The organism is Halorubellus amylolyticus (genome assembly GCF_034808145.1).
Classification (GTDB): Archaea; Halobacteriota; Halobacteria; order Halobacteriales; family Natrialbaceae; genus Halorubellus.
In genome coordinates this window covers 496,317-553,987 of the sequence record NZ_JAXHGM010000002.1, presented here as the reverse complement: position 1 = coordinate 553,987, position 57,671 = coordinate 496,317, and the positions used below count along the sequence as shown (strand labels likewise).

Here is a 57,671-nt window from a genome sequence, read left to right as displayed (position 1 = left end):
TTCAGGAAGTAGTTCGCGAACGTGTCAGACTCCCAGCGGCCCGTGTGCTCGTACTCGAACTTCCGCGTCCAGAACCCGATCGCCTCGTCCGCGTCCTCCACGCGCACCATCGTGTGGTCGAGGCTCCAGCGCGCCCCGTGATCGCGCTCGACGAGCTCGATCTCGTGCCCGTCCGGGTCCTTGACGAACGCGTAGCTGCCACCACAGGACTCGGGGTCGCGGTAGTCCTCGACGCCCGCGTCCATCAGCTCCTCGTAGGCGTCGAAGACGTCCTCGACGCGCACCGCGACGTGCCCCCACGCGTCACCCATCTCATACGTGCGGTCGTCGTGATTGTACGTGAGTTCGAGCGTCGCCGCGTCCTCGCCGGCGTCCTCGGGACCGAGGTAGACGTTCGTGAACGTCTCCGCCTCCCAGCGCCCCTTCTCCTCGTACTCCAGATGCGTCTTGTACCAGTCGAGCGATTCGTCGAGGGCTTCGACGCGCATCATCACGTGGTCGAGTGCGTACGTCATACCCGTGATTCGCCGTCGCGCCCAAAGACGATACCGGATGGAGAAAACGAGACGTCGCCACCGAGCCCGCGAGGCCACGCACCGCGGACGAACCCGAACTACTTCCGGAGGACGAGCTTGAGGACGTCCTCGTCGGCGAGTTCGTGCTCCCGACCGACCTGCTGGCCGTCGTGCTTCGCACTCTCTCCGCGGACGCGCGCGAACCGGAACCGCTCCTCGAAGTCCCCGCCGAGCTTCGAGAGCGCGTCGTCGATACTCGACCCCTCGGGGACGACGAGCGGCTCGTCCCGGTCGACGCCACGCCCGGGTTTGTCCATGTAGACGCGGATGAGACCGAGCTGCCGCCAGATGCGTTTCTTGAACGCGTCCAGACCTTTCTCCTTCTCCGCGGAGATGAACGTCACCTCATCGGGGTCGAGCTCGTGCTCGCGGAGGTTCTCGAACACCGTCTCCTTGTACCCCGGGTCGATGAGGTCTGCCTTGTTCACGACCGTGATCGACGGGAGGTAGACGCGGTTGTCCATGATGCCGTCGATGAGGCGGTCCATGTCGAGCTTCTCGCCGAGGTTCACGTCCGCGTTCACGTACCCGTGCTCGCGGAGGATGTCCGTGATGGTCTCCCCCTCGAGGTCCTGGTCCGCGGCGCTGGTCACGCGGATGCCGTCCTTGTGCTTCTTCCGGATGGTGACGTTCGGGGGCTCCTGGTCGACGCGGATCTTGATGTCGTACAGTTCCTTCCGGAGGCGCGCGTACTGCTCGATCTCGAACGGCGACAGCACGAACGCGATGAGGTCCGCGCTCCGCACCACCGACAGAACCTCCTTCCCGCCGCCGCGACCGCCAGCGGCACCCTCGATGAGGCCGGGGACGTCGAGGATCTGGATGTCCGCGCCGTTGTACTCGAGCATCCCGGGGTTGACGTTCAGTGTCGTGAACTCGTAGGACCCGACCTCGCTGTCAGCGTTCGTGAGCGAGTTCACGAGCGTGGACTTCCCGACGCTCGGGAACCCGACGAGTGCGACGCTCGCGTCCCCGTGCTTCTCGACGGCGTACCCGCCGCCGCCACCGGACCCCGACTGGTTCTCGAGCTTCTCCTTCTTCTCCGCGAGCTTGGACTTCAGGCGACCGATGTGGGCTTCCGTGGACTTGTTGTAGGGCGTGTTCCGGATCTCCTCCTCGATTGCGTCGATCTCCTCTTCGAGCCCCATCGTTACTGGAGACTCCGCTATCCCGACCGAAAAACCTGTTCAATCGCTACCCCCTCCGCGCTCGCCGCTCGCGCAGGGGGAATCCGCGAGCGAGGCCGACGCCGGGCTCGGCGGCGTCGTCGTGCGCGAATCGACGTTTCGAACTCGGCTTGCTGCCGCGTACTCGACGAGGCTGTCACCGGACGGCGAACTCGAGACGACCCGCGAGAACTGGCCGCGGGTGCGCGTCGACACCGACCGCCGTCAGTCGTCCGAGATGGCGGACTCGACGGAGTCCACCGTCGGCGTGGCGTCGTCGAGATGGCACGCGGACTGGTGTCCGGGCGTGGTCTCCGTGAGCGACGGCGCGTCGCGCTCGCAGACCGTCTCGAACTCCGTCGACAGGAGTTCGTCGGCAGCCGCCAGGTCCTCGTCCACGATCCGATCGAGCGCCTCCCCGAGGACGGACTCCGCACGACCGTCGCGGAGCGACTCGGGGATCCCGAACTCCTCGCGGATCGCGTTCTTCGCGGCCTCGTCCGACACTGCTTCCGGTTCGACGTCGGCGTCGCGTTCGGTCGCGACGAACTCGCGGACCGCCTTGACGTCGATGTCGCGCTGCGCGAGGCGCGTCCGGAGGTCCATGACCGACCGCCAGTGCTCCTGCTCGAAGTCGTAGTCCTCCGGCTGGATGACGTCCGGGCAGCGCGTGTGGAACCGGCACCCACTCGGTGGGTTCGACGGACTCGGGACGTCCCCGCTGAGCGTCGTCCCCGAACGGTCGACGGTCGGGTCCGGCACTGGGATAGACGACAGCAACGCCTGCGTGTACGGATGCTGTGGGTTCTGGAACAGCTCCTCCGTCTCACCGATTTCCACGATCTCGCCGAGGTACATCACGGCGACGCGGTCGCAAATCTCGCGGACGACCGCCATGTCGTGACTGATCAGGAGGATCGACAGCCCGAACTCGGACTGGATGTCCTTCATGAGCGTCAGGATCTCCGCTTGCACGGAGACGTCCAGCGCGGAGACGGGTTCGTCCGCGACGATGAGTTCGGGATTCGTCACGAGCGCGCGCGCCAGGCTGATGCGTTGCTTCTGGCCGCCCGAGAACTCGTGGGGGAACCGATGGTAGTCGTCGCGGGACAACCCGACGCGGTCGAGGAGGTTCCGCGCGATCTCCTGGCGTGCCTCCTTGTCGTCGATGCCGTGGATGCGTAGCGGTTCGGCGATGCTCTCGCCGACGCGCATCCGCGGGTCCAGGCTCGACGACGGGTCCTGGAAGATCATCTGGGCCTGCCGACGGAACTGCTTGAGTTCCGCCGGGTCGAACTCCGTCACGTCGTTGCGATGTCTCGCGTCCGCGCCGGTCTCGGCCGCGTTCCGCGCGTCGCCGTTGAAGATGACCTCGCCCGCGGTCGGCTCCTCGAGCTGGATGATCGACGTCGCGGCCGTGGACTTCCCGCACCCGGACTCGCCGACGAGCCCGAGCGTCTCACCGCGCGGGATGTCGAAGCTGATGCCGTCGACCGCCTTCACGGACCCGACCTGCTTCTTCAGGATACCCTTCGTGATGGGGTAGTGCTTCTTGAGGTTCCGGACCTCGAGGAGGGGTTCGTCAGTCATCGTTCAGCCCTCCGGTGCGCTCGTTCCCGTCGGTCCCGGTCGACAGCTCGGCGTCGAGGATGCTGGACTCGTCGTACCCCGGGCCGTAGTACACGCAGGAGACGCGGTGGTCCGCGGTCCCGGTGTCGTAGAGCGTCGGCTGGTCGCCCTTCTTGCAGTCCTCGACCGCGTGCGGGCAGCGGTCGGCGAACCGACAGCCGTCCGGTGGATTCGTCGGGTCCGGGAGCGACCCCTGGATGCCCTTCGTCGAATCGCCCCGCCCGGGGAGACACTCCATGAGCGCTTGCGTGTACGGATGCGCGGGCTCCTTGAAGATGGTGTAGACGTCGCCCTCTTCCATGAGCTTGCCCGCGTACATCACGAGCACGCGGTCGGCGACCTCCGCGACGACACCGAGGTCGTGCGTGATGAACAGGATGCTCATCCCGAACTCCGCTTGGATGTCCTCCAGGAGGTCGAGTATCTGGGATTGGATGGTGACGTCGAGCGCGGTCGTCGGCTCGTCCGCGATGAGGAGGTCCGGTTCGGGCGCGAGCGCCATCGCGATCATCACGCGCTGCTTCATCCCCCCGGAGAACTCGTGGGGGTAGTCGTCGAAGCGCGCGGTCGCCTCCGGGATACCGACCCGGTCGAGGAGTTCGATCGCTCGCTCGCGCGCCTCCGCCTTCGAGACGTCGTCGTGGAACTGTATCGCCTCCACGATCTGCCAGCCGACGCTGTAGCAGTGATTGAGCGCGTCCTGGGGGTTCTGGAAGATGTGACCGATCTTCCCGCCGCGGAGTTCGCGGAGTTCCGCGTCGCTGAGCGCGCCGACGTCGTCGCCACGAAACCGCACCTCGCCGTCGATGTGCGCCGGGGGCATCGAGAGGATTCGCGTGATCGATTCGCTCGCGACGGTCTTCCCGGACCCGGACTCGCCGACGATGCAGACGGTCTCGCCCTCGTGGATGTCGAAGTCGAGGCCGTCGACCGCGGTCAGCGTCCCTTCGTCCGTCGTGAACGTCGTCTGCAGGTCTCGTACCGACAGTAGTGGTTCGTTCGTACTCATCATTCGGCCTCCGTCTCCGCTTGCGGGTTCAGTGCGTCGAGCAGTGCGTCACCGAGGAAGTTGAACGCGAGGATGGTGAGGAACAGGAACACCCCGGGGATCGTCGATATCCACCACGCGAACGACAGGTCCGCGCGACCCGAGGCGATGGTCCGCCCCCACGAGGGGACGTCCGCGCCGAACCCGAGGAACGCGAACGCGGCCTCGAAGAGGATGAAGCTCGGGATGAGCAGCGTCAGGTCAGTGATGATGCTGCTCGCGGTGTTCGGGATGAGGTGCCGGCGGATGATGAGCCACGTGCTCCCGCCGCTCGCCTTCGCGGACTTGATGTACTCCTCCTCGGTCTTCTGGAGCGCGTTCGAACGCACGTACCGTGCGGTGTTCCCCCAGCTGAAGAACCCGAAGATGGCGATGAACAGCAGGAGGCTCCCGCCGAACTGGTAGGTCAGCAGGAGGAACAGCAGGAAGCTCGGGAACGTCTGCTGGATGTCGACGTACCGCATCAGGAACTCGTCGACGAGCCCGCCGCTGTACGCGGCGACCGTGCCGACGACGCTCCCGATGATCATGACGATGAACGCCGACATCAGGCCGACCTTCATGCTGACCTGCATCCCGTACACGATGATGTTCAGGATGTTCTTCCCGCCGCCGGTCGTCCCGAACGGGTACTGCCAGGAGCCGTGACACATGCCATCGGAGACGCGGCCGGCGCACTCGATGACCGCGGACTGCTGGACGCTCGTGTACACGGGCGGCTGGTACTTCGCGAACAGCGACAGCTCGGGCTTCGAGATGACGAGCGGCCCGAGCATCCCGATGAGGAAGGTCGCGATGAGGAACCCGAGGCTCAGCATCGCGGGCCGGTTCTCCCTGAACCGGTTCCAGTAGTACCGCGTCAGGTGCGGGTTCTCGTAGAGCGGGACGACGGCGAAGAAGAATATCGCCAGGAGCGTCAGCGCGAAGAAGTAATCGAGTTGCGTGACCTGGTACGCCCACCCGACCGCCTCGAAGGTGTCGGCGTTCTTCGGGACGACGAAGTAGTCGTAGGCGAACAGCAGGCCGAGAAGCGCCGTCGAGACGAGCATCCCGAGCGCCTTCGGGGAGAGGTCGAGGCGACCGCTGGGCTTGACGTCGTTCCAGTCGATCTCCTCGAATCTCGTCGGCGTGGAGTCGTCTGCCGCCATCATCGATCACCGTAGTCGATGCGGGGGTCCAGGAGCGTGTACACGATGTCCTGGAGGAGGTTCCCGATGATGGTCAGGAAGATGAACACGAACGACGTGCCGAGCACGAGCGGCGTGTCCTGCGAGGTCAGTCCCTGCAGGAGCAGTCGGCCGAGGCCGGGGATGGAGAACACGGTCTCCACGAGTACGGACGACCCCGTGAACAGCGCCAGGAGCGTGCCGACGTACGTCGTCGACATCGGGACCGACGCCGGCCGCAGGATGTGCCGCGTGAGGATGCGCTGGCTGTTCGCGCCCTTCGCTCGCGCGGTCTTCACGAAGTCCGTGTTGAGGTACTCCGCGGACTCGTTCCGCGCGACGCGCTGGATGCCGCCGACCGAGCCCGTGACGAGCACGAACACGGGGAGGATGAGCTGTTTGACGTTCGCCCACGTGAACACGCCGACGTCGGTCTGGTACGTTATCGGCACCCAGCCGAGGACGACGCCGAACACGAGCAGGAGGATGATGCCGAACCAGAAGTTCGGGATGGAGAACCCGAAGAACGCGAGGAACGTCGCCAGGTTGTCCTTCCAAGAGTACTGGTGCGCCGTCGAGTACAGGCCCGCGGCCGTCCCGAAGAACAGCGTCAGGATCGTCCACGGAACCGAGTACTGGACGGTGTAGTAGAGCGCGGTCCAGACCGCCTCGGTGACGGGCTGCGAGCGGCTCTCGGAGAACCCCCAGTCGAGCGTGAAGACGTTCTCCATGTAGCTCCCGTACTGCACCCACAGGGGCTCGTTCAGGCCGCGGAGTTCGCGCAACCGCTCCTGTTCGGCGGTGGCGTTCTGTCCCGCTTGCGCGGCCGCTTGTCCGGCTTGGATGATGTCTCTGTCTGGCGTGAACCGCAGGAGCGCCCACGTCAGCGATACGATGATGAACGTGACGACGACCGCCCACATGAGCCGCCGCGCGACGTACCATCTCATGGTGGCGTCGCTATCCCAGCGGCTCTCGGTGAGCTATACGAACGGTGATAGGTCATGGATGACCTCGTTAGTTGTCTCCGGACTCCTTCCGCCACGCCTGGAAGTTCCAGCCGTTGAAGAACTCCTCCTCCGGTCCGACGAGGTCGGGGCTGTAGCCCGTGATCTCCGTCCCGAGCGAGAGCATCCCCATCGGTTGGTCCTTCGAGAGCTTCCCGAACAGCTCGCCGAGGATCTCCTTGCGCTTCTCGTCGGACGAGGCCGTGCGAGCGTTCTCGAAGAGGCTCTCCAGGTCGTAGCTCGGGTAGTAGCCCGTCGCGTTGAACGCGCCGTCCTTCAGGAAGAACACGTCACTGCTCGTCGGCGTCATCGGGTACGTGTTCAGGCCGTAGATGAGGCCCATGTCCCAGGAGGCCTTGCTCGTGACCTTGTCCCGCGGCCCGTAGTTGTTCGAGCCCGCACTCCACTCGAGCTCGTCGGGGTTCTCGGGCTCCTGCTGCCGGAAGTAGTCGGTGACGAACTTCAGGCCGCCGATGGACTTGATGTTCACCTTGATGCCGGCGTTCTTCTTGAACTCCTGCTGGATGAACTGCGCGGTGGACTTCTCGATGGCCTGCCCGCTCTGGTACATCAGCTTCAGTTCGACCTGGTCGCCGTTCCCGTCGACGAGGATGTCGCCGTCGTAGGAGTACGCCGTTCCCGACAGCGCGTCCTCCATCCGAGAGCGGGTCGCCTCGGGCCCGTACAGGTCGCCGACGCCGTACTTGTCGACGGCGTCGTCGTTGTACCACGGCGACCACTGGGGCTGCCACGTGAACTCGGGGTTCGCGTACCCGCGCTGGACGCCCTTGACGTACTTCTCCTTGTCGAGCGCACACCCGAGCGCCTGCCGGACGCCCTGCTTGCGGAACGGCTTCCAGCCGTTCGCACGCATGTTGTAGAATATCGGGCGGTTGTACGGCTGCGGGGCGACGTTCAGGTTGATGTTCTCGTTCCCTTCGAGGTTGACGGCCTGACTCGGTTCGAGGCCGACCGAGTCCGCGTCGCCGGTCTTGAGCGAGCCGACGCGCGCCGAGGGTTCCTTGATGATCTGGGTCTCGAGGCGCTCGAAGTACGGCGCCTTCTCGAAGAGCTTCGGGAGGTCGTCGGCCTCGCGAGCGTAGTACTCCTCGTTCCGCGTGAACGTCAGCTTGCTCTGGCGCTCCCAGTTCTCGAGGTTGTACGCCCCGAGGTTCCCGGTGTAGGAGAGGTCGAGGAGCTCCTGATTCTCCTTGAGCCCCTGGACGTCCTGCTCGTCGACGTAGGGCTTGATGAGGTCCTTCGGGACGACGTTCATCCCCCACGTGATGGGTTTCTTCGGGAACAGCGGGTCCGCGTTCTGGAGCTTGATGTCGAACGTGTACTTCCCGGTCTTCTCCACGGTGATCGGTTCGCCCCCTCGATACCAGTCCGAGCTGGCGGTGGTCCCCGACCACTCGGTCTGGTGGAGGCTCTTGATCATGTACACGTAGTCCTCGGCGGTCACCTGCCCGTAGGGGTCGGACCACTGGAGGTTCTCGCGGAGCTTCGCGGTCCAGACGCGGTCGTCGTCGCTCGTCAGCTCGAACAGCTCCGGGAACTGGACCTGCCCGGGCTTGAACCCGTAGGACGGGTCGATCGCGTTCGCGATGAGACCCCCGGCGGTGTCCTCGGAGTTGTACATCGAGTTGAGGGTCGTTATCGTCGAGGAGATGACGTCCGTGTAGGTCCCGCCGACCTCGGGGAGTTCCCCGACCTGCGTCGTGGGTTCCTGCGTGCCCGTGCTGAACCCTTGGTCCCCTTCGGTCGTCGTCTGCGCGCCCGTCTCTGTCCCGTCGGGGCCGGTCGCACACCCGGCGAGGCCCGCGGCGCCGGCGATGCCCATCGCCTGCAGCCAGCGGCGTCGGCTCGTTCCCTGGTCATCAGTCACATGTAACGCGTTGTCAGACGGCATAGCTCATACTTTTACCTAACGTATTTAGTTCTTACTTTAGCGCAACCACACACTTACTCACGGACTGCACGTCCACGACCACAGACACGTTCCGGCCCAGATGGCTATCAGATGCCACCGTAGCCCCTCAGCTCCCCGTTTCTCGGTTCGAACTACCTGGGTTTTGCTCGTGAGGGGGACGCGACGGGACGTGGCGGACTCGCGGGCCACCCCGCGGTATCGGCGTCGATATCCCCTGGCGCGCGCTGGTCGCGGCCTGGGACGCGCGGACAGTCGAACTGTTTCGCCACGTTAATACTTGGTGGCCATCACCGTTGACCCGACAGATGCCCGACCCGGCGCAACTCCGCGATAGCACCCAGATCGTCCTCCAGCGCGACGTGCTCGCCGGGTTGGACGTGGACGTCGACGACCGGTTCATGGTGACGGTCGCGACCGTCGACGAGGAGTACTGCCGCATCGTCGGCTCCCCGGTCGTCATCAAGGACGTCAGCGACTTCCTCGCGCGCAACGGCGTCGCGGTCGCCTGAATCGACCGACGAGCGACGCCGTGGGTCATACGGTCGGATGACCGACGAGCGCTGCGGCGGTCGAGTCAGGCGCGGCTATCGCGGACGGCGTCGAGCGCGGCGAGGGTACCGTCGGCGTGCGCGGCGTCGAGGACGGTCGTGGCGGCGGCGCGGGCGGCGTCGTCGGCGTTCGCGACCGCGTAGCTCTCGTCGACGACGTCGAACGTGGAGACGTCGTTCTCGCTGTCGCCGACGGCGACGAACGACGCGGGGTCGCGGTCGACGGCGGCGGCGACGCGTTCGAGCGCGCGGCCCTTGGAGACGTCGCGGGGCTTCAGGTGGTACGCGTACCCGGTGTCGACGAACGCGAGGTCGAACTCGGCGGCGAGCGCGCGCAGCGGGTCCGCGGGAACCGACCGCCGGACGGCGAGTTCGGTCTCGCGCCAGCGGTTCACGAGGTCCGCCTCGCCCCAGCCGAGGTCGTGGCCGGCGTCGCGGATGGCGGCGGCGACGTCGTCGATGCGGTCGCCGGCGCCGTGGACGTGCACGTCGTCGCCCGCGACGGCGACCCCGCCGTTCTCCGCGACGACGAGGTGCTCGACGTCGAGGAAGTCACAGAGCGCGATCGGGTACGGGAACGCCTTCCCGGTGGCGAGGACGACGGGCGCGGGCCACTCGCCGAGGGGGTCGAAGACGCGCGGGTCGATGCCGTGACCGCTCGGACGCGTGAGCGTGCCGTCGATGTCGAGCGCGAGCGGCGGGAGGTCGGTCATGGACGCGAGTCGGGCCCCGTGGCAGGTAACTCTTTCAACACGAGACGAGGCCGGACGACCGTCTCGTCGGCTCCGAGAGACGAAGAGAGAAGGGCCGCAGGTCGTCGTGGTGGGCATCCGTGCTGCCGCGTCGGTGTGGCTGCGAGCAGGACGGTGCGTCGCGACGAACCGCGACGCGGACGCGGTGGGGTGCGACGCCAGGTGGAGTGGCGTCGCGCGGAACGCCCGGGCGGCGTGGTCCGACGCACTCGCGCGAGTGCGTCGGGAGACGCTGTGGTGGTGGTGGTGGCGTGCTATGGGCACGCCGCCCGAGAGCGTCGGTCGGCCCGCGCGAACGACCGCGCGCGTCCGCCGGGCCAGGGTGGCTATCCGAGCTTCATAGGTACCCCGCGGTCGGGATGACGCCGGTGATGGCGAGGATGCCAACGGCGAGCATCACGACGGCGATGGCCATCGCGGGCGGGTCGACGTGCGTCCCGGAGTGCGAGTAGAACACGCGCTGGGTCGCCTCGCCGACGAGTCCGCTGACGGCGCCGAGGGCGCCGGCGGCGATGAGCACGACCGGGTCGCTCCCGACGCTCGCGGCGGCGACCGCCGCACCGACCGAGCCCAGGAGCGTGATGTGGTGCGTGACCGGGATGTTCTCGACGCCGAGTTGCAGGAACAGCAGGCTCATGGCGGAGATGGCGTACCCGAGGAAGATGCTCCCGGTGCGGAGCCAGAGGTAGCCGCCGAGGACGCCGCCGACGAGGCCGATGGCGGCGACGCCGCTCCACTTGTACTGTTGGGGGAGCCACGGCTCGGTCGCGAGCCGGCCGGCGTGTTCCTCGGTGCCGCCGTCGGCGGCCATGTGGGGTTCCTCGCGCTCGAACGGCGTCATGTCGAAGAAGCCGTTGCCCTGGGCCTTCCCGATGATCGGGTACCCGAAGACGACGCGGGCGAGGAACGCCGAGGCGACGACCGTCACCGCGATGGAGTCGGTGAGACCGAAGCCGCTGAACGCGAAGAGCCCGGCGAAGACCCGGTTGAAGAGCATCCCGAACACGCCGAAGATGGCGCCGACGGCGAGGATGTCTGGCTTCGTGCCGAACGCGTACAGGATGTTCTTCCCGAAGTGGTAGTCCCAGTCGTCGGGCTCCATCTCGGGGTACTTCTTGCCGGCGTACGCCGAGGCGGCGACACCGCCGGCGAACGCGACGTGCGGGCCGGTGACCATCCCGAACCCGATGACGCCCGTGATGCCGGTCGCGAGCTCGCCGGTTCCGACGTCGCCGACGGCTCCGCCGACGTTGCTCCGGAGGATGGCGAGCCCTTCGCCGAGGAACACGACGAACCCCGTGAAGATGAACGCCGGGAGCGCGCCGATGGCGGCACCGAACGCACCGCCGGCGAGCGCCGCGATGACGAGCACGACGAGTTCCGTGATGGTCGCGTCGATGACCGGGAGCTGGAGGAGTATCTCCTGCATCGATCAGTCACCTCCTTCGTCGACGGCCCAGCCGAGCGACCGTTCGACGGCGTCGTCCCAGCGGCCGTACATCTCGTCCGCGTCCTCGGAATCCATCTGCGAGGAGAACTCGCTGTCGACCTGCCAGTTCTCGCGGAGTTCGTCGACGGTGTCCCAGTAGCCGACGGCGAGGCCGGCGGCGTACGCGGACCCGAGCGCGGTCGTCTCGTCGACCTCCGGCCGGACGATGTCCGTCTGGATGATGTCGGACTGGAGCTGGCAGAGGAAGTCGTTCTTGACGGCGCCGCCGTCGACGCGGAGGCTCGTCATCTCGACGCCGGAGTCCGCCTCCATCGCCTCCGCGAGGTCGCGCGTCTGGTACGCGATGCTCTCGAGCGTCGCCCGGACGAGGTGCTCCTTGCGCGTGCCGCGGGTCATCCCGACGATGGTCCCGCGAGCGCGACCGTCCCAGTGCGGGGCGCCGAGCCCGGTGAACGCCGGGACCATGTAGACGCCGTCTGTCGAGTCGACCGACCGCGCCAGTTCCGCGGTCTGGGCGGCGTTGTTGATGAGGTCGATGTCTTCCAGGAACTCGATCGCCGCGCCGGCGACGAAGATCGACCCTTCGAGCGCGTACTGGACGGGTTCGCCGGACAGCTGGAAGCCGACGGTCGTGAGCAGGCCGTTGTCGGACGCGACGGCCTCCTCGCCGGTGTTCATCAGGTAGAACGCGCCGGTGCCGTACGTGTTCTTCGCGTCGCCCTTGTCGAAGCAGGTCTGGCCGAACAGCGCGGCCTGCTGGTCGCCGAGCGCGCCGGCGACGGGGATCTCTTCGCCGAGGAACCCGTCCGCGTCGGTGTGTCCGTAGTAGTCCTCGTCGGAGGACGGACGGACCTCGGGCACCATCTCCTCGGGGACGCCGAACTCGTCGAGGAGTTCGTAGTCCCACTCCATGTCCCGGATGTTGTACAGCATCGTCCGGGAGGCGTTGCTGACGTCCGTGATGTGGTTGCCCGTGAGGTTGTAGATGAGCCACGCGTCGATTGTGCCCATCAGGAGCTCGCCGTCGACGGCCCGGTCGCGGAGGTTGCGGGCGCGGGAGCTCTCCATCTTGAGCGGCTCGGCGTTGTCGAGGATCCACTCGGTCTTGGTCGCGGAGAAGTACGCGTCGCACTCCAGGCCGGTCTTCTCACGGATCTCCTCGACCTTGCCTGCTTCCTGGATCTCCTCGACGCGGTCGGTCGTCCGCCGGTCCTGCCACACGAGGGCGTTGTGGACGGGGCGGCCGGAGTCCTTGTCCCAGACGACCGTCGTCTCGCGCTGGTTCGTGATGCCGAGCGCTTCGAGCTGGTTCGCTTCGAGACCGGCGTCCGCGAGTCCGTCGAGGACGACGGCCTGGGTGTTCTCCCAGATCTCCATCGGGTCGTGCTCGACCCAGCCGGGTTCGGGGTAGATCTGTTCGTGCTTCTCGTACGCGTTGGCGACGACCTGGCCGGCGTGGTCGAAGACCATGAATCGCGTGCCGGTCGTCCCCTGGTCGATCGCGCCTACGTAGGTGTTGTCTGTCATCGTTGTGACCCTGTGAGCCACGGCCCTGCCCCATGCCTCGCGTGCTGGTCGGACCTCCCGACCAGCGCGCTGTTACTGGTGGTGCCGTGTTAGGAGTAAACAACTGGGACTATCGTGATAAACGTTACCCAACGGGTAATGCTACGGTTCGACAGCCATACACTCGCCCAGAGCCCTATAGAAGACCTTTTGAGCTACTAGAAGCTCTCTTCTGTGCCACCATCTTGTGTCGTTTCTCAGGCAGCAGGATTCGATGTGCGGCAGTATTCGCCGGTAGTTACTGAAGGTGCGCTGTCGTCGATAAAGTCAAGTGGTAACGGGTCGAGGTTGGAGACGAACGGATGTCACGTGATACCGAGGTTCTCGTGCTCGGCGGCGGGTCGACCGGGGCGGGCGTCGCGCGCGACCTGGCGCGCCGCGGCGTCGACGTCACCCTCGTCGAACAGGGCAACCTCACGCACGGCACGACCGGTCGCATGCACGGGCTGCTCCACTCCGGCGGCCGGTACGCCGTCTCCGACCAGGCGAGTGCGAGCGAGTGCATCGAGGAGAACCGCGTCCTGCGGGACATCGCGAGTCACTGCGTGGAGGAGACAGGGGGGCTGTTCGTCAAACGTCCCGAGGACGACGAGTCGTACTTCCGGGAGAAGTTGGAGGGATGTCGCGAGTGCGGCATCCCCGCCGAGGTCCTCACGGGCCGCGAGGCACGCGAGGTCGAACCGTACCTCGCCGACGACGTCGACAAGGCCATCTCGGTGCCCGACGGCGCCGTCGACCCCTTCAGGCTCGTCGTCGCGAACGCGGTCGGCGCGGAGAACCACGGCGCGCGCATCGAGACGCACACCGAGGTCGTCGACGTCCTCGTCGAGGGCGACGGGACGACGGGGGAGCGCGACGTCGTCGGCGTCGAAGTCGAGCACCACGCGGGCTCCGGGTCTCGCGTGCACGGTTCCCCGGGCGAACGCGAGGAGATCACGGCGGAGTACGTCGTGAACGCGACGGGCGCGTGGGCGGGCCGGATCGGTGACATGGCGGGCGTCGACGTCGCCGTCCGACCGTCGAAGGGCGTGATGACGGTGATGAACGTCCGGCAGGTCGACACGGTCGTCAACCGCTGCCGGCCGAAGGGCGACGCGGACATCGTCGTCCCCCACGAGACGACCGCCATCCTCGGGACGACCGACGAGGAGGTCGAAGACCCCGCGGACTACCCCGAGGAGGCCTGGGAGGTCGACCTCGTCATCGACCAGCTCACCGAGCTCGTGCCCATCCTCGCGGAGGCGCGTACCATCCGGTCGTTCTGGGGCGTGCGGCCGCTGTACGAGCCGCCGGACGTCGGGAGCGACGACCCGACGGACATCACGCGGGACTACTTCCTCCTCGACCACGAGGAGCGCGACGACCTGCGCGGGATGTCGAGCATCGTCGGCGGGAAGTTCACCACGTACCGGATGATGGCCGAGGAGATAAGCGACCACGTCTGCGACCAGCTCGGCGTCCGCGGGCGCTGCACGACCGCCGAAGAAGCGCTTCCGGGGAGCGAGCACTCCGCGCGGCTGGACGCGGCGATGGACGACTTCGGGCTGCGGTCGCCGGTCGCGCGCCGCAGCGGCCAGCGCCTCGGGAGCCGCGCCGAGGACGTCCTCGACGTCGACGGCCCGAACCCGGTGGTCTGCGAGTGCGAGGCCGTGACGCGCGCGGAGGTGAGCGACGCCATCGCGCAGTCGGGGAGCGACCTGAACGCGGTCCGCATCCGGACGCGGGCGTCGATGGGGAACTGCCAGGGCGGGATGTGCTCGCACCGGATGGCGAACGTCCTGCACGCGGACTACCCGGAGGCGACGACGCGCGGCGCGTGGGACGAGCTCGTCGACGAACGCTGGAAGGGCCACCGCCACGCGCTCTGGGGCGAACAGCTCTCCCAGGCGGCGCTGAACACGTTCCTGCACGCGACGACGATGAACCGCGACCACGACCCCGCGGGCCGGCACCCGACCGGGAACGCGGGCGACGCCCCGGGCGACGACGCCGCGGCGGACGGCCCCGAACCGGTGGACGTCGACTTCGCGGCGTTCGACGCGGGCGCGGCGACCGACGGCGGTCGACCGACCGGCGGCGCGGGTGGACGGGACGGAGGTGCCTGACCCGTGGCGATACGCGACGACGTCCTCGTCGTCGGCGGCGGCCTCGCGGGCATGACCGCGGCGCTCGCCGCCTCCCGCGAGGGCGCGAGCGTACGCGTGGTCACCGATTCGGAAAGCACGCTCCAGCAGGCGAGCGGGCTCGTCGACGTCCTCGGGTACCCGGACCCGCACGGGGACGACGGCGCCCGGGAGCCGGTCCCGAACCCGTTCGACGCCGTCGAGAATCTCCCCGACGACCACCCGTATCGGGTCGTGGGCGTGGACGCGCTCCGCGCGGGGCTCTCCGTGTTCGACGACGCGACCGGCGACCTCTACCGCGGCGGGCACACCGACCGGAACGCGCTCGTCCCCACCGTCGGCGGGACGGTGAAGCCGACCGCGCGGTATCCGGCGAGCGTCGCACCGGGATTGGCGAGCGACGACCGAACGACCCTGCTCGTCGGGTTCGACGGCGACACCGACGTCGACGCGCCACACCTCGCGGCGCACCTCCGCGCTGTCGGCGTCCCCTTCGCCGTCGGCGGCGTCACCGTCGAGTTCCCCGGTAGCCTGGACGGCACCGACCAGCAGACCAGGCTCGCGCACGCGCTCGACACCGACGAGGACGGCGTCCGCCGTCGCCTCGTCGAACGCGTGAAGCGCTCGCTGAAGCGCGCCGACGACGACGTCTTCGGCGAGGCCGGCGGCGCCGACGAGGGCGACGGGGCCGGAGGAGGCGGCGTCGACGGGGCTACGGGAGGGAGCGTCGAGGGGTTCGGCGACGTCGAGCGCGTCGGCCTCCCGGCGGTGCTCGGCCGCGACCGACCGCGGCAGGTCCGCGACGCGCTCGCCGAGGGCCTCGACGCCGCTGTGTTCGAACTCCCGCCCGCGCCGCCGAGCCTCCCGGGCGTCCGCCTCCGGTACCGGCTCCGGGACGCGCTGCGCGAGGCGGGCGTCGCCGTCACCACCGGGAACCCCGTCGTCGACTTCGACGTCGACGTCGAGGCGGACGCGGCCGGGGGGACGGCTGCCGGCGACGCGATTACGACGATCTACGCCGACCGGAACGGCACGAGGACGCCGTACGAGCCCGGCGCGGTCGTGCTCGCGACCGGCGGCCTCGTCGGCGGCGGCATCGACAGCGAACGCGACGCCGTCTACGAGCCAGTGTTCGACTGCCCGGTCGCCAACCCCGACGACCGGTACGACTGGTCCGACGAGGACGCGTTCGGCCCGCACGCGTTCGCGCGCTTCGGCGTCCGCATCGACGCCGACGGGCGCGTGCTCGACGCCGACGGCGACCCGCTGTACGTGAACCTCACGGCCGCCGGGGGCGTCGTCGGGGGGTACGACGCCGCCGCGGAGAAGTCCGCGAGCGGCGTCAGCCTCGCCACGGGGTACGCCGCGGGCGCGACCGCCGCCGCATCGACCAGCCAGCCGACGCCCACCGACGTGACCGTAGACCGATGACAGACGACCATCAGCCACACGACGACCAGGACGTACAGGCCGACCAGCACGCGTGCAGTGGGTGCGGGTCGACGGACGCAGCCGGTGACACCGCGAAGACCGACGGCGGGACCGCGGTCGACGACGGTGCGAGCGCCGTGGGGGGCGACGACGCGTTCGAACCCATCCAGGTGTTCCCGGAGGCCGAGGACGCGGACCTCCGGCCGGGCGCCGACGACTGCTACAAGTGCTCGACGTGCGACACCACGTGTCCGGTCGCCGAGGTCGACGAGGACTTCCCCGGCCCGAAGTTCCAGGGACCAGAACAGTGGCGGCTGAAGCGCAGCGAGGACCAGGACATCGACGACTCCATCTCGAAGTGCAGTAACTGCATGCGGTGTGACAGCGCGTGCCCGAGCGACGTGCCGCTCAGTCAGATGCACAACACCGCTCGCGCGCAGTACGTCGACGAGCAGATGGACAAGACGAGCCTCACGTACTGGCGGAACCGCTTGCTCGCGAACTACGGGACGATGGCGCGCCTCGGGTCGATGGTCCCGCGACTCACGAACGCCGTCATGGGGAACGCGCTCGTCCAGCAGGTCAACGAGAAGCTCCTCGGCATCACCGCCGAACGCGAGTTCCCGAAGTTCGCGACGGAGACGTTCCGGTCGTGGTACGCGAAACGCGGCGGGGAGGCCACGTCCACGGAGAACGCGCAGCGTGCGCGTCGTGCCCGCGGCGAGGACCCCGACGCCGACAAGCGCGTCGCGTACTTCCACGGCGACTACGCGAACCACAACACGCCCGAGGTCGCGAAGGCGCTCGTGCACGTCTTCGAGTCGTTCGGGTACGCCGTCCTCGTCCCCGAACAGCGCTGCTCGGGCACGCCGATGTTCGCGAACGGGATGATAGACGACGCCCGCAGAGCCGCGAAGGTGAACGTCGGGAGCTTCTCGGCGCTCGTCGAGGACGGCGTCGACGTCGTCTGCTCGTGCACGAGCTGCTCGATGGCGCTCCGCCAGGAGTACCCCGAGCTATTCTCCATTCCGGGGACCGCCGAGGTCGCCGCGAACACGTACGACGCCGTCGAGTACCTCCGCATCAACGAGGACCTCGACGGCGAGCTCGCCGCCGCCGAGACCACGACCGACGACCTCGGCGTCGACTCGTTCGCGTACCACGCGCCCTGTCACGCCCGCAACCAGGGGCTGGACGGGCAGACCGTCGAACTCCTCTCCCAGCTCGACGACGTCGACGCGGAGGACGTCGGCGACTCCTGCTCGGGCATCTCGGGGACGTACGGCTGGAAGGAGGAGAAGTACGAAACCTCCATGAAGATAGGCGAGGAGATGTTCGAGCACATGGAGGACGCGGACGCGACGACGGGCATGACCGAGTGCCCGACGTGCGCGATGCAGATGGAGCACGGCACCGGCTACGAGATACAGCACCCGCTACAGGTCCTCGAAGCCGCGCTCGTCGACGGGGCACCGACCGAGGGCGAGGCGGCGTAACCAGGGAGTCTTCGCATGAACGTCCGAGACCGGATCGCGCGTCGACGCCGCCAGAACACCACCGGGAGTGGCGTCCTCGTCGACCCGCTCGAACTCGCGCCCATCACGCACCCCGAGGAGCCGGTCGGACGCGGCCCGACGATAGAGCGACTCCTCGACGCGCTCGACCCCGTGTTCGACGACGACCCGCCGGACGCTGCAGCGGTCTGCGGGCCGTCGGGGAGCGGGAAGACCGCGATCGTCCGGGCGTTGTTCGGCGCGCTGGACACCGTCCTCGGTCGGCGCGGCCAGGCGATCGGGACGACGACCCGCGCGAGCACGCCGCTCGACGTCCGGTTCGTCGTCGTCGACGGCCGGTACGCCGACAGCGAGTTCCAGGCGTACCGACGGCTGCTCGCCGCGCTCACCGACGACGCGGTCCCCGAGGGTGGCGTGAGCACGGACGCGCTCCACGACCGCCTCGTCGAGGCCGTCGACCGGCACGACGTGGTCGTCGTCGCCGTCGACCACGTCGACGAACCCGGGACGCTCGACGCTGGCGTCGTCGCGAGCCTCGCGGACGAAGCGGCGTTCGTCCCGTGGTACGTCACGCGCGAACCGCTGGACGCCCGCCAGCTCGCGCCCGGAACGCCGCCCGCGACGACCGTCCGCTTCGACCCCTACCGGACGCACACGCTCGTCGAGGTGGTCACGGAGCGTGCGTCGCGCGGACTCGCCCCGAACGCGCTCGACCACGAGAACGCGCGGACGCTCGCCCGGTACGCCGACGGGAACGCCCACGACGCGCTCGCGCTCTGCTACGACGCCGCGGCGCGCGCCGACGCGGTCGACGCCGGCCGCGTCCAGTCGCATCACGTCGAGGCCGCCGTCGCCGCGTTCCCCACCGACTCGGTCTCCGTCGCTCGGGCGCTCGCGGAACCGGCGAACCACCAGCGCGTGCTCGCCGCGCTCGTCGCGCTCGACGACGACACCCCGACGCTTCCCGCGGCCGCGACCGCCATCGCCGCCCGCACCGACCTCACCGAGAGCACCGTCACGCGATTCCTCTACGAGCTCGCGAACGTCGGACTGCTCGCCCGCACCCCCGGCGAGGACGGGTCCAGTACCGTCACCCCGCGGTTCCCCCCGGACCTCTTCGCCGCCCTCCACACCGCGACGTAGCCGTCGGCGCAACAACCACCTCACTCGCCGGCCACCAGCGGCCGGTCAGCGGACATCCCACGACCACCAGCCGTCGGTCCGCGGACACCCCTCGGCCACCCCGGTTGGTCCGCGAACGCCCCGCCCGGTCGGCCGTCAACCCGTCGAGACCACCGGTTGACAGTGGACAGTACACTGACACCCCCCGAGCGTTTTATCCACGCGGCCGCGAAAGGTTGACGCGATACGCGGTGGGTGGAGCATGGAGATAGCGTTCCGACCGACAGCCGACCCGCCGGGCCTCGAGATAATCGACCCGGTCGAACAGCGGCATCTCCGCCTCCACACCGCCACGGACGTCACGCCACGGACCGCGGACGCGGCCGCGTTCCGATTCCCCGTCGACGCTGCCGTCCAGGTCGAGACGAGCGTCCTCAGGTTCGAGCAACGGGAGGACGTCCACGTGCACGACGAGGACGGGAACGTCGTCGCGGACCTCCAGTCCCAGTCCACGATCGACCGCGACGACGGCGGGACCTACGAGGTCGGTATCCACTCGTCGATCAAGGTGTACTGCCGGATCCAGGCACCGTTCACGATAAGCCAGGGTATCGATAACTTCGAGATATCGTTCCCGCGCGAGTCCCGGGTCGTCGTCGGCGCGCGAACGCTCCACGAACGCCCCGCCGGCACCATCGTCACGACACCGGACGAACGCGGGCTCGCGGACGCCATCTCCCTGCTCTCGTCCTCGCTGAAGACGACGTCGCCAGAGCGGTCGTTCCCGACGCTACGCGGCCACCCGCCGCTGGTCGAACTCGGCGACAGCTTCGAGGCCCCGTCGGGTATCGAACCGACGTCCTCCGACGTCACGATAGTGGTCCCCGAGTCCGTCCGGCACCTCCTCACCGTCGCCCCGCTCTCGTACTACCTCGCCGCCGACGTGACCTTCGGCGACGGCGCGCGCGTCGTCACCGACGACGGGTTCGCGCTCGAACTCGGCACCGGCCAAGCGTTCGAGGACACCGTCGCGAGGACGCTCAAACAGCAGTTCCTCCTGGACTGCGTCGTCCGAACCGAGGGCCTGTTCCCGGCCGACCTCCACGAACGCAAGCAACTGGAGTCGGCGTTACCGTTCGACCTCGCCGACACGTACGAGTGCTCGGTCGGCGAACGCCTGCGTCGGTACGCGCAGGTCCCCTACGAGGTCGTCGAACCCGAGCTCCCGCGATGGCCGCTGACCGCGCACGTCCCCGCGGACCCGGACGCGATCACGTTCCTCCCGTTCGTCGTCGGCGACATGGGCGTCGTCCGGAACGCGACCGGGACGGTGTCGACCCAGGAGACGACGACCGGCGGGGGCGACGAGAGCGACCCGACGGGGAGCGTCCGGGAGTCGATGACGTTCGTCGAACCCGACCATACCGGGGAGTCACTGGAGCACGCGTGGTTCGGCGAGCACATCCCACAGGGCGCGTCGATGCCGACGATGGCAGCGTTCGAGAACCAGCTCGACCGCGACGACCGCGGGGACTCCATCGAGATCGCCGTCATCTGTAACGACCCGCAGATGATCGCGGAGCAGACCAGTCTCGAGACGGCCTACGGCGACCGCGAGGAGCTTCCGTACGACGTCACGACGAGGTTCGGACTGCCGACGGACGAACTCGCGGAGTTCCTCGTCTCCGAGCCCGTCGACTTCCTGCATTACATCGGGCACGCCGAACGCGACGGGCTCCGGTGCATCGACGGGAAGCTCGACGTCCGGGAGCTCGAGACCGTGAACGTGCAGACGTTCCTCCTGAACGCGTGCCAGTCCCAGGCGCAGGCGATGGCGCTCGTCGAACGTGGCGCGTTCGGCGGCGTTGGAACGCTCGGAGACGTCGTGAACGATTACGCGATCGAGATCGGGAAGATGTTCGCGCATCTCCTGAACCTCGGGTTCCCGTTGCGGTCCGCGATCGACATCGTCTCGGAGACCTCGACCATCGGCCAGCAGTACCTCGTCGTCGGGGACGGCTCGGTCGACATGGTGCAGAGCACGGGCGGGAGTCCCTTCGTCTGCGAGGTCACCGGCGAGGGACGGTTCGAACGGGACGTCAGCTTCGACGTCTACCCGACGAACTACAACCCGCTGGGGTCACAGGCGAACGTGACCCTGGAGTCGGTGACTGACGCGTACATCGTCCCGGCGCAGACGGACACCTACCCGGTGCCGTTCGACGAACTCCGTGAGTTCCTCGCGTGGATGACCTATCCGGTCATCGTGAACGACCAGTGGCGCCTGAATAATCAGTTCGGTCAGGCCGACATCGACTGACTCACACCGCTCGCACCAATCAGCGTGCGGGGTCGCGTCGTCGGTTCACGGACTGACCTTCGGAATCGTTCGTGCCCAGTTCAGGGTCCGGACGTGACGGTCGTGCCGCCCGTCGGTTCGAAGCTACCGCCGAGGTCCGCGAGCCCGCCACCCATCGCGCCGAGGCCGGCGACGACCACCATCGTCGCCAGCGTCGTCGCGAACTGCGGGTTGTTCTGTGCCCACCGTCGTGCTGTCTCCATTAGGGACATCGTGCTAATGCATATCGCAGGGACCGACATGAAAGTATTCATTGTTTTCTGATAATTACTCTCCTCATACTGCCGTTACTATTACTTATCACCTATACTTTTAGGCGTCCTCAGTCCAATTCGCTCACGATACCGGACATCTTACCGACCACGTACGAACGGCTTCCCACCAAGAAGAGATAGTTATACTACTGATACGTTCGCCGACGCCGGACGGCCAATCCACCGATTCAATCGCCCGACTTCGACACCATCGGCACCGAGCACGAACCCTGGTCCGACCCCGGCGAACGACTCACTCACCGATACCGGAGTCGAACGGACAGCACGAACGAAGCACCGACCAGACGACGAATAACGAGACAACGAAAGAACCAACGACGGCTCCGAAGAGCGAACGGACTCGACGGAACGGAACTCGCGAACTCAGGCCGCTCGAACCGCGGCGTCGACCGACCACGAACCGGGGAGCGCGCCGGTGCGGACCGCACTCGACTCGTCGTCGTCCGAGTCGTCGCCGGTCGTCGCCGTCGACGCGTTCGACCCGCTCGACACGTCAACCGCGATGGACTCGCCGTCGAGCACCGCCGACTCCGGCACCGACACCGTCGTGATACCACCGTCCTCGACGTTCAGCGTGTACACGCCGTCAGCCTCGATGGCGGAATCGGTCCCGCCTTCGCTCGGCGACACCCCATCGTTCGTCGCGTACGGAACCGTCACCGCGAACTCGCCGTCCTCACCGGCCTGGGCCGTCTGCTCGTACGTGAAGTTCGTCCCCGTCTGCGTGTTGTTCAACGTCAACGAGACCGAGACGTTCGCGCCCGGCGACGCCGACCCCGTGAGCTGCGCGCCATCGACGCGCTCGAACGTCTTCACCGACGTCGCCTGCCGGACGTCGTGCACCGCGAAGTCCTGGCGCTGCTGGAGCAGGAAGTACGTCTGGATCGAGCGGTTCCCGCCCAGGTCCCCGATGGACTGCAGGAACGACTGGCGCGTAACCTGTCCAGTCTGGGGGTTCAGGCGACTGAACGTCACGAGGAGCTTGCGCTCTTGGGAGGAGTGCACGAGCCGATAGTGCTCGAGGCCGTCCGCGTCGTCCCAGTACAGCTTCGAGAGCATCGTCTCCTGGTACCGGTCACTGAACGTCCGGTACGGCACCGTGATGTTCTGGCCGCCCACCGACGCGTTCTGGTCCGACTGCGAGAAGTACTCGCCCGCCGGCGGACCGCTCCACGTCGCAATCGCGCCGAACTTCCGCGTCGCCATCTGGTGGTCGATGGTGACGTAGCGCGTGTTCTCCGCGCGCTGCTGGTCGGTCTGGTCCGCGATCATCTCGCGGTAATCCGACGTCGTGTAGTTGTCGATGTCTCCCTCGCGCGGACTCAGCGACGGCAGCGCCTCGAGGAGGACGTTCGCCTTCGTCTCGTTCTCGTAGAGGAAGTACTGCGACGCGGTCCGCGCCCCGGCCTGGAACGGGTTCGCGTGCGGGATGCGGTCACCGCGGACCGTTATCCAGTGCCCGTAGTCCCACCAGGACATGACGCCGTACGCGCCCTCGGGGTACTCGAAGTCATCGGTCTGCTCGTAGGTCCCGTACTTCTCCATGTTCTCGATCTCGGGCGTCCCGTTCTGCATCCAGTCCGTCGTCGAGTCCCAGGACGTGACCGCTCCAGGTCCGGGACCCTGGCCCTGCGCGCCACCCGTGACCTGCGCGTGCACGTTCGTGCTCGTCATCGCGATGCCCGCGACGGGTGCGAGCGGTGCGATGACGAGGACGAGCGCGGCGAGCACGACCGAGACGTGGTAGAACTGGAGATCCTCGAGGTCGAACGACGCGTCGACGTTCACGACCTTGAGGAGTTCACCGACGAAGTACGCGTTCAGGACGGCGACCGGCAGCACGAGATAGTAGTTGAAACGCTGCTGGGTGAGCGTCATCATGAACACGAACACCGTCCAGATACCGACGAACACGTACTCGGCGCGCAGTCGTTCGGTGACCGCGCGGTACGTGAGCGCGAGCAGCCCCGCGATGCCCGTGATGTACGTGAGACCGTACAGGAGCACGAGCGTGCGGTTCAGCCGCTGGAGGTAGTTCGGCCCCATCTGGACGAGCGCCTGCGCCTCACCGATGGTGAGGACGGTGTCACTCTGTCCGAGCGTGAGGACTCGAGCCAGGTTGTTCTGGACGCTCCCCCACGCCTCGGGGAGGATGAAGGTGAAGACGACGACGCCGACGAGCGCGATCGAGAGCGCCGAGAACGGGAACAGCGTCCGTGAGAACCCGCTGCTCTCCCATCGACGTGCGAGCCAGACGAGGACCGCACAGCCGGCTGCAACCGCGAACGTCAGGAGGACGTGCAGGAGCGAGATGGCGCTCGCGGAGAACCCGAACTCGTCGAGGCGGACGAGCGAGAAGACCGCGACGGTCGCCATCGAGACGACGCCGACGTACCCGATGTGGTCGGGGCTGCTCCCGGTCGCGTACTTCGCGCCGAGCGCGAGCAGGAAGAACGTCCCGATGATACCGACGAGGACGATGGCGGGCGGCCACACCCAGACGTACAGCGAGATGGCGACGCCCGCGCCGACGCTGTACAGCGTCGGCTTGCGGAGCGCGTCCCAGTCGCGGTCGACGACGAGCTCGTAGATCGGTTTCTCCGTCTCGCCGACGTGGAGTGCGGCCATGAACGCGAGGACGCTGATCGAGTGGAAGAGGACCTCCGCGGCGTGGTGGTCCGCGAACCCGGCGGTGGTCCGCGCGAGGAACGTCCCCGGGATGAGGGCGAGGACGGCGACGCCGAACAGCGCGCCGAACCGACCCGTCAGGCGACGCGCGATGAAGTACGTCGGGATGGCGACGGCGGCGCCGATGACGGCGGGCGCGTACAGGAGCGTCGTCGCAATCTCGCGCTGGCTCGGGTCGCCGAGTCCGACGACGAGCGCGGCCGTGGCGACGAACTGGTCGTAGAGCGTCCCGAACTGCGAGTTCGAAACGCCGTAGGGGAACTGCGTCCACGGGTCGAACGGTATCGTGGACGGCCAGTTCTTGACGGCGTACGTCGTTTCCCGGAGGTGATACCAGGCGTCGTTCCCGCTGAAGTAGACGCCATCCGGCGTGATGAAGTTGTCAGCCGGGAGGATACGCAGCCACAGCATGAACCCGACGAGGGCGGCGAGCACGGGGACGTGGTAGTACTCCTTGAACAGGTCCACCACGGACTGCCCCTCGAGCAGGTCCTGGCTGGTCTCGGTTTCGCTACTCATTGACCGTGCATCGCCGGGAAACGCGCATAAGCCTTATGAAAAGGTTATTGCCAGGAGGCGGGCGTGGCACCGGATACATCACGTCGCTTGCTTGCGTTTCAGGTGGTTTCCTCCGCGGTGACAGGTGCGTTCGACGGGCGCCGATGGACGTGCGCGCCGGGTGGCAACTCGGTCGATGGTTGCCTTACGGTGAGTCCGCGGAGCGACATACTCGTTCATCGTACGTCAGCGAGGAGGTCGCGGGCGACGGCGAGAGCGTCGACGCGGACGCGCTCGCTGAGCGCGAGGAGAAGGCCGAAGTACGTGGTCGCGCCGATCGCGAGCACGAACGCGAGCCTGAAGACGCCGTGGGCGCCGCCGAGGCGGGTGACGAGGAGGAACACGACGACGGTCATCGCGAGCATCGCGACGATCTCCTTCCCCACGTCTGCGAGCACGGACAGCGGGACGGGCTCGTCGAGGAACCAGAGCATCGTAGTGACACTCGCTCCGAACGCGAGGACGGTTGCTATGGCGACACCCCACGCGTCGTACGCGACGGTCAACGGGACGGCAGTGAGCGCGTACACGACGATGAGGAGGAGGCCGCTGGCGGCGTACACGCGCGGATTACCGGTGCCGAGGAAGTACTTCTCGAGGCCGTCCCGGTAGCCGTTGAGGAGGTTCGCGACAGCGAGTATCGGGACGAGCACGTTCGCGAGCCCGACCATTCCGATTATCGGAAGCATGGTCTCTCCGGGGTTCTCACCGTAGAGCGTGAGGAGCACGTCGTTTCCGATGACCGCACCGCCGCCAATCAGCGGGATGGCGAACAGCCCGATATAGGTGAACAGCGCAGCGAACAACCGACTTATCTCGGCATCGTCTCCAGCTTCGGAGAGCGCGGAGAACTGCGGGAACATCACCCTCGAGAGCGCCGAGGAGAACAGCATCGCGGCTTCGGTGAGCGTGAAGACGTTCTTGTAGACGCCGGTCGGTCCCTGCCCGGCAAACAGCCCGATGATTATGTAGTCAGCTTGCTTGAACAGCTGACTGGAGACGTTCTTGACGTACGCGTACTTGGAGTAGTCGAGGAAATCCCGAGCGATGCTCGCGGACGGGAAGGCGGGAACGACTCGAGCATATCCGAAGTACGAAACTCCGAACGTCAGGAACTGGCCGGCGATGAGCCCCCAGACGAGTCCGGGGATGCCGTAGCCCTCGAGGACGAGTGCCGCCTGAATCGGGACGATGATAGCGTACCGTCCGTTGTCGATTGCACCGGCGAGCGCGACGCGCTGTTGGCCTTCGATGTAGGCGCCGGAGAGCCGGAACAGCCCCCAGGAGAGGACGCCGAGGGGAACGAGGAGCGCGACGTCGACACCGACGACGTCGTTGATGAACTCACGGAGTGCGATCGAGAGGACGGTGACGGCCGAGACACCGGAGGCGAGCACGATTGCGCCCGTCGTGAAGTACTTCGCCTGGTCGGTGCCTTCGCTGACGCGTTTCGTGAGGACTGTGAAGAGCCCGAAGCTCGAGAGGTTCGCGGCGATCATCTGGATGCTCACGAAGATCGCGTACGTCCCGATACCGTCGAAGCCGAGTTCGCGCGTGAAGTAGAGCGTCCCGAGGAATCCCGCGAGGGTACCGAAGACGTTCGTGACGAAGCGCTTCGAGACCTCCGCACCGATGTTCATTACTCGAGGTAACCCAGTTCCCGCAATCGGTCCTTGACCTCGTCCTCCTGCTCGCCGCCTTCGACGCCGCCTTCGGTGACGGCGTCGTCGCCGACGAACGCGTACGTCTCCGGGTCGCGGCCGGCGGGGTCGCTGTCGGGCGCGAAGACGTCGAGGACGCGACCGGTCATCGTCTCCGGGAGCCGGTAGCCGAGGGCGTGCAGGACCGTCGGCGCGATGTCGGTGATGTGCGCGTCGCCGACGTCACCGTCCCGGAACGACGGGCCGCGAGCGAGGAACACGCCGTTCCGTGCGTGCCCGCTCGTGTCGACGTCCACGAGGTCGTCGTCGACGTCGAACCGCGAGGTGACGTGGACCTCTGGCGTCTCGATCACCATCGCGAGGTCTGGAGTGTGGTCGCCGCCGCCTCCGAGGTCCGCGAACCGGACGTCGATGCCCGCGTCCGCGGCCGCCTCGGCGAGCGCGTCTCGGGCGCGGTCACAGGCGTCGGCGACCGCGTCGGGGTCGTCGGCGAGCGCGTACACGAGCGCCGTCTTCTGACCCTGGTCGACGACGACGTCGGTCTCCGCCCAGTCGATGCGGCCCATGCTGATGGCGTTGTCCAGCCCGAGGCCATCGCCGGTCGGGAGGTTCGCGACCGTGCTCGCCGGGACGACCTTCCGCGCGAACGTCAACAGCCCGAGACGCCCGAGGACCTCGCTCGCGACGTCGCGGAGCGACCCGAGCGCGGCCTGCGTCGAATCGCCCGAGTCGGTGAGCGCCACCAGGCCCGCGCGTTCGAGGACGCGGTTCGGGGCGAACTGCTCGCGGACCTTCTCGAACCCGTGGTCGCTCATCACGACGACGTCCTCGTCCTCGTGCGCGTCCAGGAACTCGCCGAGGCGCTCGTCGACGCGCTGGTACACCTCGAAGACCGCGTTGTCCGTCGACGCCGGCGGCACGCTCTCCGCCCCCCAGTAGTGGTGCGCGACGCGGTCGGTCCCGCGGATGAGCCCGACCGCGAGGTCCGGTTCTTCGTCCTGGATGAAGTGCTCGAACGCCTCGAAGCGCTTGTCGACGAGGTCCAGGCTCTGCTCGACGTACGCCCTCGTCCCTGGATTCTTGTCGTTCCGGAGCTTGTAGCCGTCGACGAGGTCGACGAGCTCGTCCCAGCGCTCGGGCGGATGCGTGTACTCTTCCTTGAACTCGGGCGCGGCGGCGACGATGGTGCCGTCCAGCGCCTGCCAGGGGTACGACCCGGGGATGTTGAACACGACCGACCGCCCGCCCTGGTCGTCGACCGCGTCCCACATCTTCCCGGGCACGAACTCGTCGTGACTCAGGTCGTTCTCGCGGGTCGCCCGGTTGAACTGCGAGAACCCGTACATGTCCAATGTCGTCGGGTCGCGACCGGTCGCGAACGACGGCCACGCCGGCACCGTTATCTCCGGAATCGTGCTCTCCAGGTTGCCGGAGACGGACTCCTCGCGGAGCCGCGCGAAGTTCGGGAGGTCACCGGACTCGATCCACGGCTCGATCAGCGAGAACGTGGCTCCGTCGAGACCGAGGACGATCATATGGGGCGCGAGGCGTGGAATACTTATAAGAGGTTTGGTCTCTGGGACCGTCGATTCGAGGCCTCGCATCGTCTCCTCGGTCCGTGCGGAAGCTGTCGGTCCTACTCCAGGTACCCGAGATCGCTGAGTCGCTGGGCGACCTCGGCGTCCTCGGTGGTGGCGTGCTCGCTCGCCTCGTACTCCGGGTAGGCTTTCGGCTGAGGTGCGTCCACAGGATCGAGCGCAGTACCGTCCATGACCTCGGCGGGTGCGATGCCGAGCGTCGCGAGCACGGTCGGCGCGACGTCGAACAGATGCGCACCGGCGAGGTCCGCGTCGGCGTCGACGCCAGCGCCGCTGACGGCGACGATACCCTGGAGCTTGTGGTTCCACGGCTCGGGGTCGTCGAAGCGCTCGCCGAGCAGCGCCGACAGCGAGTGCTCGAAGTCGGCGGGCAGGCAGAGGACGTCCACCGCCTCGTCGGCGTACGGCCCGTGGATGTAGTGCTCGCGCGGGACGACCTCGTCGAACACGGAGTCGCCGTCCGGCGTCTCCGCGCTCGCCAGGAGGTCGATGACGTCCTCGCGAACGCGCTCGTACTCGCTTTCGGGAACCTTCCCATCGGGGTCGCGTCCCGCCAGGTTGATGCGGACGCCGAGCTCCGACGGCGACCGCAAGTACGCGGTCGACTCCACGAAGTCCACCGCCTCCGACGCGGCAAACACCGCACCGACCGGGACGTGCTTCCCGACGAACTCCGCGAGCCCGAACCGCTCCAGCACCGCCTTCCCGCGCTGGTGGGTGAGCCCGACGCGTGCAGCGCCCGCAGCGAGCCGTTCGAGCACGGGATGGTCGTCGGGCGCGTCATCTTCGCTGGTCAACTCCTCGTCCTTGATCTGGAACCACGACGGCACGCCAGCGCCCTCTCGCGTCGCCTCGACGACGTCGTGCTCGCGGAGGAACTGGTTCGCGCGGAACTCGTACCCGTCGTACTCGCCCATCCCGTGGTCGCTCGCCACCACCACCGTGTCGGGGTCGTACTCCTCGAGGATGGCGCCGACCTGTTCGTCGACCGCACGGTACACCTCCCGGACCTTCTCCCGGTCGCCGGGGTAGTCGTGGAAGACGGCGTCCGTCTTCTGGAACTGTACGAACCCGAACTCGGGGTCGAAACGCTCGGCGAGGTACCGGAACGCCTCGCCGCGCATCCGGCAGAGCTCGAGGTAGTCCGCGAACCGCTCCCCGGTCGAGTCCTCGTCCGTCTCGCGTTCGGCGTACACGCGGTACTCCCCGAGTTCCTCGCGGACGTCCTCGAGGACGCCCGCCGGGTGACAGGGCGGCGACTCCGCGGCGAGATAGCCCGGGATCACCGCACCGTCGATGGCAGGCGGTGGACTCGTCACGGGCGCGTTCACGACGACGCTCGTCAACCCCGCCTCGTCCGCGTACTCCCAGAGCGTCCGCTGGCGGACGTCCGTCGCGTTCACGATGTCCCAGTCGTATCCCTCGAACCGCAGAAAGTCGAACACACCGTGCTTCCCGGGGTTCGAACCCGTGTACAGCGACGGCCACGCGCTCGCCGTCCACGGCGGCACCTGACTCTCGAGGTCGCTCGACGCACCGTCCTCGAGGAGCGCTTGGAGGTTTGGGATGTCTCCGTCCGCCCTGAGGGGGTCAAGGACCGACCGGCACGCTGCGTCGAGACCCACCAACAGCGTCTGCATACGTTCACCACTCGCCCGGAGGCTTTTTAACTGAACGGGTTGGCGGTCGTCATTCCAGATAGCCGAGTTCACGGAGGTTCCGTTCCACGCCATCGCTGTAATCCGCGTCCATCGCTGCAGCGCTGTCAGCGAACTCCGCGCCCAGCGTCTCGGTCAAGCGCTCGCGGAGGTCGTCGACGATCGATTCGTCCGGATCGGAGACGACGTCCTCGTCGGGGAGTTCGTAGAGGAGTTCCGTGCCGTCGGACCGACGTTCGAATCGATGTGTCGACGTCCGGACGGACTTTCGACCGACTTCGAACGAACGGAGCGTCTCCGAATCGACCTGTCCCGCGGCGGTTTCGTCCTGTAGGTTCGAGCACGCTTCGGCCGCGAACACCGCATCCCGCTCGACGTCGCCGAAGAGCGACTGACCGGCCGTATTCGGGAGGTCGATACCGCAGAGATCACAGAGGGTGGCGAACACGTCCACGTGCGACGCCAGGTCGTTTCTCGTCCCCCCCGTCGGAACCCCTGGCCCGGCGAACAAGAGTGGGACGTGGGTCAGTTCGTCGTACAGGAAGTTCCCGTGATAGAGGAGGTCGTGTTCGCCGAAGAACTCGCCGTGGTCCGAGGTGACGACGAGGATGGTGTTCTCGTCCAAGCCGGCAGCTTCGAACCAGTCGAGGAACGCGTCGAGACGGTCGTCGAGGTACTCGAGCGACGCAGCGTACCACTTTCGGAGGATCTCGAGTTCGCGTTCGGGAACGCACGTGGGGTCGTCGTTGTATCGGAGCGCGAGGTCCATCGAGTTCCCGCCGGCAGCCGCATCGAAGAGGCGGTCGTCGTCGACGTCCGGGTCGGCGAACGTCGACCCCGAGTCGCCGAGTTCTTCGAGCAGCCCGAGACGCGGACGCGTCAGTTCCGGGGTCGCTTCGCGCTTGTACGGCCGCGGCGGGTCGTAGGGAGCGTGCACCGTCGTGACGTTCGCCATCGCGAAGAAGGGCTGTCCGTCCTCGTGTGCGCCGAGCCAGGAACGGAGCTTCTCGAACTTGATCTCCGTGTAGTAGTCGTTCCCCGACGTCGCTAGCCTTCGGAAATCCCGTCGGATGAGAGGCTCCGTGAGAAGTTGCCATAGGTACGGGACCGACGGTCGTTCAGCGACCTCCTCGTAGACCTCGTAGTAATCGTCGAAGCCCCGGTGAAGGCCCGTCGCCGACCCCATCTTCGCCGGCCCGGGGATACCGTAGGTGTGGTAGCCAGCGTCGCTGAACCACTCCGCGAGCAGTGGCACACGCTCTGGCATCGTGGGCCAGGCGCCCTCGAAACCCGTCTCGTTCGGATACTGGCCCGAGAAGAGCGCGCCGTGAGACGGCGGCGTCCACGGGCCGACCGCGAACGCGTTCTCGAACGCGGTCCCACGCGACCGAACGCGGTCCATCGCCGGCGTGTCGACCCCGAAAGAGTCCTCGCCTCGAGAGACGGCGTCAGCGCGGAGTGTATCGAAGACAAGGAGGACGACGTTCGGAGGGTCCTGCATTTGACTGCTCGGTCGTCGCGTGCTCTTATAAGCTTCACGTCAATGGGTCAGGGGATTTATCTATACCCGTGTTGCCGGGTGTGATATGGACCTGGAGTCGGTCGACGTGGCGATGCTCCATCAGGACCCGCACCCGGCGCATCGCGGGTTCGCGGAGGCGGTCGGCGCGGACCTCGTCGACTACCACGCGCGCTCGCTCGGCTCGCTCTCAGGGAGCGTCGTCGCCGACGTCGTGAACGGCCTCACGTATCCGGACTACGACGTCTACCTCGTGGAGGGGTCGCGGCCGCTGTACGCCGCGCTCGTCCGCCGGTTCACGCGGGGCGGGACGGTGATATACCTCTGCGCGGACCACGGCCTGTACGCGCTCGGCGAAGGCGACTTCGAGGGCGACTCGCTACTGAAGTCCCTCGTCGGCCGGTTCGGGACGCCGCTCGTGCGCGCCGTCGGCCGTCGCGGTATCGACGGCGTCGTCGCCGTCAGCGAGTTCGCCGCCGAGTTCACGCGTTCCGTCGTCGGCCAGGGGACGCCCATCGAGATAGCGCACCCGTTCGTCCAAGCCGAGACGTACGACGCGCTCGGGCAAGTCAATCCAGACCTCGACTCGAACGTCGCGGTGACGGTCGCGCGCCCGTGGCACTACAAGGGCGTGGACATGCTCGTCGACGCGTGGCCGCACGTGCGAGAGGCGATTCCGGACGCCGAGTTGCACGTCGTCGGCGGCGGGCACCCCGAGTCGTATGGCGACACGCCCGGGGTGACGGTGCGCGGGTACGTCGAAGACCTCGCGGACGCGTTCGAACCCGCTTCGTTGTTCGTGCAGCCGTCGCGGATGGACACGTTCCCCGTGAGCACGCTCGAAGCGATGCGCGCCGGCGTCCCAGCGCTCGTCACGACCGGCGCCGGCACGCGCTCGGAGGCCCGCGAGATAGACGCGTCGCTCGTCGTCGACCCGACGCCCGAGGCGCTCGCGGCCGGCGTCGTCGACTACTTCGAGCGCGATACCGCCGACCGCGAGCGCTTCGCCAGCGTGGCGCGCGAGCGCGGCGTCAGGTTCGACGCGGCCTCGCGGAAGCGGGCGTTCCGCGACGCGTTCCGGCACGTGCTCGCCGAGCTGTAGGGCAGTCCACCAGCGGAGTCGCGAGTCGAGTCTCTCGAAGGCTTTTACCCCGTCCCCGGTAAACGACGCCTCAATGACCGTCTACGTGGTCGGCCTCGACGGCGCCGACTGGTCGCTGCTGCGTCCGTGGGCGCGCGAAGGAGCCCTCCCCGCGTTCCAGCGCGTGCTCGACGAGGGCGTCGACGGCGACCTCCAGAGTACGCTCCCGCCCGTGACGTTCCCCGCGTGGAAGTGCTACTCGACCGGGAAGACCCCGGGGAAGCTCGGCGTCTACGAGTGGTACGCGTACGACCGCGACGAGCAGACGCTGTCGGCGAACGACGCGAGCGACTTCACGTCCCGGGAGTACTGGGAGGTGCTCGCGGACCACGGCGTCGACGCCGGCGTGGTGAACATGCCGACGACGCATCCGGCGAACGCCCGCGAGATGGAGGGCGTCGACGTCGTCGCGGGAAGTCCAGCGAACGAACGCAAGACCCTCACGAACCCCGAGTCGCTCAAGCGCGAGCTCCTCGACGCCGTCCCGGAGTACCGCGTGAAACCCGACCTCGTGCTGGACGAGGCGACGCCGGACGAACTCGTCGCCGAGGGCAAGCGACTGTTCGACCAGCGGTTCGATGCCGCGACGTTCCTCGCCGAGGAACGCGACCGCGACCTCGTCCACACGACGCTGTTCTTCACGGACACCCTCCAGCATCGCCTCTGGGACCACCCCGAGCACCTCAGGGAGGCCTACGAGCACGTCGACGAGCGCCTCGGCGACCTTCTGGACCGCGACGACGCCGACGCCGTCTTCCTCATGAGCGACCACGGGTTCACCGAAATCGACGAGATATTCCTCCCGAACCAGTGGCTCGCGGAACGCGGCGACCTCGCGTTCGCCGACGACGGGGCGCGCACGCTCCTGTCAGGCGTCGGTCTCACCGAGGAGCGCTTGAAGCGCTTCGTCGACCGCCTCGGCCTCGTCTCGCTCGCCCAGCGCCTCGTCCCGAAGTCCGTGCAGGGGCTGTTCCCGAGCGAGAGCGGCCGGGTCGCCATCCAGGACGCCGCCATCGACTGGGAGGCGACGAAAGCGGTCTCGGTCGGTCGGGGCCCCATCTACGTGAATCACGCGGCGTTCGCGGACGCCGACGACCCGGCGGCCGCCGCCAAACGCTACCGCGAGAGCTTGGCCGACGACCTCGCCGCGCTGGAGACGCCCGAGGGCATCCCGGTGGTAAGCGCGGTTCACGACCCCGCGGACGTCTACACCGGTGACCGCGAGCGCGGTCCCGACCTCGTCGTCGAGTACACCACGGGCGTCGACGCGCCCGAGTCTGTCGGCGGCGACGTCTTTGGCGAGACGACGGAATGGCTCGCCACGCACCGCCGGAACGGGATATTCGCTGGCGTCGGCGACGACGTCGGCACGGGGACCGCGGACCTCGACCTGTACGACCTCGCCCCGACGCTCCTACACTACCTCGACGTGCCCGTCCCCGAGGACGTCGACGGCAACGTCCGCCAGGACGTCCTCGCGGGCGACGCCGCCGACCGCGACGTCGAGACCGGGCCACCGTCTGCCATCGGCGCCTCCGACCGCGGCGCCGGCGAGGAAGTCGAAGAAACGCTACGCGAACTGGGGTACCTCGAATGACGTTCCGCGAATGGGTGGACGCGAGCACGGACCGCGTTCGCGAGGACGGCTGGCAGGGCGTCACGGAGTCCGGGAAGGAGTTGTACGTCGGCGCACTCCGACGCACCGAACCAATCTTCGGGCACGGAGAGAACGTCTTCGACCGCGACTGGGACGTCCTGCTCCTGCTGGACGCGTGCCGCGTCGACCTCATGGCCGAGGTCGCCGACGACTACGCGTTCCTCGACCATCCCGGCACGATGCACTCGGTCGGGAGTTCCTCCATACAGTGGATCGAACGCACGTTCAGTGACGAGTACCGCGACGAGATGCAGAACACGGTGTACGTCACCGGGAACCCGTTCAGTAAGCGCGTGCTGAGCGGTGACGACCTGCTCGCACTCGACGAAGTCTGGCGGTACGCGTGGGACGACGACCGCGGCACCATCACTGCCGACGCCATCACGGACCGCGCGATCGCCGCCGGCCGGCGCCACGATTACGACCGCCTCGTCGTTCATTACATGCAGCCGCACTTCCCCTCGGTCCCGACGCCACTCACGGACGGCCTGAACAGCGACACGCTCGGCGACGGCGAGGGCTGGGATTCCCCGTGGCACATGCTGCGTCGCGGCGACCTCGACGAGGAGACGCTCTGGGACGCGTACCGCGCAAACCTCGAGTACGTCCTCGACGAGGTCGAAACCCTGCTCTCGAACCTCGACGCCGACACTGTCGCCATCAGCGCCGACCATGCGAACGCGAAAGGCGAGTACGGCGTGTATGGGCACCCGAAGGTTCCGATCAAGGCGATCCGGGAAGTCCCGTGGTACGAGACGTCCACGACCGACACCGGCGAGTACGAACCGACGCTCGACCCCGGCGTCGAACGCGGTGGCGTCGAGGAGAAACTCGAATCACTGGGGTACCTGTAGCCGCCGCGCCAGAATCGTCCAGTTCACCTGCGTCCTCACTCCAGGTATCCGAGGTCCTCGAGGTGCTCGGTCACCATCTCGTCGTCCTCGCTCACGCCGCTGCGTTCGCCGGCGCGCATACGCTGCATCCGCGTCTGGTGGTCGTCGAGCGCACTCGCGAGCTCGTCGTACTCGGGCGCGTCCGTGCGGTCGTCCTCGGGGCGTTCGGCGGGCGTCGCGGCGACGTCGAAGCAAAACTCGCCGTCGTCGGCGTGCCGGAGGAGCTTCCAGCCGTCGGCGCGGCGTGCGCAACAGCGGCCGTAGTCGACGTCCCGGCCGACGTCGCCGAACGCCCACTCGCGCGCGTCGACGTCGCCGTCGAGGAGGTCGAACGCGCTCGCACCCTCCCAGTCGTCGGGCGCGTCCAGGTCGACGGCGTCCGCGACCGTCGGTGCGGTGTCGACGAGCCGAATCTGGCCGTCGACAGTCGCTGCCCCGAGGTCGGGGTGGTGGATGATAAAGGGGACGCGGACGACGCCCTCCCAGAACTCGGGCGGGTGGCCGGCGTGGCCGTGCTCGCCGACGAGTTCGCCGTGGTCGGCGGTGAACACGACGATGGTGTCGTCGAGGACGCCGCGGTCGTCGAGCGCGTCGAGCAGGGCGCGGAACTGGTCGTCGACGTACCGGCACTCGGCGTCGTAGAGCCCGCGGATGCGGTCCCACTCGTCGTCGGTGACCTCCTCGGGGTGATGGGTGCCCTTCCGGGAGAGGCCGCGGCACTCGGCGACGTCGAGCGGTTCGTCGAGGAACTCGCGCTGGTACTCGGCGGGCGCCTCGTAGGGGTGGTGGGCGTCCATGTAGTGCAGCCAAGTGAACCAGTCCACGTCGTCGTCGCGCTCGTCGACGAAGTCGAGCGCGCGCTCATTCAGCGAGTCCGCGCGTTCGTGCTCGAAGTCCCGGCCGCCAGTGGTCGCGAACAGCGCGTCGACGCGGTTGTAGACGCGCTCGATAGTGCGGAAGACGACGCCGTCCTTGTCGAGGTTCGACTGCACGAGCTGCTTGAACTCGTTGACGTTCGCGCCGTCACTGCTCGCGTCGTGCATCGCGTCGAACCCGCGGTCGTAGTGGTACGCGCCGCTCGCGAACTGGTTGTCGGTATACCCGGCGGTCGCGTACCCCGCTTCGGAGAGGACCTCCGCGAGCGTTCGGATGGGGCCACCGGCGTCCGCGGGCGGGATGCCGAGGCCGTCGACGCTCGCGAAGTACCGGCTCGCGTGGATGGCGGGGAACGACGCGGGCGTCGACGGGCCGTTCGCGACGCACTCCGTGAACTCGACGGCGTCGTCCGCGAACGCGCGCGTCTTCGGCATCACCCTCGACTCGATTCGGTCGGCGCGCAGCGAGTCGACGGTGACGAGAGCGACGTTCATATCGGTGAGATGCCGGGAACCGCTTAAAGAATGACGCTTCGTGCGGGTTCTAGGGCGCCGCTCGCCGCGCGACCGGGGCCGGGAGCGGGACGGCCCGGAGGCGGTCAGCGCTCGTCCGCGGCGACGATGCTGGCGACGGCGTCGCGAGCGTGCTTGCGGAACGCGTCCCGGGACCAGTCCGCGGCGGTCGCCTCGATGCGGTCGGGGTCCCACTCGGTCTCGAGGACGCGCCGGACGCCTTCGCGGACGCCGTCCTCGCTGGCTGGGACGACGACGCCGTCCGCGCCGTCGGTGACGTGATTGTGGAGGTTCGGTTCGTCCGGGACGACGACGGGTTTGCCCGCGCTCTGGAACTCCTTGGGCGTCATCCCGCAGTGCTCCTCGCGAGCGAACGCGATGCCGCCGGTCGACCCGGCGACGAGGTCGGCGAGCGCGTCGTCCGGGAGGCGGTCGTGGACGGTGACGTTCCGCCGGCGCGCGACGCGCTTCCCGAGTGGGCCGTCGCCGACGAGGACGAGGCGTGCGTCGAGGTCGGCGAACGCGCGAGCGACGACGTCCGTGCGCTTCATGTCGTTCAGCCGCCCGATCATCACGAAGTACGGGTCATCGGCGTCGGCGGGCGCGTGCTCGAACCGGTCCACGTCGATGGGTGGGTTCACGACCGGGACGCCGTCGCGGTCCCGCAGATAGTGCTTGTGGACGCGCTGTCGCGTGAACGCGCTGTTCGCGAGCATGCCCGTGCAGTAGTCAGCGAAGTGCCGGTCGAGGACGGTGACGAGGGTCGTCGTCGCCCAGTCGACGACGCCGTCGGTCGGGCGCGCGTAGAACCGCGGCGGCGGGACGTGACAGTAGTGGACGTGGTGCTGGTCGTGGGCGGGCACCCACCACTTCGCGGCGGTCCCGCTCGATATCACGACGTCCTCCTCGAACGCGAGGCCGCGGAACCCGGCGGCGCGCAGGAGTTCGGACGCGGGCCGCGCGCGGTCGTTCAGGAACAGCTTCGCGGAGAGTCCCTCGTGGAAGCGTTCCTGGAAGGGGAACGCGACGTCGTAGCCGTCCCAGAACTCGCGGTCGGGCGTGTGGCCGACGGTGAGTGGGGCGTCGAACGCGTCCGCGAGCGCCTTCGCGACGCGCGCCGCGCCGCCGGGATGGATCCACGACCCCTCGTGGACGACCCGAACGGACCGCCCGTCGAGGACGTCGTCGACGTCGACGTCCGGGAGGGCCGGCGCGTCGTCGCCGCGCGCGGTGGTCGCGCCGTCTCCGCCCGCGGCCGGCGGGTCGCGGGGAGCGTCGCCGTCGTCGGTCATTCGAGGTAGCCGAGTTCGGCGAGGGTCTCCTCGTCGGCGTCGTACCGCGTGATGCCGCCGTCGACGTCGAACGCCTCGAGCGCCTGCCTGAGGTCGTCGTCCATCGCGGCGTCGTCCCCTTGGAGGTCTCGGGCCGAGTAGGGGTCGGCGTCGTCGGGGTCGTAGTTCACGATGCCGTCGCGGTTCATCGCCGCGCGCCGGTCGCCGTAGAGCGCGAACGCGACGTCGCGGTCCTCGCGGCCGAGCCCGTGCTCCTCGCCGACGAGCATGCTCGGCACGTCGATGAGGGAGGCGACGTCGCCGAACGCCCAGTCGACGTTCCGCGTCGCGAGCGGCACGTGATGCAGGAGCGGATGGAGGAGCCCGGGGTGCCCCCAGACGCCGTCCTCGCCGAGCAGTTCGCCGTGGTCCGCGACGAACACCACCTCGGTGTCGTCGGGGACACCCTCCCAGAGCCGCCTGAGTTCGACGTCGAGCTCCTCGCACTCGCGCCGGTAGAGTTCCCGCACCAGGTCGGCCTCCTCGCCGTTCACGCGATGCGAGATCGCCTTCCGGCTCACGCGGTTCGCGTAGTCCCGGGACACGGGCGCGCTGTGGGGGTCGTAGGGATGGTGTGGCTCCATGAAGTGCAGCCACCCGAACCAGTCGTCGTGCCCCTCGGTCTCCTCGAAGAACGTCTCGATGACGTCGTCCGCGCGCCGGAAGGACTTCCCGAGCTTCACGACCTTCGCTCTCGCGCGCTCGAACTGGTTCCACGCCGCCGCCGCGACCTTGTACGGCGTCGACCCGAGTTCGAGCTTGTCGGAGACGAACCCCGCGACCCCCTCCTCGCTCGCCGACGGGCTCTCGAAGTGGTCGAACGCGTCGTCGTACCCGTACTTCGGCGACAGCAGGTGGTTCGTCGTCACACCCACCTTGTGGCCGTCGACGCGGCGGGCGACGCTCGTGCCGTCCTTGAGGCCGCGCTGGAGCGCGTACTCGCCGCCGATGATCGCGGGGAACGACCCGAACGTCTCGGGGAACGTCGAGAACGCGCGGTCGTGCTCGAAGTCGAGGTACTCGCGGGTCGCGGGGAAGTGCCGGAAGTGGTCGTGGCGGAGCGAGTCGACCGTGACGAGGAGCTTTCGCGTCATGGATGAGGGGAGATGGTGCCCCGACCGGGAACGGCGAGCGTCGGCGCGGGGCGTCGTCGTTACGGCGGCGAACGCGGCGTGCGCGAAAAAACGCTTCGGTCAGACTCGCCGTCGAGTCGGCGACTGGTTCAGAACTCGCCGCGGACGATGGCGGCGACGCGCTCGCGGTCGAACAGCTGCTCGCTCTGGGGAATCTCGGGGTACGGCTGCCCGTCCTCGTAGGTCGGCCACGCGCCGAAGCGCTCGGGGTAGAGCTGCTTCGCCCCCATCTCGAGCTGGAAGCAGTTCATGATGGGGCCCTGGTAGCGCATCCCGGCGGGGTAGACGCGGTCGTTCTCGACGGCGGAGAGTTCGCTCCCGACGGGGTGGTCGCGGAGCGCCTGCTTCGCGTCCGCCATCGAGTAGTTCGGCGTGATACCCCAGAGGTGCAGGAAGACGTCGGGGTCGGCCTCGGCCATGGTCTCGTAGTCGACGGCCCCCCAGAGGCTCCCCCAGTCCTGGTCGGCGAAGGCGTCGGTCGCGCCGAGCGGGCGGGTGTCCGCGAGCCAGTACCCGGGTTCGTTCAGGTGGTAGGTGTAGAACTGCTCGCCGTCCGCGGCGAGCGTGGCGCGCACGGCGGTCGGGCGCTCGGATGCCGGCGGGAGGTCGGCCTGGATGGTCGAGACGAGGTCATCGTGGACGGCCGCCAGTGCCTCGTAGCGTTCCCGTTCGCGGAGGACGTCGGCCACCTTCTCGAAGAGCTCCCAGAGCCCGTAGAACTCGTAGTCCGCGGCTGTTGGGTCGGGCACGCCGTTGTTCGTGCCGCTGTAGAAGTTCCCGAACCACGGGCCGACCGCGTTCGCGACCTCGTCGACGTCGCCCTCGTCCCAGTTCTGCTGGGTGCTCGCCCACACGGGGTCGGCGAGGTGGACGTCGCTGTCGAGTTCGTACAGCGTCTCCTTCGGGAGGCCGTCGGCGAGCGGGTCGACGAGGCCGTCCCAGTCGAACGCGACCCCGTCGAGTCGGTCGTAGTAGTGGTTCATCGTCGTCCCGGACATCTCGGGGACGTAGAGCGCGTTGACGGCGTCGCCGTGCCCGAGTGCGACGGCCATGTCGGCGTACGTCGAGAACACCGTGAAGACGTCCTCGGGGGGGGTGGTCGAACGTGACCTCGCCCATCGGCGACATCGACACGGAGTAGGGGCCGTCGTCGGTCCCGGTGCTCGACCCGTCGGTCGTCGTGGTCGCGGTCGTCGCCGCGTCGGTCGCGGTGCCGGGGTCGCCGCCGGTACAGCCCGCGAGGAGGGCGCCCATGGTTGTGGTGGCGCCCCCGAGGAGTGCGCGTCGCGTCGGTGCATCGCCGTCGTCGTCGTGTTCGTCGCCGACCATGTATTTAGGCTGGCCTAAACTATTGATAACCGCTTCGGTTTTTAGGCAGGCCAAAACCTCGGTGTCGTGGTGCCCAGTCGCAAGCGCTCGCGCGAGTGCCGGCGACGGCGGCCGCGACCGCCGGGGTTTTTCTCGTCGCCGGCCGCACGCCCGACCATGCAACTCGACGAAGGCTTCGAGCACGTGGACGTCGACCTCGCCGACGGGGTCGCCCACGTCACGCTCGCTCGACCCGACGCGCACAACGCGCTCGACGTCGACACCGCCATCGACCTGAAGGACGCACTCGCCGCCGCGACGACCGCGGGCGACGTGCGCTGCGTCGTCCTCGAAGGCGACGGCGGGACGTTCTGCTCGGGCGCGGACCTCGCCGCGTTCGAGGGCGACGAGACCGACCAGCGTCGCCTCGACGGCGTCGCCACGCGCCTGCACGCCGCCGTCCGCACGCTCGCGACGAGCGACGTCCCCACCGTGTCAGCAGTGAACGGGGTCGCCGCCGGCGGCGGGTTCGGGCTCGCCTTGGCGAGCGACCTCGTGCTCGCCCACCAGACCGCGCGCTTCGAGTACTCCTATCCGCGCGTCGGGCTCTCCGGCGACGCCGGCGCGACGTGGTTCCTCCCGCGACTCGTCGGCCGCCGTCGCGCCCGCGAGTTCCTCCTCCTCGACGACCCCGTCACCGCCGAGGACGCCGTCGAGATGGGGCTCGCGACCGAGGCCGTCGCCGCCGAGGACTGGGACGACCGCGTCCGCGAGGTCGCGACCGACCTCGCCGCCGGCCCGACGAGGGCGTACGCGACCGCGAAGGCGCTCATGAACCGGTCGTACGAGCGCACGCTGAACACTCAGCTCACCGCGGAGAAGGACGCGATCGCGCGACTCGCACGCACCGACGACTACGCCGCCGGCTACGAGGCGTTCTTCTCGAAGACCGAGCCGACGTTCCGAGGTGAGTGACGATGCCGAACGAGACCCTCACCGTCGCCGTGCTGCGCGAGACCGTCCACGGCATCCCCATCGACGACTACGTCACCGGGCTCCGCGAACGCCTCCCGGACCACGATATCGTGCTCGCGCGCACGCCGAGCGAGGAACGCGAGGTCGTCCAAGACGCCGACGTCGTCGCGGGCATGAACATCAGCGACGCCGTCCTCGAGAGCTTCGGTGACGACGTCTCGCTGTTCGCGTGCGCGTTCGCCGGCACCGGCCACCTCCCGATGGCCGAACTCGAGGCGCGAGACGTCGCCGTGACGAACGCCTCCGGCGTCCACGGCCCGAACATGGGCGAGCACGCGCTCGCCGCCGTCCTCTCGTTCGCGCGACGGTTCCACGTCGCGCGCCGCCAGATGGAGGACGACGTCTGGCGGTCGTACCCGACGCACGAGCTCGCCGGCTCCACGGTCACGGTCGTCGGCATGGGCGCCATCGGGACCGCGGTCGCCGAACGCCTCGACGCGTTCGACGTCGAGACCGTCGGCGTCCGGCACAGTCCCGAGAAGGGCGGGCCCGTCGACCGCGTCGTCGGCTACGACGACGCCGCGGGCGTCGAGGCCGCGTTCGCTGACTCGAGCTACGTCGTGCTCGCGTGCCCGCTCACCGACACCACCGCGGGCCTCGTCGACCACGACGCGTTCGTGACGATGCCGAGCGACGCCGTCCTCGTGAACATGGCGCGCGGCCCCGTCGTCGACACCGACGACCTCGTCGCCGCGCTCCGAACGCACGAGATCCGCGGCGCCGCCCTCGACGTCACCGACCCCGAACCCCTCCCGAGCGGCCACCCGCTCTGGGACTTCGACAACGTCCTCGTCACCCCGCACAACGCCGGACACACGCCGAACTACTACGAGCGACTCGCCGACATCCTCGCCGAGAACGTCCAGCGCCTCGCCGACGGGCGCGTCGACGACGACGGCTTCGAGAACCAGGTCGCCTGAGCGGCCGTCACCTCCCTACCGTCGCTATCCATCGCTATCCGTCGCTATCCATCGCTATCCGTCGCTATCCATCGCTATCCGTCGCTATCCGTCGCTATCCGTCGCTATCCGTCGCTACCCGTCGTGACCACGCACGCTTTTGGCGTCGGCGACGCGCCGTTGACGCATGAGCGAGTCCGACGACTGGGTCGCGTTCGCGAGGCGCGCAGCCGTCACCGGCATCGCGACGATGCTGCCCGTGTTCGTCACCGTCGCCGCTCTCATCTTCGCGTGGAGCGTCCTCTCGCGGTTCCTCCAGCCGGTCGCCGAGGTCGTGCTCTACGTCTTCTTCGGCGAGAGCTTCCCCGTCGTCGTTCTCGAGCTCGCGGTCGGCGTCGCGCTCCTCTGGCTGACCGTCCTCGTCGGCGCGGTCGCCGAGGCGCGGAGCACGGAGTCGTTCGTCCTCGGGCGCCTCGAATCGGTGGTCGCGGCCGTCCCCGTCCTCGGGACCGTCTACGAGACCGCGGGCCGACTGAGCGAGATGTTCTTCGAGAGCGACACCGGGAGCTTCCGGGAGGTCGTGCTCGTCGAACTCCCCGACGAGGGCCTGCACACGCTCGGGTTCGTCACCGCCGCACCGCCCGAGAGCGTGCAGGACGCCGTCGACGCCGACCTCACCGTGTTCGTCCCGCTCGCCCCGAACCCCGTGATGGCGGGGTTCCTCGCGAACGTCTCCCGCGACCAGGTGACCGACGTCGACATGAGCGTCGAGGAAGGCGTCCAGTCCGTGATGACGACCGGGGTCGCCACCGGCCAGGGGTTCGACGGCGACCCGCTCGGGAGCGCGGACGGCGACGACGGCCCCCTCGGCGGGCTCGACGCGGAGCCCGTGAGCGCGGACGAACTGGACGACTGGCCACGGGAGTGACTGACGGGAGTGGACTGGGTCGAGAAGCGGCGCGCGGTCAGTTCGCAGCCATCGCCTCGAGGTACCCCGAGCGTGCTTCGAGGACGAGGTACCCCAGGGCGACGACCGCGAAGAACGCGTAGCCGATGGCGGCGACGCCCATCCCGGTCGCGGACTCGATGGGCGCGCGGAACGCGACGGCGGCGAGCGCGGCGACGGTGACGGCACCGAGCGCGACGAGTAACCGCCAGCGCGAGGCGACGGGGACGCTCCCGTCCTCGCCGCGGACCGCGAGGTAGAGGTGCGCGCCACCGAACACGACGGCGTTGAACAGGATGGCGCCGACGGTGGCGCCGGCGTTGCCGAGGTTCAGGGCGCTCCCGAAGGTCTGGAACGCGATCAGGACGGCGAACGCGACGAGCGCGGCCGACACCTGCACGGCCGTCTCGTTCGTCGTTGTGGAGGACATCACCGTCCAGTCGACGCTCGGGAATCATAAGCTTCCCGTCGAGAGACACGTTCGGACGGCGTCGCAACCGCCGGTTCCGGGGGACTACAGCCAGCCGTCGCGCGCGAGCAGTTCGCCGTTCAGGACGCTCGCGCCCGCGGCACCGCGGATGGTGTTGTGCGCGAGACAGTTGTACTGGACGCCGGCGGGCGTCGCCTGGACGCCACCCGCGGCGACCTGCATCCCGCCGCCGAGCATCCGGTCCATCCGCGGCTGCGGGCGGTCCGGTTCGTCGAACACCTTCACGAGCGGCTCCGGCGACGACGGCAGGTCCGCGCTCGGCGCCGCCGCGAGCGCGTCCTCCACGTCGGCGACCGACGGGTCGTCCGCGAGTTCCGCCCAGACGTTCTCCAGGTGGCCGTCGACGGTCGGCACGCGGTTGCACGACGCCGACACCTCGGCGTCGTGCAGCGAGAGTTCCGCGCCGTCGAACGCGCCCAGCAGCTTCCGGGACTCGGACTCCATCTTCGCCTCCTCCCCGCCGATGTGCGGGACGACGTTGTCGATTATCTCCATCGAACTCACGCCCGAGTAGCCCGCGCCGCTCACGGCCTGCAGCGTGGAGACGTGCACGCGCTCCAGCCCGAAGCTATCGAGCGCGGCGAGCGTCGGGACCATCGTGATCGTCGAACAGTTCGGGTTCTTCACGAGCGCGCCGTCCCACCCGCGCTCGTCGCGCTGCACCTCGATGAGCTCCATGTGCTCGGCGTTCACCTCGGGGATGACGAGCGGGACGTCCTCGTCCATCCGCGCGTTCGACGAGTTCGACGACACGACGTAGCCGGCCTCCGCGAACGCCGGTTCGACGCGCTCGCCGACGGTCGAGGGGAGCGACGAGAAAATGAGGTCGACGTCGTCGGGCACCGCGCTCGGGTCCGTCTCCGTCACGGTCGTCGCCGCGACGTCCTCGGGGATCGGCGCGTCGACGCGCCACTTCGCGACCTCGCGGTAATCGTGGCCCGCCGAGTCCTCGCTCGCGGTCAACGCCGCGATCTCGAAGTCCGGATGCGGGTCGAGAAGCTGGATGAGTCGCTGCCCTACTGCTCCCGTGGCGCCAAGGACGCCGACGCGTACGCTCATGCTTGTCCGTCCGTCTGCGTTGCCCAAGCAAAGACCTTCGGGTGCCGTCACCGCTTGACGGGAGTCGACGACGAACACTCGAATCTGGGAGCTGCCGATCGCCCGTCCCCGTGGCGATTCGGAGAGTCCGGTCTGGGAACCCGGGTCGAGTCAGGAGGTCCGTCCGTCCCGGAATTCCGCCTTCAGGTAGCGTGCCAGGTGCTCGGCGAACAGGTCGACGCCGGCCTCGGAGAACTCGATATGCAGTTCTTCCGGTATCTCCTCGACGACCTCCGCCGCAGCGCGTTCGGCGACCGGTTTGATGTTCTGTTCCTGGATACTCCAGTACCCGAGCGCGGACAGGATGAGACTCCCCTCCAGTTCGGTCGCGGAATCCAGCCGGAAGTCGGCCAACTGCTTCGGCTCCGTCGGCTGGCCTCGATACAACTGGAATCGGTGTCCGTTCGTGAGGACGCCGTACGCGGCCCCGACGCCTCTGGTCCCGTCCATGTAGTCGGCCAACTGGTCGAAGTGCCGGTCGAGTGAGACGGTCGGGTTCTTGAACTCGTAGACGATCGTATTCGTGTCCCGGATCGTATCTCCGTGGCCGGACGTGACGTAATCGACGATGCCGCTCTCGACCGACAGCTCGCTACGGAGGTTCGTCCCGACGTCCTCGTAGCCCAGCAGTTGGAAGTAGCCTTCGTTGAGGAAGACCATCTGCACCTCGTCCTCCGAGAAGTCGTCCCTGACGAGTTCGCCGACGTCGTTCAGCACTTCGGTGACGTCCGACGTTTCGAGCAGGAACTCCGGTTCGGTGACCATACCGGCACGAATCCTCGGACTACCAAGACGGTGGTGTCCGGAGGTCGACCGACACTCGTGTTTTTTATAAACACCGGCCATTCCTACCACGTATGCAGACGCACATCGTGCCGGTCGGGTTCGATTACGACCGGTTGATCGCGCCGCTCGTTCGCGATCAGTTCGACGTTGAGCGAGTGATATTGTTGGAGGGCGCGGTGGGGTCGGAGGCGAACGTGGAGTACAGTCAGAACCTCTCTGAGAAGCTGGAGAAGGACTTCCAGAACCTGCTCGGGGCGGACACGGAGCGCGTGGTGGTCGCGGACGTCTACGACTACGACGCGGCGTTCGAGCAGGCGTACGACCTCATCACGGCGGAGCTGGACCTGGGGAACGAGGTGTGGGTGAATATCGCGGCGATGCCGCGGACGGTGTCGTTCGCGTTCGCGACCGCGGCGCACTCGCTGATGGTGGAGCGCGAGGAGGAGCGCGAGCAGATCCACACGTACTACACGGCGCCCGAGAAGTACCTGGAGACGGAGCTCGCGGAGGAGCTCCGCCGCCAGCAGGACCTCCTCGGGGACCTGCAGGCGGCCGGTGTCGACGACGGCCTCCAGGAGCGCGTCGCCGAGCGCCTGGAGACGTCGTGCGAGCTCCTCGAGGAGTTCGACGAGCGCGGGACGACCATCGGCGCGAAGGAGATCGACGGCGGGCACGTCATCGAGCTGCCAGTGGCGTCGTTCTCGAACGTGAAGCCGTTCGAGGAGGTCATCCTGTTCAAGCTCGGCGAGCACGGCGAGTTCGAGTCGGTGAGCGAGCTCGCGGAGTCGCTCGCGGCGGAGTTGAACGAGGAGTACACGGACAGCTTCCGGTCGAAGGTCATCTACAACGTCGACCGGCTGGGGCCGGGCGGGAAGGGGTACATCGAGCAGGAGAGTGCGGGGAAGTCGTATCGGACCAGGCTGTCGCGCATCGGCGACCTGTGGGTGCGCTCGCACTCGGACCAGGCCGAGGAGTGACTGCCGGCACAGAAGGCACTTACCGGGCTTGGCCGTGGGTCCCGGCGTGAAGCGTCGCACCCTCGTCGCTGGCGCGGTCGGGAGCGTGCTCGCTGGCGGTGCCGTCTTCTTCGATGACGTCGTCGAGTTCGCTCGTTCGGACGCGCGCGATGCGGTCTCGCTCGACGTCGACCCGGACGTGCTCACGTCGGATGCGCCGAAGGCAACGGCGACGGTGCGGAACGACGCGCTCGTGCCGGTTCGGACGAACCTCGCGAACTGGCGGGTGCTCCGGGACGGCGAGCGCGTCGTCCCCGAGGGCTGGGTGCAGCCGCTGCACTCGCTCGCGCCCGGCGAGTCGCACTCGTACGCCGTCCGGCTCGGTGGGGAGCCGACCGAGATGGCGACCAGCGACTCGACGGTGTGGCTCGGCGACGTCGGTCCCGGCGAGTACGTCTTCCGGCTCGACGTCGGGGTGGGCGACGAGTCGCGGACGGTCGAAGCGGGGTTCCGCGTCGAATCGAGCGTGGAGTCGTAGTCGGCCGCGCGACGCCGCGAACGTCCGCGCCCGCTCGGCCTCGTTCACTCGCGCGACTGCGACAGCGCGCGCCGGTGGTCGAATCGGACGGGTCGTGAGGTAGTTCCGCGTCGAGCGGGTCGCGACGCGGTGTCACGCCACCGCTACCCTTTTCACCGCGCGCTGTCGATTCGTGTGTATGGAGTCGTTCGCTGTCGCCGTAGTACGTCCCCTGGCCTGACAGCGGTGCCTTCGTTCTCGCCGTGTGGCCCGCGACCGACCAGTCGCGGGTGTCGGCGGCGCGTCGTTCCCCGCGCCGGCTTCGGACGCGAGAGCCACGGTACCGTCGACCGCATCGCGCGAACCGACCAACAGCCGACGACGCGTCCCGTCGTGGGCGCGTTCGACGCGACCGCGCCGCCTCGCGGCGGCGCATCGAGAGTCTTAACAGCGGAATGCACGACACACCGAGTATACGAACACATGCCAGCAGGTGACTACGAGCCCGACGAGATGGAGGCAGCGTGGCAGGAGCGATGGGTCGACGAGGACGTCTACGCGTACGACGGCGACGGCGAGGTGGACCCGAACACGGTCTACAGTATCGACACGCCGCCGCCGACGGTCTCGGGGAGCCTCCACATGGGGCACCTCTACGGCCACACGCTCCAGGACTTCGCCGCGCGCTACCACCGGATGGCGGGCGACGACGTCCTGTTCCCGTTCGGGTACGACGACAACGGTATCGCGAGCGAACGCCTCACCGAGAAGGAACTGGACATCCGGCACGGGGACTTCTCGCGTCGGGAGTTCCAGGAGAAGTGCCGCGAGGTCTGCAAGGAGTACGAGGCCGAGTTCACCGAGAAGATGCAGGAGCTCGGCACGAGCATCGACTGGAATCGCACGTACAAGACCATCGAGCCGCGCGTCCAGCGCATCAGCCAGCTATCCTTCCTCGACCTCTACGAGCAGGGCCGCGAGTACCGGAAGAAGGCGCCCGCGATCTGGTGTCCCGAGTGCGAGACCGCGATCTCGCAGGTGGAGATGGAGGACGCGGACCGGTCGACGCACTTCAACGACGTCCGGTTCGACCTCGCGGAGCCGACCGACGACGGCCGCGAGTCGTTCGTCATCGGGACGACGCGCCCCGAGCTGCTCCCGGCGTGCGTCTCGGTGTTCGTCCACCCCGAAGACGACGAGAACGCGGACCTGGTCGGTGAGACCGCGGAGGTCCCCATCTTCGGGCACGAGGTCCCCGTCATCGAGGACGACCGCGTCGACCTCGAGAAGGGCACTGGGGTCGTGATGTGCTGTACGTTCGGCGACCAGAAGGACATCGAGTGGTACCAGGCCCACGACCTCCCGCTGCGCGTCGCCATCGACGAGTCCGGGACGATGACGGACATCGCCGAGGCCTACGAGGGCCTGAGCACGCACGAGGCGCGCGACGCCATCGTCGAAGACCTCGACGACGCCGGGCATCTCGTCGACCGCGAGCCCCACGAGCACACGGTCCAGGTGCACGAGCGCTGCGAGGTCGACGTCGAGTTCCGCGTCTCCCGCCAGTGGTACATCGACATCCTCGACCACAAGGACGAGTACCTGCAGGCGGGTCGCGAGATGGAGTGGTACCCCGAGAAGATGTTCACGCGGTACGAGCACTGGATCGAGGGCCTGGAGTGGGACTGGCTCATCTCGCGCCAGCGCGACTCCGGCATCCCGTTCCCGGTGTGGTACTGCGCCGAGTGCGACCACGAGGTCGTCGCCGACCGCGAGCAGCTGCCCGCGGACCCGCTCGCGGACGACCCGCCGGTCGATAGCTGTCCCGAGTGCGACCACGGCGAGTTCCGGCCGGAGGAGGACGTCCTCGACACGTGGGCGACGTCGAGCCTGACGCCGCTGATCAACGCGGACTGGGACCCGGAGACGCTCGGGAACGGCGAACTAGAGGCCGGCGACCTCTCGAACCCCGAGCTGTATCCGTTCGACGTTCGCCCGCAGGGCCACGACATCATCAGCTTCTGGCTGTTCCACACGGTCGTGAAGTGCTACGAGCACACGGGCGAGGTGCCGTTCGATTCGGTCCTCATCAACGGGTTCGTGCTCGACGAGAACCGCGAGAAGATGAGCAAGTCGAAGGGGAACGTCGTCGCGCCGAGCGAGGTCATCAGCGAGTACCCGATGGACGCGGTCCGGTACTGGGCGGCGTCCTCGGGCGTCGGCGACGACTTCCCGTACCGCGACACGGACATCGTCGCGGGCGAGAAGCTCATCCGGAAGCTGTGGAACGCGAGCAAGCTCGTCGACAACCTGACCGTCGACGACGCGACGCCGCCGAGCGAGCGCGACGCGCCCGTCGACCTCGACACGCTCGACGAGTGGTTGCTCGCGGAGCTCGACGACCTCGTCGCGGACCTCACCGCGCGCTTCGAGGCCCACGAGTACGCGAAGGCCCGGAATCGCCTGCGGACGTTCTTCTGGAACACGTTCTGTGACGACTACCTCGAGATCGCGAAGGAGCGCGACAGCGAGTCGACCCGGTACGCGCTCGCGCTCGCCCACGAGACGTTCCTGAAGCTGTGGGCGCCCGTGATGCCCCACGTCACGGAGGAGCTCTGGCACGAGTTCTACGTCGCCGGCGACAGCGAGGACGTCGACGCGGCGGAGACGAGCGTCCACGTCTCGGACTGGCCGGAGCCGCGCGGGTTCGACGCGGACCTCGACGCCGGGGAGACGGCGATGGAGGTCATCTCCGCGCTCCGGAAGTACAAGACCGACGAGCAGCTCGCGCTGAACGCGGACCTCGCGCACGTCGAGGTGTTCGGCGACATCACCGGGTTCGAGGACGCCATCACGGGCGTCATGCACGTCGACGAGCTCACCGTCCACGAGTCCTCGCCGGAGATCACGACGGAGGTCGTCGACGTCGACCTGGACTACTCGACGCTCGGTCCGAAGTACGGCGGCCAGGTGAACGAGTTCGATAGCGCCATCGCCGACGGCGACTACGAGGTCGTCGACGGCGAGCTCCACGTCGCCGGCGAGGCGCTCGCCGCCGACGAGTTCGAGCTCCGCGAGGAGCGCACGTACGGCGGTGACGGCGAGATGGTCGAGACCGAGAACGCGGTCGTCGTCGTCCACTAGCGGGGCGCTCCCCGCCGCCGATCGACGTCGGGGCAACCTCGGTATCCGCGACCTGCGGCACGCACCGGACACCCTGACACGAGTGTCCAAAAAAATATGTTTTCTCGGCGGGAAAGGTGCCGTATGGCCCTCCCCGCACGTACCGTGGTCCCCGTGCTCGTGATTGTCGTGCTCGCCGGGTGTGGCGGGACGACGCCCGGAGCCACGACGCCTGCGACCGACGCGACGACGGCCGAGACGACGTCGCCAGCGGCCGCGTCGACCACCTCGACGACGACCACGCGCTCGTCGACGCAGACGACCGGGACGGGAACCGGCGACGACGGCGACGTCGACGGGCCGCCGGGCGTCTCGAACGGGACGGTGACGGACGCGTTCGCGTTGACCGACGCGCACGTCGACGCGGTCGCGAACGGCTCGCACGCCATCGTCGAGGCGCACTCGCTCGCGTCCGCCAACGGCACGGCGTTCCTGAACGCGTCGACCACGGTCGCGGTCGCGTCGAACCCGGACGTCTACCTCGTCGAGTCGACCCGGGCAGGCGCGGGCGTCGACGACCGCGAGCGGAGCCTGTACGCGAACGGGTCGATCGTCGCACGCCATCCCGCCGAGAACGCCTCGTACGCGGTCGTCCACACGCCGCGCGGGGAGCCCGCGACGCCGGCGTCGATGTACCCCGGCGTTCCGCGGAACGTGGACGCTCTCTCCCTGCTGCTGGCGTCCAGCGAGGACGCGACCGCGACGCGCGTCGGCGCGGCGACCTACCACGTCACGGCGGCCGGGGCGTCCGCGGACGCGGTCGACGCCGAGGGCGTCGCGCTCGATAGCGCGTCGAACGCGACGCTCGACCTGTACGTGACCGACGAGGGACGCGTCCTGAACTACACGGTCTCGTTCGACGCGACGCGGAACGGCACGGCGCTCGCTGGCGAGATTCGGGTGCGGTACGACGCGGTCGGAGAGACCGAGGTCGAAGCGCCCGCGTGGTTCCGCGAAGACGCCACGGACGCGAACGCGACCCGCGACGTACAGGCGTGAACCTGGCGTGAATCACGGTCGGTCGGGGAGTCAGCGCAGGTCGTCGAGCGACCCGACGCCGAGTTCCAGCTTCTTCACGCGCGTGGCGAGTGCGAGGAAGGTCGCGAGCACCGTGAGTGCGACGGCGCCGGCGGCGGCGACGCGGTGCGGGCCGGGCGTGTGGACGACGCCGCTCGCGGTGATCTCCTCGGCGGGGATGAGGGTGTGGTGGGGGTCGCCGACGACGGGGACGAAGTAGTCGACGACGTCGTTCAGGAGGTACCACGCGACGGCGACGGCGACCGCACGCACGGGGAAGTCCCCGATGCGGTGGAGGACGAACCCCTGGAGGACCATCGCGAGGTGGCTCCAGAACAGGAAGTTGTACATGAGGACGCCCGTGTACGAGAAGTCGGCCTGGAACGCGAGCAGGACGAACGGCGTCCACGCCCCGAGCTTCAGGCACCCGAAGAACGCGAGCGCGGTCAGGTACTCGTTCGACCGGCCGAGCGCCCACGCGCCGAACGCGAGCGCGATGAACAGCGTCGCCACCGGCGAGTCCGGGACCAGGGGCCACATCGCGAGCGGTTCGAGCGAGAACTGACCCTCGACGAACCCCTCGGCGAGGGGATTCAGGCCGTAGTAGTAGAACCCGAACAGCGTCCCGAGGACGTTCGTCGCGACCACGAGCCACACGAGGCGGAGCCCGAGGTCCTCCAGCAGTTCGGGGACGGGCGCGACGTACCACGGGAGGTCCTCCCGCGCCGGCAGGTCGTCGACTGGCAACTCCATCACGCCCACCGTGCGGGTGGCTCGCACAAATCACTCCCGGTCCCGGCCGCTGAACCGCCCGGAAGAGCCACGTTGACGCACCTCATACCGGCGGGCGCAGCGGATGGCGGTCGGTATAAGTGCGGCCGGGTGCAATCCAGGGGTATGACCGAGGAGACAGACCTGGAGAGCCTCAAGCACGGGACCGAACTGGTCAAGCGCGGGTTCGCTCGCATGCAGAAGGGCGGCGTCATCATGGACGTCGTCAACGAGGAGCAGGCGAAGATCGCCGAGGAAGCCGGCGCGGTCGCCGTCATGGCGCTCGAAGCGGTCCCGGCGGACATCCGCAAGCGCGGCGGGGTCGCGCGGATGGCCGACCCCGCGGACGTCGCGGACATCGTCGACAGCGTCTCCATCCCCGTGATGGGCAAGTCCCGTATCGGCCACCGGAAGGAGGCGGAGATCCTGCAGGCGGTCGGCGTCGACATGATCGACGAGAGCGAGGTGCTGACGCCCGCGGACGACGCGTACCACATCGACAAGCGCGAGTTCACCGCGCCGTTCGTCTGCGGGGCGCGCAACCTCGGCGAGGCCCTCCGTCGCATCGACGAGGGCGCGGCGATGATCCGGACGAAGGGCGAGGCCGGCACGGGCGACGTGAACCAGGCCGTCCACCACCAGCGCACCATCAAGGGCGCCATCCGGAAGCTCGAAGGCATGAACTGGGAGGAGCGCGAGAAGTGGGCGCGCGAGCACGAAGCGCCGAAGGAGCTCGTGCACGAGACCGCGGAGATGGGGCGGCTTCCGGTCGTGAACTTCGCCGCCGGCGGTATCGCGACGCCCGCGGACGCCGCGTTGATGATGTACCACGAGTGCGACGGCATCTTCGTCGGCTCCGGGATCTTCGGCGCGGAGGACCCCGAGGCGATGGGCGAAGCGATCGTGCAGGCCGTCAACAACCACGACGACCCGGAGACGCTCGCGGAGATCGCGTCGAACCTCGGGAAGTCGATGAAGGGCGACGCGAACGTCGACCTGCCGGAGGAGGAGAAGATGCAGGGCCGCGGCGTCTAACCGAGGAGGAGCTGCAGGACCGCGGCGTCTGAACTCGCCGCCATCGCTCAGTCGACTGTTTCTGCGCGTTTCAGGGCGTCGAGCAGTCGCTCGCGGTCGCGTTCGACGTCGACGTCGAGGTCGGTGTCGGTCGCGAGCGTCGCCGCGGGCGCCTGTCGCGCGATGGCGTCGGCCACGTTCTCGGTGGGGAACATCCCGCCGGCCATCGCGTACGCCCGGTCGGTCGGCCAGATGATCGCCCAGAGTTCGCCGCGGACGGTGAACTGGCCGCTCGTGACGTCCTCGGCGATGACGTCGTCGACGAGCGGGTACTCGACGTCGTACCCGAACGCGCGAGCGGGGTCGCTCCCGGTACCGCGGGGGTCGCCCCGGCGGTCGACGCGGTCGATGTCGCGGTCCGCGAACCGCGTGACGTTCACGAGGCCGTCCTCGCGGACGCTGTCCGCGAACTCCGTCTTCGCGTGGTCGCAGGCGATACCGAAGACGCTCGCGGGCGAGAACCCGAACTCCATGAGCGGCGTGGAGAACTCGAGCGCGCTCGTGAACGCGGAGCGCCCGGAGACGTCGACCTCGGGGTCGCCGACGGCGGCGAACGCGTCGCTCGACGGTGCGTGCTCGTAGATGGTGTTGTACGCGGTGATGGTGAACAGGGGGAGCGAGAGCGCGGTCTCGGTGTCGTCGCGGACGTGCCGCCAGTCGTACTCGGCGAGGACCGCGTCGGGGAAGCGGGGAGCGCTCATCGCTCGCCGCTACGCGATGCGGGCAGTTGGGCGTGCCGGTCGGCTACCCGGCGAAGGGGTCGTGGACGCGCTCCGGGTCGATGAAACGCGCGTCGAACCTACCTCGCGGTGAGTGCGATGGGCGTTTCACCCACGCGTCGTGTCCGAGCGATGTCACACCGGTAGTACGTCGGGTATCGCGTGAGGGGAGCGGGTCGGCCTAGCTCAAAACGCGTTTTCATCTTGCGTAACGTGCTTTAGGATAGGGGGCGTCCGTTGAGACGATCAATGTCGCGGCTCCTCCCGTTCCAGTCGGACACCGAGGTGCCAGAGGACCGTGCCCCGCGCGTCGTCGATCTCGAGGGCGAGGACGCGGAGAAGGTGTTCGGTGCGTTGTCCTCGGAGACGGCGCGCGCGATATTCACCGCGCTCCACGAGGAGCCGATGACCGCGAGCGACGTCGCGGACGCGGTCGATTCCTCCATCCAGAACGTCCGCTATCACCTGGAGAACCTGACGGACGCCGGCCTCGTCGAGGTCGTGGACACGTGGTACTCCTCGCGCGGGAACGAGATGAAGGTGTACGCGCCGAAGGACGGCCCGCTCATCGTGTCGAGCGACGAGTCGCGAGCGAGCCGCATCCGGACGGCGTTGAGTCGCCTCGTCGGCGGCGTCGGTGTGCTCGCGGCGTCGAGCCTCGTCGTCCAGTACGCGTGGACCGAGCTGTTCGGGCCGGCGGCCGGGTCGGCGTTCACTGCCAGCGGTGGTGCGCCCGCGCCGAACGACAGCGAGGCGACGGCGGTCGACGCCGGCACCGGCGGCGCCGACGGCGCCGCATCCACGAGCGGCGGCGGGAACGCCTCGACGGCCACGAGCGCTGACGGTGGCGACATCGGCATCAACAACGTCGACACGACGGCGGCGACGGAGACCGCCGCCGGGACCGGACAGCCGACCGCGGAACCGACGGTGACCGAGACCGCCGCGGAGAGCCTCCGGTCCGCCGCGCAGACGACGACCGAGGTCGCGACGACGGCCGCTGACGGCGGTGGCGGCGACCTCCTCGCGGGCGGCCTCCCGCCGGGCGCGATGTTCTTCCTCGGCGGGTTCGTCGTCCTCGTCGTCCTCCTCGCCTACCAGTACCGCGCGTCGCCGTACTGACCGCGAGACGCCACCTCCGTCGCCGTACTGACCGCGAGTAGTCACGTTCCGTCCGGCAACGCGTCGACCCTGCGGGCCCCTGCAACAGGTATACACCACTCGGGGACGTACTGCGAACGAGTTCGTGCGTCGCGCACGGGTTCGTTGATACGATTCACAGCGCGCCATCGTTCGCGATGGCCTCACATCATCACGCAGTACGGTCCCGCGGTGGGACGACGCGGCGATGCGGTCGGTCGACAGCCCCCGTCGAGGGGAGCGATACCAGCAGGGCCCGGGAGGGCCACCACGACGGCCCCGTCGGGGCCGACAGAACATGGAAGACACGGCAAAGTACCTGATTCACGCGACGTTCACGGCGGACGGCGTGGTCGAGCGAAGCGACGTCGTCGGCGCCATCTTCGGGCAGACCGAGGGATTGCTCGGCGAGCAGCTCGACCTCCGGGAGTTACAGCAGTCGTCGAAGGTCGGTCGCATCGACGTCGAGGTCGACGTCACGCGCGGCCAGACCGAGGGGACGATAACCATCGCGAGCGGCCTCGATAGGGTCGCGACCGCGACGCTCGCGGCGAGCCTGGAGACGCTCACGCGCATCGGGCCGTGCCAGGCGCGCTGCGAGGTGAGCGACATCGAGGACGTGCGCGCCGCCAAGCGCCGGCGCGTCGTCGAGCGCGCGAAGGAGCTCCTGAACACGGCGTTCGACGATTCGGTGATGTCGAGCGACGAGATCCTCCAGGAGGTCCGCGAGCACGTCCGCGTCGGGGACGTCACCGAGTACGAGGGCCTGCCGGCGGGCCCGCGGGTCGCGGACAGCGACGCGATCATCGTCGTCGAAGGCCGGTCGGACGTCCTCCAGCTGTTGAAGTACGGCATCAAGAACGCGGTCGCGGTCGAGGGGACGAACGTCCCGGAGGTCGTCGCGGACCTGACCGCGGAGCGCACGGTGACGGCGTTCCTCGACGGTGACCGTGGCGGCGACCTCATCCTCCGCGAGCTCGCGGACGTCGGCGACGTGGATTACGTCGCGCTGGCGCCCGAGGACAGGTCCGTGGAGGACCTCGCGCACCACGAGGTGTTCGAGGCGCTCCGCGAGAAGGTGCCGTACGCGACGGTCGCGGGTGCGAGCGACCCGCGGGCGGCGGCGGTCGCGGCGACGGACGGGAGTGCGACGCCGGCGCCGGCGTCCGCGGGTCGGGACGGGTCGTCAGAGAGCGAGGGGACGGAGGACGTGGCGGAGACTCCGGCGACGCCGGGCGCGGAATCGTCGGTCGGAGCGAACGGTGGGACGGCGGCCGCCGACGCGACCGGTGACGGAGCGCCAGGCGATGCCGCCGACGCGACCGGTGACGGAGCGTCCGGCGACGCCGACGAACCGAGCGACGGGACGGCCGCCGGCGCGGAGGCGAGTGGCGCGGGCGACGTCGACGGCGAGCGGCCGGTACGGCCCGAGGACGCCGCGGACGCGGAGGCGCCGACGTCGCTCCGCGGGCACGTGAGCGCGGTCGTCGGAGAGGACACCGGAACGGTCCGGTTGCTCGACGACGAGTACGCGGTGCAGGCGGATGCGAGCGCCGCAGACGCGTTCGAGCTCCTCCGGGACGCGGCCGTCGACCCGCACGCGATAGTGCTCGACGGCGCACTCGAGCAGAAGGTCCTGGACGTCGCCGCGCAGCGCGGCGTCGACCACGTCGTCGCCGCCGAACTCGGCGACTTCGTGAAGCGACCGACGAGCGTGCGCGTCCGGACCGCGGCCGACCTCGCGGTCTGACCGCACGGCGCGCGACTCGCGCGACGGCCGCACGTTCTGGAGCGCGCTCCGCGTTCGAGAGACCTCGCTCCGCGTTCGGGAGCGGTCACTCCGCGTCCGGGTCGATGGGAACGAACCGCGCGTGGCCGTCCTGTTCGACGGTGATGCGGTACCCTTCGTACGTGAACCGGACCTCGACCTGTGCCTCGGGCGCGGGCGGGTTCTCGAATATCTCGTCGACGACGTGGTCGAAGCGCTCCCACGCGCTCTGGAGGCCCTCTTGGTCGCGTTCGGAGAGCGAAGCGACGGTCGACGCGACCTGTGTCGCTGGCGCCTCGCCGTCGGGGTCGAGTTCTCGGTGATGAATCTCGTCGGTGTCGGTCATCGTGCCTCGCGTTCCGGCCGGGAACGGAAAGGTAGGTGGCAGTTACCGGACGGATGGAGGCGAGGACCGGTCGTGGACGCGAGTCGGCCCGAGCGCCTTCGCGAGCGTCGATCCGGTTCGAGCCGTCAGTCGAGCGCGACGGTCATCCGGAGGCCGTCGCCGGTCTCGTAGCGGTCCGGTCGGCGTTCAGCGACCGTGAACCCGAGCGACTCGTAGAGCGACCGCGCACGGTCGTTGTCGGCCGCGACCTCGAGTTCCGCGCGGTCGACGCCGCGGGCACGCAGTTCGGCGAGGCATCGCGAGAGGAGGGCGCGACCGTGGCCGCGGCCGCGGTGTCCGGGTGCGACCGCGAGCTCGGCGACGTACCCGGTGTCGTACGCGTGCACGTACCCGACCGGCTGGCCGCCGCGGGCGTCGCCGGGCGGCGACCACGCCCCCGCAGGGACGGCGACGAGCGTGATACCGCCGGGGAGACCGTCCGCGAACAGGTCGTCGACGGGCTCCGGGAGGAGCGACTGGAGGGCGCGCACGACCGGGACGTCGCCTGGCGTCGCGTCACGGACGGGCATGTCAGGAGAGTGCGAGCGCGACGTCGAGGACGAGCACGGCGAGCGCGCCGCCGACGAGCGCGCCGACGAGCGTCGCGAGGAAGTTCACGCCCTGGTTCCCGACGAACGCGTCTTCTATCGTGGCGCCGAGGACGCTGTCGGCGGTCATCCCGGCGACCCC

The 57,671-nt window shown here is 68.5% G+C and carries 46 protein-coding genes and 1 pseudogene (2 of these 47 cut by a window edge); 19 read left to right on the top strand and 28 right to left on the bottom strand.

Going from position 1 to position 57,671, the window contains the following annotated elements:
• The 7 genes from SM754_RS08515 to SM754_RS08485 all read right to left on the bottom strand — a co-directional run.
• Positions 1–515, bottom strand: partial view of a VOC family protein gene (locus tag SM754_RS08515; protein WP_323675795.1) — the 5' portion only. The gene continues 259 nt to the left of window position 1, outside the view; the window shows 515 of its 774 coding nt (coding positions 1–515); its start codon is at positions 513–515; its stop codon lies off the left edge, out of view.
• Between the two features lie 98 nt (positions 516–613).
• A complete protein-coding gene (locus tag SM754_RS08510) occupies positions 614–1,723 on the bottom strand; it encodes an OBG GTPase family GTP-binding protein (protein ID WP_323675794.1) in 1,110 nt (369 codons plus the stop codon).
• Between the two features lie 243 nt (positions 1,724–1,966).
• The gene (locus tag SM754_RS08505) at positions 1,967–3,331 is read right to left on the bottom strand and encodes an ABC transporter ATP-binding protein (protein WP_323675793.1); all 1,365 of its coding nucleotides are present in this window, start codon (positions 3,329–3,331) and stop codon (positions 1,967–1,969) included.
• Positions 3,324–4,379 (bottom strand): ABC transporter ATP-binding protein, encoded by a 1,056-nt coding sequence (locus SM754_RS08500; protein ID WP_323675792.1) that lies wholly within the window; start codon positions 4,377–4,379, stop codon positions 3,324–3,326. Before SM754_RS08500 ends, SM754_RS08505 begins: the two co-directional genes overlap by 8 nt.
• On the bottom strand, positions 4,379–5,566 hold the full coding sequence (locus SM754_RS08495) for an ABC transporter permease (RefSeq protein ID WP_501993769.1): 1,188 nt from the start codon (positions 5,564–5,566) through the stop codon (positions 4,379–4,381). Before SM754_RS08495 ends, SM754_RS08500 begins: the two co-directional genes overlap by 1 nt.
• The gene (locus tag SM754_RS08490; protein ID WP_323675790.1) at positions 5,566–6,534 is read right to left on the bottom strand and encodes an ABC transporter permease; all 969 of its coding nucleotides are present in this window, start codon (positions 6,532–6,534) and stop codon (positions 5,566–5,568) included. Before SM754_RS08490 ends, SM754_RS08495 begins: the two co-directional genes overlap by 1 nt.
• A 67-nt stretch (positions 6,535–6,601) precedes the next feature.
• Positions 6,602–8,479, bottom strand: coding sequence for an ABC transporter substrate-binding protein (locus tag SM754_RS08485; RefSeq protein ID WP_323675789.1), 1,878 nt, complete (start codon positions 8,477–8,479; stop codon positions 6,602–6,604).
• Positions 8,480–8,829: 350 nt separating this feature from the next.
• On the opposite strand from SM754_RS08485, the gene SM754_RS08480 reads away from it, so the two are divergent.
• Complete coding sequence (locus tag SM754_RS08480; RefSeq protein WP_323675788.1) at positions 8,830–9,033, top strand: VNG_1110C family protein; 204 nt, start codon at positions 8,830–8,832, stop codon at positions 9,031–9,033.
• A gap of 65 nt (positions 9,034–9,098) precedes the next feature.
• On the opposite strand, the gene SM754_RS08475 is transcribed toward SM754_RS08480, so the two are convergent.
• From SM754_RS08475 to glpK, 3 genes are all read right to left on the bottom strand, one after another.
• A complete protein-coding gene (locus tag SM754_RS08475; RefSeq protein WP_323675787.1) occupies positions 9,099–9,785 on the bottom strand; it encodes an HAD hydrolase family protein in 687 nt (228 codons plus the stop codon).
• 376 nt (positions 9,786–10,161) lie between these two features.
• Positions 10,162–11,253: a DUF7973 family transport facilitator gene (locus SM754_RS08470; RefSeq protein WP_323675786.1), complete on the bottom strand. Its 1,092-nt coding sequence runs from the start codon at positions 11,251–11,253 to the stop codon at positions 10,162–10,164.
• A gap of 3 nt (positions 11,254–11,256) precedes the next feature.
• Positions 11,257–12,801, bottom strand: coding sequence for a glycerol kinase GlpK (gene glpK / locus SM754_RS08465; protein WP_323675785.1), 1,545 nt, complete (start codon positions 12,799–12,801; stop codon positions 11,257–11,259).
• Positions 12,802–13,142: 341 nt separating this feature from the next.
• Here glpK and glpA point away from each other — a divergent pair, with 341 nt between their 5' ends.
• The 5 genes from glpA (at position 13,143) to SM754_RS08440 (ending at position 21,350) form a co-directional block, all read left to right on the top strand.
• Complete coding sequence (gene glpA, locus SM754_RS08460; protein ID WP_323675784.1) at positions 13,143–14,945, top strand: anaerobic glycerol-3-phosphate dehydrogenase subunit GlpA; 1,803 nt, start codon at positions 13,143–13,145, stop codon at positions 14,943–14,945.
• Positions 14,946–14,948: 3 nt separating this feature from the next.
• On the top strand, positions 14,949–16,394 hold the full coding sequence (gene glpB / locus SM754_RS08455; RefSeq protein ID WP_323675783.1) for a glycerol-3-phosphate dehydrogenase subunit GlpB: 1,446 nt from the start codon (positions 14,949–14,951) through the stop codon (positions 16,392–16,394).
• Complete coding sequence (locus SM754_RS08450; RefSeq protein WP_323675782.1) at positions 16,391–17,890, top strand: anaerobic glycerol-3-phosphate dehydrogenase subunit C; 1,500 nt, start codon at positions 16,391–16,393, stop codon at positions 17,888–17,890. Before glpB ends, SM754_RS08450 begins: the two co-directional genes overlap by 4 nt.
• Before the next feature lie 15 nt (positions 17,891–17,905).
• Positions 17,906–19,051 (top strand): AAA family ATPase, encoded by a 1,146-nt coding sequence (locus SM754_RS08445; protein ID WP_323675781.1) that lies wholly within the window; start codon positions 17,906–17,908, stop codon positions 19,049–19,051.
• Positions 19,052–19,292: 241 nt separating this feature from the next.
• On the top strand, positions 19,293–21,350 hold the full coding sequence (locus tag SM754_RS08440) for a hypothetical protein (protein WP_323675780.1): 2,058 nt from the start codon (positions 19,293–19,295) through the stop codon (positions 21,348–21,350).
• 80 nt (positions 21,351–21,430) lie between these two features.
• On the opposite strand, the gene SM754_RS08435 is transcribed toward SM754_RS08440, so the two are convergent.
• The 6 genes from SM754_RS08435 to SM754_RS08410 form a co-directional block, all read right to left on the bottom strand.
• Positions 21,431–21,592 (bottom strand): hypothetical protein, encoded by a 162-nt coding sequence (locus tag SM754_RS08435; RefSeq protein ID WP_323675779.1) that lies wholly within the window; start codon positions 21,590–21,592, stop codon positions 21,431–21,433.
• A 435-nt stretch (positions 21,593–22,027) separates the two neighbouring features.
• Positions 22,028–24,871 (bottom strand): oligosaccharyl transferase, archaeosortase A system-associated, encoded by a 2,844-nt coding sequence (locus SM754_RS08430; protein ID WP_323675778.1) that lies wholly within the window; start codon positions 24,869–24,871, stop codon positions 22,028–22,030.
• A 215-nt stretch (positions 24,872–25,086) separates the two neighbouring features.
• Positions 25,087–26,550 (bottom strand): oligosaccharide flippase family protein, encoded by a 1,464-nt coding sequence (locus SM754_RS08425; protein WP_323675777.1) that lies wholly within the window; start codon positions 26,548–26,550, stop codon positions 25,087–25,089.
• Positions 26,550–28,106 carry an alkaline phosphatase family protein gene (locus tag SM754_RS08420; RefSeq protein ID WP_323675776.1) on the bottom strand — a complete coding sequence of 519 codons (1,557 nt, stop codon included), beginning with the start codon at positions 28,104–28,106 and terminating at the stop codon, positions 26,550–26,552. Before SM754_RS08420 ends, SM754_RS08425 begins: the two co-directional genes overlap by 1 nt.
• A gap of 101 nt (positions 28,107–28,207) precedes the next feature.
• The gene (locus SM754_RS08415) at positions 28,208–29,809 is read right to left on the bottom strand and encodes an alkaline phosphatase family protein (protein ID WP_323675775.1); all 1,602 of its coding nucleotides are present in this window, start codon (positions 29,807–29,809) and stop codon (positions 28,208–28,210) included.
• A 49-nt stretch (positions 29,810–29,858) separates the two neighbouring features.
• Entirely contained in the window at positions 29,859–31,328 is a 1,470-nt protein-coding gene (locus tag SM754_RS08410) for a sulfatase (RefSeq protein ID WP_323675774.1), read from the bottom strand.
• An 85-nt stretch (positions 31,329–31,413) separates the two neighbouring features.
• Between SM754_RS08410 and SM754_RS08405 the strand changes: the two genes are divergently transcribed.
• The 3 genes from SM754_RS08405 to SM754_RS08395 all read left to right on the top strand — a co-directional run bounded on the left by SM754_RS08405 (position 31,414) and on the right by SM754_RS08395 (position 34,998).
• Positions 31,414–32,448 carry a glycosyltransferase family 4 protein gene (locus SM754_RS08405; protein WP_323675773.1) on the top strand — a complete coding sequence of 345 codons (1,035 nt, stop codon included), beginning with the start codon at positions 31,414–31,416 and terminating at the stop codon, positions 32,446–32,448.
• A gap of 73 nt (positions 32,449–32,521) precedes the next feature.
• A complete protein-coding gene (locus SM754_RS08400; protein ID WP_323675772.1) occupies positions 32,522–34,084 on the top strand; it encodes an alkaline phosphatase family protein in 1,563 nt (520 codons plus the stop codon).
• Positions 34,081–34,998 (top strand): hypothetical protein, encoded by a 918-nt coding sequence (locus tag SM754_RS08395; RefSeq protein WP_323675771.1) that lies wholly within the window; start codon positions 34,081–34,083, stop codon positions 34,996–34,998. Before SM754_RS08400 ends, SM754_RS08395 begins: the two co-directional genes overlap by 4 nt.
• A 35-nt stretch (positions 34,999–35,033) precedes the next feature.
• On the opposite strand, the gene SM754_RS08390 is transcribed toward SM754_RS08395, so the two are convergent.
• From SM754_RS08390 to SM754_RS08375, 4 genes and pseudogenes are all read right to left on the bottom strand, one after another.
• Positions 35,034–36,407 (bottom strand): sulfatase-like hydrolase/transferase, encoded by a 1,374-nt coding sequence (locus SM754_RS08390; RefSeq protein ID WP_323675770.1) that lies wholly within the window; start codon positions 36,405–36,407, stop codon positions 35,034–35,036.
• Positions 36,408–36,511: 104 nt separating this feature from the next.
• Positions 36,512–37,717 (bottom strand): glycosyltransferase, encoded by a 1,206-nt coding sequence (locus SM754_RS08385; RefSeq protein ID WP_323675769.1) that lies wholly within the window; start codon positions 37,715–37,717, stop codon positions 36,512–36,514.
• The gene (locus tag SM754_RS08380) at positions 37,714–38,850 is read right to left on the bottom strand and encodes a sulfatase-like hydrolase/transferase (RefSeq protein WP_323675768.1); all 1,137 of its coding nucleotides are present in this window, start codon (positions 38,848–38,850) and stop codon (positions 37,714–37,716) included. Before SM754_RS08380 ends, SM754_RS08385 begins: the two co-directional genes overlap by 4 nt.
• A gap of 128 nt (positions 38,851–38,978) precedes the next feature.
• Positions 38,979–40,218 (bottom strand): annotated as a pseudogene (locus SM754_RS08375) (ABC transporter substrate-binding protein).
• A 156-nt stretch (positions 40,219–40,374) separates the two neighbouring features.
• Between SM754_RS08375 and SM754_RS08370 the strand changes: the two are divergent.
• The 3 genes from SM754_RS08370 to SM754_RS08360 all read left to right on the top strand — a co-directional run bounded on the left by SM754_RS08370 (position 40,375) and on the right by SM754_RS08360 (position 43,059).
• Positions 40,375–41,172: an enoyl-CoA hydratase/isomerase family protein gene (locus SM754_RS08370; protein WP_323675767.1), complete on the top strand. Its 798-nt coding sequence runs from the start codon at positions 40,375–40,377 to the stop codon at positions 41,170–41,172.
• Between the two features lie 2 nt (positions 41,173–41,174).
• A complete protein-coding gene (locus SM754_RS08365; RefSeq protein ID WP_323675766.1) occupies positions 41,175–42,152 on the top strand; it encodes a D-2-hydroxyacid dehydrogenase in 978 nt (325 codons plus the stop codon).
• 166 nt (positions 42,153–42,318) lie between these two features.
• Entirely contained in the window at positions 42,319–43,059 is a 741-nt protein-coding gene (locus tag SM754_RS08360; RefSeq protein ID WP_323675765.1) for a DUF502 domain-containing protein, read from the top strand.
• Between the two features lie 37 nt (positions 43,060–43,096).
• Here SM754_RS08360 and SM754_RS08355 read toward each other — a convergent pair whose 3' ends face one another.
• From SM754_RS08355 to SM754_RS08345, 3 genes are all read right to left on the bottom strand, one after another.
• A complete protein-coding gene (locus SM754_RS08355) occupies positions 43,097–43,507 on the bottom strand; it encodes a hypothetical protein (protein ID WP_323675764.1) in 411 nt (136 codons plus the stop codon).
• An 84-nt stretch (positions 43,508–43,591) separates the two neighbouring features.
• Positions 43,592–44,626, bottom strand: a complete 1,035-nt coding sequence (gene asd / locus SM754_RS08350; RefSeq protein WP_323675763.1) for an aspartate-semialdehyde dehydrogenase — start codon at positions 44,624–44,626, stop codon at positions 43,592–43,594.
• A 150-nt stretch (positions 44,627–44,776) separates the two neighbouring features.
• The gene (locus tag SM754_RS08345; protein ID WP_323675762.1) at positions 44,777–45,430 is read right to left on the bottom strand and encodes a hypothetical protein; all 654 of its coding nucleotides are present in this window, start codon (positions 45,428–45,430) and stop codon (positions 44,777–44,779) included.
• Positions 45,431–45,522: 92 nt separating this feature from the next.
• On the opposite strand from SM754_RS08345, the gene SM754_RS08340 reads away from it, so the two are divergent.
• The 4 genes from SM754_RS08340 to SM754_RS08325 all read left to right on the top strand — a co-directional run bounded on the left by SM754_RS08340 (position 45,523) and on the right by SM754_RS08325 (position 51,106).
• Complete coding sequence (locus SM754_RS08340; protein ID WP_323675761.1) at positions 45,523–46,428, top strand: HFX_2341 family transcriptional regulator; 906 nt, start codon at positions 45,523–45,525, stop codon at positions 46,426–46,428.
• 46 nt (positions 46,429–46,474) lie between these two features.
• Positions 46,475–46,945, top strand: a complete 471-nt coding sequence (locus SM754_RS08335; RefSeq protein ID WP_323675760.1) for a hypothetical protein — start codon at positions 46,475–46,477, stop codon at positions 46,943–46,945.
• A gap of 462 nt (positions 46,946–47,407) precedes the next feature.
• Positions 47,408–50,068, top strand: coding sequence for a valine--tRNA ligase (locus tag SM754_RS08330; protein ID WP_323675759.1), 2,661 nt, complete (start codon positions 47,408–47,410; stop codon positions 50,066–50,068).
• A 123-nt stretch (positions 50,069–50,191) separates the two neighbouring features.
• Positions 50,192–51,106 carry a hypothetical protein gene (locus tag SM754_RS08325; protein WP_323675758.1) on the top strand — a complete coding sequence of 305 codons (915 nt, stop codon included), beginning with the start codon at positions 50,192–50,194 and terminating at the stop codon, positions 51,104–51,106.
• Between the two features lie 30 nt (positions 51,107–51,136).
• Here SM754_RS08325 and SM754_RS08320 read toward each other — a convergent pair whose 3' ends face one another.
• On the bottom strand, positions 51,137–51,877 hold the full coding sequence (locus SM754_RS08320) for a DUF1405 domain-containing protein (protein ID WP_323675757.1): 741 nt from the start codon (positions 51,875–51,877) through the stop codon (positions 51,137–51,139).
• Between the two features lie 144 nt (positions 51,878–52,021).
• On the opposite strand from SM754_RS08320, the gene pdxS reads away from it, so the two are divergent.
• A complete protein-coding gene (gene pdxS / locus SM754_RS08315; protein WP_323675756.1) occupies positions 52,022–52,930 on the top strand; it encodes a pyridoxal 5'-phosphate synthase lyase subunit PdxS in 909 nt (302 codons plus the stop codon).
• 47 nt (positions 52,931–52,977) lie between these two features.
• Here the strand turns inward: pdxS and SM754_RS08310 are convergent, their stop codons facing one another.
• Positions 52,978–53,670, bottom strand: a complete 693-nt coding sequence (locus SM754_RS08310; protein ID WP_323675755.1) for a DUF6517 family protein — start codon at positions 53,668–53,670, stop codon at positions 52,978–52,980.
• 267 nt (positions 53,671–53,937) lie between these two features.
• On the opposite strand from SM754_RS08310, the gene SM754_RS08305 reads away from it, so the two are divergent.
• Positions 53,938–54,810: an ArsR/SmtB family transcription factor gene (locus SM754_RS08305; RefSeq protein ID WP_323675754.1), complete on the top strand. Its 873-nt coding sequence runs from the start codon at positions 53,938–53,940 to the stop codon at positions 54,808–54,810.
• Positions 54,811–55,126: 316 nt separating this feature from the next.
• Positions 55,127–56,578, top strand: a complete 1,452-nt coding sequence (dnaG, locus tag SM754_RS08300; protein ID WP_323675753.1) for a DNA primase DnaG — start codon at positions 55,127–55,129, stop codon at positions 56,576–56,578.
• Between the two features lie 85 nt (positions 56,579–56,663).
• Here the strand turns inward: dnaG and SM754_RS08295 are convergent, their stop codons facing one another.
• The 3 genes from SM754_RS08295 to SM754_RS08285 all read right to left on the bottom strand — a co-directional run.
• Entirely contained in the window at positions 56,664–56,942 is a 279-nt protein-coding gene (locus SM754_RS08295; protein WP_323675752.1) for a HalOD1 output domain-containing protein, read from the bottom strand.
• Positions 56,943–57,067: 125 nt separating this feature from the next.
• Positions 57,068–57,511, bottom strand: a complete 444-nt coding sequence (locus tag SM754_RS08290; protein ID WP_323675751.1) for a GNAT family N-acetyltransferase — start codon at positions 57,509–57,511, stop codon at positions 57,068–57,070.
• Between the two features lies 1 nt (position 57,512).
• Positions 57,513–57,671, bottom strand: the final stretch of a protein-coding gene (locus SM754_RS08285; protein ID WP_323675750.1) for a DUF92 domain-containing protein. 1,176 nt of this gene lie beyond the right edge of the window; the window shows 159 of its 1,335 coding nt (coding positions 1,177–1,335); its start codon lies beyond the right edge, outside the window; its stop codon occupies positions 57,513–57,515.

What these genes read in the sequence shown, in the direction of transcription:
- glpK (WP_323675785.1), bottom strand. Translation starts at nt 12,801, where the DNA reads ATGACAGACAACACCTACGTAGGCGCGATCGACCAGGGGACGACCGGC.
- SM754_RS08415 (WP_323675775.1), bottom strand. Translation starts at nt 29,809, where the DNA reads ATGCAGACGCTGTTGGTGGGTCTCGACGCAGCGTGCCGGTCGGTCCTT.
- SM754_RS08490 (WP_323675790.1), bottom strand. Translation starts at nt 6,534, where the DNA reads ATGAGATGGTACGTCGCGCGGCGGCTCATGTGGGCGGTCGTCGTCACG.
- SM754_RS08305 (WP_323675754.1), top strand. Translation starts at nt 53,938, where the DNA reads ATGTCGCGGCTCCTCCCGTTCCAGTCGGACACCGAGGTGCCAGAGGAC.
- SM754_RS08385 (WP_323675769.1), bottom strand. Translation starts at nt 37,717, where the DNA reads ATGACCGACGACGGCGACGCTCCCCGCGACCCGCCGGCCGCGGGCGGA.
- SM754_RS08345 (WP_323675762.1), bottom strand. Translation starts at nt 45,430, where the DNA reads ATGGTCACCGAACCGGAGTTCCTGCTCGAAACGTCGGACGTCACCGAA.
- SM754_RS08410 (WP_323675774.1), bottom strand. Translation starts at nt 31,328, where the DNA reads ATGCAGGACCCTCCGAACGTCGTCCTCCTTGTCTTCGATACACTCCGC.
- SM754_RS08400 (WP_323675772.1), top strand. Translation starts at nt 32,522, where the DNA reads ATGACCGTCTACGTGGTCGGCCTCGACGGCGCCGACTGGTCGCTGCTG.
- SM754_RS08445 (WP_323675781.1), top strand. Translation starts at nt 17,906, where the DNA reads ATGAACGTCCGAGACCGGATCGCGCGTCGACGCCGCCAGAACACCACC.
- glpA (WP_323675784.1), top strand. Translation starts at nt 13,143, where the DNA reads ATGTCACGTGATACCGAGGTTCTCGTGCTCGGCGGCGGGTCGACCGGG.
- SM754_RS08390 (WP_323675770.1), bottom strand. Translation starts at nt 36,407, where the DNA reads ATGAACGTCGCTCTCGTCACCGTCGACTCGCTGCGCGCCGACCGAATC.
- SM754_RS08470 (WP_323675786.1), bottom strand. Translation starts at nt 11,253, where the DNA reads ATGCAGGAGATACTCCTCCAGCTCCCGGTCATCGACGCGACCATCACG.
- SM754_RS08495 (WP_501993769.1), bottom strand. Translation starts at nt 5,566, where the DNA reads ATGGCGGCAGACGACTCCACGCCGACGAGATTCGAGGAGATCGACTGG.
- SM754_RS08310 (WP_323675755.1), bottom strand. Translation starts at nt 53,670, where the DNA reads ATGAGCGCTCCCCGCTTCCCCGACGCGGTCCTCGCCGAGTACGACTGG.
- SM754_RS08405 (WP_323675773.1), top strand. Translation starts at nt 31,414, where the DNA reads ATGGACCTGGAGTCGGTCGACGTGGCGATGCTCCATCAGGACCCGCAC.
- SM754_RS08435 (WP_323675779.1), bottom strand. Translation starts at nt 21,592, where the DNA reads ATGGAGACAGCACGACGGTGGGCACAGAACAACCCGCAGTTCGCGACG.
- SM754_RS08295 (WP_323675752.1), bottom strand. Translation starts at nt 56,942, where the DNA reads ATGACCGACACCGACGAGATTCATCACCGAGAACTCGACCCCGACGGC.
- SM754_RS08290 (WP_323675751.1), bottom strand. Translation starts at nt 57,511, where the DNA reads ATGCCCGTCCGTGACGCGACGCCAGGCGACGTCCCGGTCGTGCGCGCC.
- SM754_RS08380 (WP_323675768.1), bottom strand. Translation starts at nt 38,850, where the DNA reads ATGACGCGAAAGCTCCTCGTCACGGTCGACTCGCTCCGCCACGACCAC.
- SM754_RS08500 (WP_323675792.1), bottom strand. Translation starts at nt 4,379, where the DNA reads ATGAGTACGAACGAACCACTACTGTCGGTACGAGACCTGCAGACGACG.
- SM754_RS08395 (WP_323675771.1), top strand. Translation starts at nt 34,081, where the DNA reads ATGACGTTCCGCGAATGGGTGGACGCGAGCACGGACCGCGTTCGCGAG.
- SM754_RS08440 (WP_323675780.1), top strand. Translation starts at nt 19,293, where the DNA reads ATGGAGATAGCGTTCCGACCGACAGCCGACCCGCCGGGCCTCGAGATA.
- SM754_RS08510 (WP_323675794.1), bottom strand. Translation starts at nt 1,723, where the DNA reads ATGGGGCTCGAAGAGGAGATCGACGCAATCGAGGAGGAGATCCGGAAC.
- asd (WP_323675763.1), bottom strand. Translation starts at nt 44,626, where the DNA reads ATGAGCGTACGCGTCGGCGTCCTTGGCGCCACGGGAGCAGTAGGGCAG.
- SM754_RS08330 (WP_323675759.1), top strand. Translation starts at nt 47,408, where the DNA reads ATGCCAGCAGGTGACTACGAGCCCGACGAGATGGAGGCAGCGTGGCAG.
- SM754_RS08365 (WP_323675766.1), top strand. Translation starts at nt 41,175, where the DNA reads ATGCCGAACGAGACCCTCACCGTCGCCGTGCTGCGCGAGACCGTCCAC.
- SM754_RS08505 (WP_323675793.1), bottom strand. Translation starts at nt 3,331, where the DNA reads ATGACTGACGAACCCCTCCTCGAGGTCCGGAACCTCAAGAAGCACTAC.
- SM754_RS08370 (WP_323675767.1), top strand. Translation starts at nt 40,375, where the DNA reads ATGCAACTCGACGAAGGCTTCGAGCACGTGGACGTCGACCTCGCCGAC.
- SM754_RS08340 (WP_323675761.1), top strand. Translation starts at nt 45,523, where the DNA reads ATGCAGACGCACATCGTGCCGGTCGGGTTCGATTACGACCGGTTGATC.
- SM754_RS08320 (WP_323675757.1), bottom strand. Translation starts at nt 51,877, where the DNA reads ATGGAGTTGCCAGTCGACGACCTGCCGGCGCGGGAGGACCTCCCGTGG.
- SM754_RS08430 (WP_323675778.1), bottom strand. Translation starts at nt 24,871, where the DNA reads ATGAGTAGCGAAACCGAGACCAGCCAGGACCTGCTCGAGGGGCAGTCC.
- dnaG (WP_323675753.1), top strand. Translation starts at nt 55,127, where the DNA reads ATGGAAGACACGGCAAAGTACCTGATTCACGCGACGTTCACGGCGGAC.
- SM754_RS08355 (WP_323675764.1), bottom strand. Translation starts at nt 43,507, where the DNA reads ATGTCCTCCACAACGACGAACGAGACGGCCGTGCAGGTGTCGGCCGCG.
- SM754_RS08450 (WP_323675782.1), top strand. Translation starts at nt 16,391, where the DNA reads ATGACAGACGACCATCAGCCACACGACGACCAGGACGTACAGGCCGAC.
- SM754_RS08480 (WP_323675788.1), top strand. Translation starts at nt 8,830, where the DNA reads ATGCCCGACCCGGCGCAACTCCGCGATAGCACCCAGATCGTCCTCCAG.
- SM754_RS08475 (WP_323675787.1), bottom strand. Translation starts at nt 9,785, where the DNA reads ATGACCGACCTCCCGCCGCTCGCGCTCGACATCGACGGCACGCTCACG.
- SM754_RS08425 (WP_323675777.1), bottom strand. Translation starts at nt 26,550, where the DNA reads ATGAACATCGGTGCGGAGGTCTCGAAGCGCTTCGTCACGAACGTCTTC.
- SM754_RS08325 (WP_323675758.1), top strand. Translation starts at nt 50,192, where the DNA reads ATGGCCCTCCCCGCACGTACCGTGGTCCCCGTGCTCGTGATTGTCGTG.
- SM754_RS08420 (WP_323675776.1), bottom strand. Translation starts at nt 28,106, where the DNA reads ATGATCGTCCTCGGTCTCGACGGAGCCACGTTCTCGCTGATCGAGCCG.
- pdxS (WP_323675756.1), top strand. Translation starts at nt 52,022, where the DNA reads ATGACCGAGGAGACAGACCTGGAGAGCCTCAAGCACGGGACCGAACTG.
- SM754_RS08360 (WP_323675765.1), top strand. Translation starts at nt 42,319, where the DNA reads ATGAGCGAGTCCGACGACTGGGTCGCGTTCGCGAGGCGCGCAGCCGTC.